This is a genomic window from Membranihabitans marinus (assembly GCF_019802045.1).
Taxonomy (GTDB): domain Bacteria; phylum Bacteroidota; class Bacteroidia; order Chitinophagales; family Saprospiraceae; genus Membranihabitans; species Membranihabitans marinus_A.
The window spans coordinates 288,357-346,027 of record NZ_JAHVHU010000006.1 but is presented as its reverse complement, the minus strand read 5'-3'; the positions used below and the strand labels follow the sequence as shown (position 1 = coordinate 346,027).

Below are 57,671 nucleotides of genomic sequence, written 5' to 3'. Positions count from 1 at the left end.
TTTTCTATCTGATCATTGTTTACTTCCATACGGAGGGTGCCGCTGACCGGCCATCCGCCATAATCTTTGATTCGTTCCAGCAGCTGTTTTAGAGTGGATCCTGTCAGCTCCATGGTTACCACATAATTATCGAAAGGCATTAGCTCATATAAGTCTCCCACGGTCAAGGGACCGGCTGACAACATGGGGATCCGTATGCCTCCATAGTTGCAAATGGCCAGATCGACTTTTCGTCCGGTTTCATTCTCTACATAATCGGCGATGGCATCCGCCAACCAGTTCCCCAACGTAGATTCTATTTTTTGTTTTATTAAAGGTTGGGGCAGCGTGGCGACTACAGTATTCATCTCTTTATCCACCTGCGTCTTGTACGGTGTGATTAATTGAGCGATATCAGCACCGGCTGCAGTAGTGGGTGTGTCCTCGTTAATTTCATACCGCTGGTAATCGGCAGAGGTGACATACCTGGGCGCATGACAACTATAGAATAAAGCCAGCAAAAGGACAGCCACGATGGGCGCCTTTTTTGTCAGATATTCGTGGATGAGCATAGTTTTATATGATTGTATTTACTTCGGTACGGATGGCCAGCAATGCTTTGTCGATGGGGTTGTACTTCTTGTGGCTGAGCTTGTCGATCAAAGCGTGAATCAAAACTTGCTCCGATTGATAACTTTCCATATCTACGCTTAGTTCAGACAGCGTTGATAAACTATCTTCTTTGGTCAGCTCAATAATTTCCCATAATTTTTCGGAGACATAGATTTGTTGCGTGACGTTGTGCTCATATTCGGCCTGAATATCGATCTTCATAAGATTAATCAACTCTCGGGCATTGAGTTCATTCTCATAGCATCGCCGGATGACATTCGGATACTGGATCCGCTCCAGAAGCAAAGACAGTCGCTCGTAGGCCTGAAGTTTTCGTTGTAAAATATCTTTAGACAGATCCTGTTTTTGGGATATGATGAAACTTTGCGTAACTTGGTCTATCTTTTGATTGATCTGGTAATATAGGAACCAGAGACCAAATAAAGTGAAAATCACCAGTACTGAAACAACCAGGATAATAATGTAGTCATTGATCATAGGGAAAGTTAAACTTTTCTTTTCTATTTTGTGTTGTAAAAGTCTGAAATTTATATTGATTCAACAAGATAAACAGAACGAATGTCCGAGATAAAAACACAAACAGCGCAACAGCCAATCAACTTGACGGAAGGAGCCGTAAAGGAATTGATGAATATCCGGCAGAGTGAGAACATCCCGGCGGATTATGGTCTGCGTATTGGCGTCAAAGGAGGTGGCTGCAGCGGCTACTCATACATCCTTGGCTTTGATGATAAAAAGGAAGCTGACCAGGAATATGAAATTCAAGGCCTTAAAGTATTGATTGACAAGACCCATGCGATTTATTTGTTGGGCATTGAAATTGACTTTGAGCAAGATCTGAATAACCGCGGATTTTCGTTTAACAATCCCAACGCCGATGATACGTGCGGTTGTGGAACGTCGTTCTCAGCGTAAATAGTAGTCGTTAGTTGGGCATTGGTCCTTAGTGACCAAGGAGAACGTTTTTCACTTTATTGCGAAAGGCATCGAATAAATAACCGCCAATCTGGATCGATATAAATTTGCACCACGTGCTACTATGCTCAAATAATTAAACATAAAAACACCGACCGGTCTCTTTCTACATTGCGACCTCTCCGAGGTCGAACCGCATGGATATACCATATCTATCTAACATAATTTGACCCGCGCTGGGGTCAGTAGTGCATAAATTCAAATATTGTGCTCACTTATCGCAGAAAACGGGCCACAGAACATCGAGGTAGAATCATACCCGTATGAATTTTGCAAAAAAAAGATGGTTGCGGATACTCCCTACTCCCGTTCAAGTTCGTAAACTACGTACCCAATACATCTACCAAACCACAAACCACAAACGGCGGAAGCCCCAAACCACCAACGGTGAAAGCCCCAAACCCTAAACGGCGGAAGCCCCAAACCCCAAACGGCGGAAGCCAAATTCACACTTCTATCCGGACACTGGCCCGGTCGACCAAACCATCGAGGGGTGGATTTAACTTATGAATGGTTAATATGAGATGGAGCACTTCCGGAAACTCTGCACGTACTTTTTCCACCAGATTCAAACCCACTGTTTCGATCAGTTTTTGGCTGATGGCCATTTCTGATTTGCATATCGCATAGATTTTCTCATAATTGATTGTGTCCTCCAGGTTGTCATGTTGGGCTGCTTTCTGAATGTCGTATTCGATTTCCATGTCAATGCTGTACTGACCTCCGATTTTACGTTCTTCCAGATAATAACCATGATGGGCTTTGAAGTGCATTCCTTGGATAATTATTTTACTTTTCATTGGATATATTCGCTTTAAGTCCCTATATTTTGATGCTAATCCATGTATTAAGTGACGCAAAATGCAGAAAAGTTATGTCATATCCCTTTAAATACCACGATTATTTTGATCTGGACGACACGTTGCCCGAAGAGGTTCAGATGGCACGGGATGCTGTTCGAAGTTGGGTTGATTCGGTCGTGTCGCCTGTAATCGAGACCCATGCCATGGAAGCTACTTTTGATCCAACGTGGTTTTCTGAGCTCGGTGCGTTGGGGTGTTTTGGGCCGGCACTCCCAGCGGAAGACGGTGGGCAGGGACTGTCTGAAACTGCGTATGGCGTGTTGATGCGGGAGTTGGAACGGGGTGATACTGCCATCCGGTCGATGGCATCGGTGCAAGGTTCCCTGGTTATGTATCCCATTGCTTCATTTGGCAGCACGGAACAGAAGGAAAAATATCTCCCCAGGCTGGGACGCGGTGATTGGATCGGTTGCTTTGGCTTGACCGAACCCGGCCACGGCAGTGATCCAGGAAGCATGGAAACCAGACTTCAAAAGGTAGCTGGCGGATATAAGTTGTCGGGAAGTAAAATGTGGATCACAAATGCGCCTGTGGCTGATGTCGCAGTGATATGGGCCAAAAAGGAAGATGGGAAGGTTCAGGGCGTGCTTTTGGATCTTAAAAAAGAGGGGGTGAAAGTAGAAACCATTTCGGGAAAATGGTCCCTACGCGCTTCAGTTACCGGTACCATATATATGGATGAGGTGCTGATATCTGTCGACGATTTGCTGCCGAAAGCAACAGGTTTAGGCTATGCCTTTAAGTGCCTGAATAAGGCCCGCTATGGAATCGCCTGGGGTGCTATTGGTGCGGCTATGGATTGTTATCACACCGCATTGTCCTATGCCATAGAGCGACATCAGTTTAATAAACCCATTGCTTCTTTTCAACTGACGCAGAAAAAACTGGCCGAGATGATTACGACTATTTCACAGGCGCAGTTGATGGCCTTTCGGTTGGGGAAACTCGCTGACCAGGGTGCAGTGACCAGTGCTCAAATATCAATGGCCAAACGAGCTCACGTTGAAATGGCGCTGAAGGTAGCCCGGGAAGCTCGGCAGATTCTGGGTGCAATGGGCATTACAAACGACTATCCGGTGATGCGGCATATGGTCAATCTTGAGACCGTAATAACCTATGAAGGGACGCATGATATACATCTGTTGATTACAGGACACGATGTGACCGGTTTGCCGGCTTATTAAATAAAAGATTAAATTTGCAAAGACGATCTGAATCACTACAGAAAATGGCTAATTATACAAAATATCAGCTTAAGCGGCTCGAAGAAATATTTGATGAATTGGAATACAAGATCCGTTATGGCAAAGGCCAGTTTAATTCCGGGTATTGTCTGATTCGCGAAAATAAAGTCATCGTGGTTAATAAATTTTTTGACACCACCGGACGCGTGGAAGTTTTGCTTGATATCCTGGATCAGGTGCCTGACGAGAATGACCCGCCTTTATCCAAAAAATCGATGGACTATTTAAAACAGCTGTACCGAAAGTCCGCTGAAATTAATGAGTAAGATCAAAGCGACCATATTGGGTACAGGAACTTCTCAGGGAATACCTGTGATTGGGTGTACATGTGAGGTCTGTCAATCTGATAATAAGATGGATAAACGGCTGCGGACTTCGCTCTTGATTCAGTCGCAAAAGACAGCTTTAACCGTGGATATCGGACCGGATTTTCGCCAACAGATGCTTCGTTATCAAGTCAATCAGCTGGATGGAACGCTGATGACCCATGAGCACAATGATCACATTGCCGGATTGGATGATATCCGTCCCATAAATTTTGCTTACAAGAATGAATATCCTCTATATGGCCTGCCACGGGTGTTGGCGGATATTAAAGGACGTTTCTCATATGTTTTTGCGTCAAAAAAGTATCCTGGTTCCCCTTCAGTGGTATTGAAAAGTATAGAACCCTGGGAGTTCATTAAGATCGGTGATGTGTCTGCTACAACGTTGCCGGTGAAACATGGTCAACTCGATATACTGGGGTATTCTTTTGGCAATTTGGTGTATCTGACCGATGTTAAAACACTGGATCCTGCGGTGATTGAGTTTATTGGCGGGGTGGATGTATTGGTTGTTAATGCATTGCATCATCGCTCGCATCATTCCCATCTGAACCTGAAAGAAGCGCTGGCGTTGATCGAATCAGTGAAACCATCGAAAGCTTACCTGACCCACATTAGTCATCACATGGGTTTGCATGCGAAGGTCAATAAAACGCTGCCTGCGAATGTTAAATTGGCCTATGATGGGTTAGTGATTGAAACATGATTTTAGAAAGTGTACAAATTTTCGCATCTTGTAGCTCGGGTTTAAATATAAGCTTTGAAGAACTATGTAATACTGCTGTATTTGTTGCTGCCGATGTTTCTGGAGGGCCAGAATCTTCCGCAGATGTCCTCCGGGCACTGGGACAGGTATGAGTACAACCCGGCCTTCGGGGGTGTTTCAGGAGCTACGCAGATTACGGCACATCTGCGATCACAGTGGCAGGGTATTGATGGTCAGCCTCAGACGCAGATGCTTTCTGCTTATACCCCGATCGATCTGATCAATAGTGCAGTCGGTATCCAGTTCTGGGCAGATCAAATAGGACGTATAAAAAGCCAAAATTTTCTGGCCACTTACAGTTATCTCCAGGAGTTACCTTTCGGGGTGTTGTCAGTAGGGATCGCTGCCGGAATGGATCGGAAGTCTTTTTTTGGAACGGACTGGCGTGCGCCGGATGGCGAATATGGTGTGGGCGTCATCAGTCACAATGACCCCTTGCTTTCAGAACAAAAAATATCGGGGATAGCACCCCGACTGGATGTGGGAATTTATTTTAGTTCGCCCTATTTTGAATTGGGACTGAGTAGTCAAAATGTGACGCCATTTTCCTACATTGTTTCAGGAGCAGGTAGTGACTTGGAGGGTGTCCAGTACAGAAGCTATGTATTCCAAGGCAGTTATTTTTATGCGATCAATGATGCCTATTTACTTGTTCCATCGATCATCGTAAAAACCAATGGAAGATTTACACAAACGGAAGTGGGTGCAGGGGTGGATTATTTGGGAGTGTTAAAGGGTGGAATGTACTTTAGGGGATACAATAGTTCATCCATCGATGCGTTAATTATTCAGGCGGGATACCAGTTTGCAGAGAATACCTATGTGTATTATTCGTTTGATCTGGGACTTTCTGCCTTAAGAAAGGTACATGATAACAGCCATGAAATAAGTTTGCGCTACGTACTCCAAGACCCCTTGTTCAAAGTAAAAAGAGAAAAAGTGATCTACAATCCCAGATTCATTGAATAAAATATCTGAATATTAAAAAAAGCCTGAAAATAAAGTGCGATGTGGTTGCGTTAAGAAGAAGTTTTGAGTATTTAAACTCGATGTGAAGTTTCGATATGTCAGAAGTGGAATTATATTTGCAGGAACTAATGAAAAAATATATCACAGGAATGATAAAACGATTTTACAGCTTACTATTTTCTACCCGGTATAACATACAACATGTTCCCGGATCTAAAAACGGGTTATCTCATGACTGGTCCAACCCGGGCGGTAGGATTGCCAGGCTTCGGGAGAACATGTCGGGGGTAGTGCTTTTTGGATTGGCTCTGCTGTTTTTGACCTCGTGTGGTCGCAATACGAATACGGGTGATTTGGTTGGCGTGCAGAACAGACCGCAGTGGAAAAATGATATCAATCCCTACGGGATGGTTTATATCCCTTCCGGCCGGTTTACCATGGGACCCAGTGATCAGGATATTAGTTATAGTTATACCGCTCGGCCTCGGGCGATTTCGATTCAGGGATTCTACATGGATGACACGGAGATTTCCAATAACGAATACCGCCAGTTTGTAAACTGGGTCAAAGATAGTATAGCCCACGTGATTATGGGGGATGTATACACCGATGATTATGGGAATGAAAAGATTGACTGGGAGTTTGAGTTGGATTATTCAGACGAAGCGCTGGATGAATTGTTTTACCAGGGGAATGATCAGGTCAATGGCAAACGAGAACTCGATGTTCGAAAATTAAACTACCAGTGGGAGCGATACAATCTCAAAGAAGCTGCAATGGATCGGGGAAAATCGCCTCGGAGTGATTTTATAGAAAAATTTCAGATCAATGTGTATCCGGATACATTAGCGTGGATACGGGATTTTGCCTATTCCTTTAATGAACCAATGTCCCGGAATTATTTCTCACATGTGGCTTATGATAATTACCCGGTCGTGGGGGTCAACTGGCATCAGGCGCAGGCATTTTGTGATTGGCGAACTTCGATCTGGAATAAAAACAAAGAAGAACAACTTGGTAGCGATGGTTTCCGTCTACCCACGGAAGCGGAATGGGAATACGCTGCCCGGGGAGGACATGAATTAGTGCCTTATCCCTGGGGAGCTTACAGCCTCCGGAACGCGAAGGGATGCTTATTGGCCAACTTCAAACCTGGACGTGGTAACTATCCGGAAGATGGCGGACAGTGGACGGTCGAAGTCGATAAATATGATCCGAACGATTTCGGTCTGTATAATATGGCTGGAAACGTGTCGGAATGGACAAGTTCAGCGTATCATGAGAACAGTTATGCTTTTCTTCATGATCTGAATCCTGACTTTAAATACGACGCTGAGGATACAGATCCCGATGCTTTCAAAAGAAAGGTGATTCGTGGTGGGTCCTGGAAAGACGTCGGATATTTTTTACGGACGGGCGTACGGGATTGGCAGTACCAGGATACGACGACATCGTACATCGGGTTTAGATGTGCCTTGACGTTTCAAGGTCGGTCATTAAATGATCAGTACTAATCATTTTACGCACCATTTTAAGTAACCCCCAATAAGAAGTGATGAATCTTTTGAAGGATTCCCTCATCTTTTTTACAAATCGCATACACGAATCCAGGAACAACCTGCGTTCATACTACGGTAATATTATTATTTGATCAATTAACTTGTGTAAAATCATGACATTTTATAAGAAAACCTGGTTTAAGTACTTAAAAAACTTCATCATCGGGATCGGAGCATCCCTGGTAATGCTTGGAGCACTTGGAAAAATTAATTCCTATCCTTGGGGTGGTACAGCCATTACGGTGGGACTCGTCACAGAAGCTATTATCTTCCTTTTTCTTGGGGTGTTGCCACCGGAGAAAGATTATTATTGGGAAAACCTTTACCCGGGGCTCGATCGGGCAAATTCCAATATTGCACCCTTAACGAATGGGGCCGTGGTCGAACAACCAGCGGTCAATGGTAAAAGCCTGGATTCCGAATTTGTTGAAAAACATCTGGATGGGATGCTGGGTGAATTGCGGAACATGTCCAAAAGCATGCAGTCTCTGAAGGCTTTGCAAGAGGTGGACTTTTCGCAGACCGGTGAACAGTTGAAGACCATGAACAACTTCTATGCGAAGTTGAACACCGCCATGGGTCAATTGGAAGGAAGCGTAGAAGATGCCAAGCAGTATAAGGAAAATATGGCTGTGCTCAATCAAAAGTTGGGTTCTTTGAATACCGTATACGGTAATATGCTCAATGCGATGAACTCCAAGTAAGAAGAGAAGTCAAATAATTAAGAATAAAATAAGCACACATGTCGATACCTAAGGAACCACGGCAGTTAATGATCAATATCATGTATTTGGTGTTGACTGCTTTGCTGGCCCTCAATGTTTCTGCGGAAATATTCAATGCTTTTAAAGTCGTGGAAAAAGGTTTGAAAAAGTCCAACACCGTGTTGGACGAAAATAATTCACATCTGCCGCCCGAGATTGCAAAGCTGGCCCGAAAAAAAGATGAGTTGGCTAAATATGCCGAACGGACCAAACCGGTACAAGAACTGTCGAGCGATTTTTCGGATTACGTCGATGGACTCGTGAATTATATGATTGATGAGACTGGCGGCTATCTCGAAGACGGTACGCCTAAAGGGTATAAGGATAAAGATATTACCACGTTCTACCTGGTTCATGAAGACAACGGGGATGAACTGGAAGAACGAATGAAAGGGCTGGAGGAGCAATTTCTGCAATACATTGATCCCGAAGACCAGGAACGGATGGCCAAGGAGATTAATATAGAAGTCGATGAGTCCTGGAAAGAATCTGACAAGAAAAGCTGGGCCGAGTTCAACTTTGCACATATGCCTTTGTTGGCCACGATGCCAATTTTTGAGAAAATCAAAAATGATGTAAAAAGCGCGGAGTCGACGGTCCTGAATTACCTGATGAGTAAAGTGGGCGGTGAAGACATCGTTTTCGATAATTATCAAGTGGTGATGCAAGCCAAAAAAGGGTACGTGATCAAAGGAGAGCCTTTCGAAGCAGACTTTTTTCTGAGTACATCGGCCAGCAGTAGTTCCAATACCAAAATTGATATTGCAGTGAACGGATCGACCGTGCCGGTGCGGGATGGTGTAGCCTCGTACAGGGCACCTACATCATCTACAGGTGTCAAGGAACTCAATGCGAGTGTCACCGTTACGAATCCGGTGACTGGAGAAAAGAACACCTATTCAAATTCATTTACCTACGAAGTGGGCGAACGTTCGGCCAGTGTTTCCGCCGACAAAATGAATGTACTCTATGTGGGCGTAGACAATCCCCTCTCCATCACGGCAGCAGGGATTTCTTCCAATGAGCTTCAGGTCTCAGCCAGTGGTTCTGGAATCAAATTGTCCAAAACGGGAACGGGGAAGTACAATGCCACCGTATCACAACAAGGCGAGGCGAAAATTACCTTGAGTGGGGGCGGACTAGCGCCAACCACCTATGATTTCCGGACGAAAATTATTCCTGATCCGATACCTACGCTTTCCGGTCAACACGGAGGTAGTATGGGGAATGGAGAATTCAAAGCACAACGGGGACTATTTGCAGAACTTCAAAATTTTGATTTTGATGCGCGTTGCCAAGTCTTATCCTATACCTTATTCCGGATTCCCAAACCCGGAACAGGAGATCCTGTAGCTTCAGCAAACAATGGTGGAACATATTCTGGGAATACGCAAAACCTGATCAGTAAAGCAAGCCCTCAGGACCGCTACTTTTTTGAAGATGTCCGGGTCAAATGCCCCGGATGGCCGGTCGGGAAGAATGTGGGAACCGTGAGTTTTAAAATTAAATAATCGATCATATGCATACGATAAAACGACTATACTTTGTTCTCTTTCTTAGCCTGGCTGCGTATGGTTTACACGCCCAGATTGCGGAAGAGATCATTACCGAATCAACAATTGACGGCGGCGATCCGAACCAAATCATCCAACAACAAGCGTCGTCCATCGAGCCTGTGAATGGAGTGACGCCGCAAAACCTGATGAAGGATCGTATGGTATTGGAATACCCACACATCCGGGAAGCAGATGTTTTTTGGTCCAAATATATATGGGGTGTGATCGATGTCCGCGAGAAGATAAATCAACCATTTATGTATCCGTCCGCACCGTTTTTTCAGTTATTAATCGACGGAATACAAAGTGGAGCCATACAGCCTTATATGGGAGATTCTGACGATTTTAAGAATGAAATGGATGTCCAGGCTGTGAATGATATCCTTTTTGACCAGGATACGGTTTTTGTGACCAATCCAGAGACTTTTGAGCGGGAACCACAGATTGTTCGGAATGATATTGATTATACGACAATTCAAAAATACCGGTTAAAGGAAATATGGTTCTTCGATAAACTGCATTCACGAATGCGTGTACGGATCCTCGGAATTTGTCCGATACAAGATAAGGCCGGTGAGGAAGGGAGCTTTGCCTTTGAATATCCACTCTTTTGGATCTACTGGCCACAGGCACGAAAGTATTTCGCTTCGCAGAAAGTCTACTTGCCGGGCAACTCTGCAACCATTCTATCCTGGGACGATTACATGGAAATGCGCTATTTTAATTATTACGTCATCAAAGAGTCGAACGTGCGAGACTACCGGTTGTCAGACTACCCCTCCATGCAGGGCGATTCTCGGGAAGCGCAGTTAAAGCGTATGCTGGAATCTAAGAAAATTAAAGAAGAAATCTTCAACTACGAAAGTGATCTCTGGTCGTATTAACCCGCAAGTCATACGTCACTCCAAATTGGGCTATGTAATATGCCCAATTTTGGAAATTAAGCAATGGATGCACTGTATATCATGTAACATACTATATTGACGTGGTGAATAAACCGGGTTAATAGAGTTTAGAGGCGTCAGAAGGTCTGTGAGACGAAACGCACAGCACCCCACACCCTGGGAAGCAGAGCTCCAGCTCTTGGTATGATTAATCCTGCTTTTCGGCGGCTGAGAGTGGTAGCTACCTCATCAGATCGAACTTGGTTTTCATGTATCGTACCTATGGCACGAAAATGGTGCATGCTCCAATTTTTCTACCCATATAGAGTACCCAACGGCACTCATTATATGGTCCCTTAATGAAATCACATAGATAGAATTATTATTGCATGCATATAATGCGTAGGTATGCTTCTATCCCATGAGTACATGTAATTGATGAGAATTTAAAATTGTAAAATAAAGATATGCATCATCGACAGTCGCGAAGTATATAGGTCGATAGGGACAGTGCACCCAAGTCCCAGGGTCCCAAAAACCAAAGCGAATCGTCCTAACTCTTTTACTTCAACACCGCTATCTCAAAGGACTGACCAGATCCCACGGTGAGCCGGTTGGTCAACAACCAGGGATTATAAACCTTTAATTCCCGGTATGACATATTATGTTGGTGCGCAAAATCTGCAAGACTGGGTATTGATTTGGTCACGGGAACTAACTTTAACTTTTCCGTCCAGGGTTGGTAGCGTTCTGAGGTGGTGATGTCAAACCCAAATCGATCCGGTGTAGAAAGTATTTCCTTTAATGCCAGTACTCTGAATAGGTAGCGATTGGTTTCAGACCCAAAATTCATGTGATAGTAATCGCTCTCTTTTTGGAGGCGACTTTCCCGTCTAAAGTTACCTTCTCCTATATTATAAGCTCCCGCAGCGTTGCTCCAGGAACCAAATTTATCTTTGTAATTTTGGATTAGTTTTGTTGCAGCTACCGTTGACTTTTCCAAATGATACCGCTCATCAATTTCATTATTTATAATGAGACCGTAGGACCTGGCCACAGCCGGCATTAGCTGCCAAAATCCTTTTGCTCCGGCCGGAGAGCCTACATTATCCAAATTGGATTCAGCAACAGCGACGTACTTGAAATCAAGCGGAATATTCCGTTGGGTTAATATCTTGTCAATAACCGGAAAGAACCGCTGGCTTCTTTTTATGTTCAGTATGGTGCTGCTGTGATAGTAGGAGTTGACCGTAAGTTCCCGTTCAAGCCTTTCCCGAACATCTTCAATTTCCAGCGGGACTTTTTCACCGGCAAAGGTGAAGTCTTTATAAAGATAAACCGCTCTGATTTGTTGGGGAAGGGCATGATTCGTGGTGACTATTTTTATGTGATCATCGGATTCCCCCTGGACGGTATCCTTGTTTGCATCCATTGGTGAAATGTATCCATAGACCAAAACGAGTGTTGTCAGAACTCCGAGGCTGTAAAGAACGGGACGTGAGAAAATATTCATGATGTGCGTTTTCTGGGTTTTTTATAGATTGGGACGGTAGAACAAGCTTCTCCGTACATTATACTCCGGGCGTAAGGCCTCAATTTGTTGGTGATTCGGACATAGGCACTCCGGGGAACTACCTTTTTACTGCACCCTTTGATGACGATCAGTTCGTTTTCATACTGACTGAAATCGATGGCATCCAGACGATTCCTGTATTTTTCTTCCAGAAATTCTTCTGCCGTTCCGGAAAACACTTCGGATGCATAGGGCGTCAGGTATGCAGCGGTCAACATAAACGCCCACACTGGTATAATGGCGTCGGTCGAGCACGTGATGGCTACGGATTGGCCGCTGAATGCAGTCCAGTCAATCTCCTTCATGGCTGCACGAAACTCTTTTTCTTTCAGGATGAGTTCCTTAAAAAGATAGTCCTTAAGGTCAAATTCAATAATTTCCTCTTTGGGGAAATAATCCTCGAGGTTGATGGTTTTCAATGGGCTTTTAGCCACCCGGTTGACCAGTTTTTTTTCTGTACTTTTCATTGCCACTGTTTAATTCTCGCTTGTGTTTTTTAATGCCTCACCAGCTACTGCTGACTTGTCGCCGATGACCTGCTTCTTATCTTCAAAATCTTTGAGAACGGGCAGATCTTTGATGGAATTGAGACCAAAATAATCCATAAACTTATCGGAAGTACCATAAAGCAAGGGCTTCCCGATGGTCTCTCCCCGTCCCATGATGGTGACCAGGTCTTTTTCCAGCAACTTTTGTATACTGTAATCACAATTGACACCCCGTATTTGTTCAATGACGGCCTTAGTGACTGGTTGCTTGTATGCAATAATGGAGAGCGTTTCCATGGCTGTTCTGGACAATTTATTGTTTTGAACCTGTTTCAGGTAGGTTGTCAGCGTATCTTCGTAGGCTGGTTTGGTCATAAAGCGGAACCCCCCATTCATCTCAAGGATCTCAAAACTGGAATCCTCTCCAGCATAGTGATCCATAAGCTGGTCGACTAAATCAGCAATTGTTCGTTCGTCAAATGTGGTGTTAAATTTTTCATTGAGACATTCCATGATTTCCAGTAGGGTAATCGATGGATTCGCAATGAAAATCAGAGCTTCAATGTGTTGCTTAAGATGTTTGTTTTTCATGGTTTGCTGATCACTCATTATAGTTGCTGTTTCTTATTGGTGTGCCTCGCTGATTGACATTAATTGTCGAAAAAATTAGCGTTTGATGCCGCTGATTATACGGTGAAAAGAAAAATCAATCTACAACTAATAAAAGCAGATCGGTCAGGATATTATACACCTTCCGACCGACTGCGAAAAGCTAATCCTGCGCTAGGTCGTTTCATTAGCTACGCCACCTCAAAGTATGAAGATAGAAAATTATTTTTTGAAAATTGAGTTTATTCGATAACGTGCATTTTCCTCAACATCTGAACACCTTTCATTTTTCACCTTCTTTCCTTTTTGTCTAAATTGGCTTAATTTTACGGAAACTATAATAATATGGCCAAAGACCGAAAAGTGTTTTTATGTACGGATTGTGGGTTTGAATCCCCGAAATGGGAAGGGAAATGTCCTTCGTGCCAGGAATGGAACACCATGGTGGAATATAAGATTCCGGGCGGGAGCAAAAATAAGCCGTCGCGGTCACCGGTCGCACGACCTGAGAATGATCCGGTGCTGATCCAGGATGTAGAGATCGAGAAGAGACGTCGATGGAAATTAACAGACAAAGAGTTGGAGCGTTGTCTGGGTGGCGGAATGGTTCCAGGTGGACTGATGCTCCTGGCTGGTGAACCTGGTGTTGGAAAATCGACCTTGCTGCTTCAGGTGGCGACTCACTTTCCGGGTAAAGTACTTTATGTGAGTGGTGAAGAAAGCACAGAACAGATCAAGATGCGGGCGGACCGGATGAAAAAAGTATCCGAGAAACTATGGCTGGTTAGTGAAGTAGAAGTTGGAAAAATCGAACATCATGTTCGGAAAGTAGAACCGGATCTGATTATTCTGGATAGTATTCAGACTACGTACAACCGGAATTTGGATGGAGAACCTGGCAATATAGCCCAACTGCGCCATTGTACGATGGAGTTTCAGCGGTTAGCAAAAGATCATCATGTGGCTGTTTTTATCATAGGCCATGTGAATAAGGAAGGAGGGATCGCCGGACCGAAAATCCTTGAACACATTGTAGACACCGTCCTGTATTTTGAAGGGGACCAGCAATACAACTACCGGATGCTTCGAGTGCATAAAAATCGATTTGGCAGTACTGATGAGATCGGCGTGTATCGAATGCAGCAATCCGGATTGGAAATTGTGGAGGATCCGTCTATGATGTTTGCCAACCGGTCATCACAGGACCTCAGTGGATGTACCACCGCCGTAATGATCGAAGGGGGGCGACCATTCATGGTGGAAGTGCAGGCTTTGGTGACGCCCACGGTTTATGCTGCACCACAGCGTTCAGCTACAGGATTTGATCTTCGCCGTCTTTCCATGTTGCTGGCAGTACTGGAGAAACGATGTGGTTTTCCATTGGGGAAACAAGATGTATTTGTAAATATCGCCGGAGGAATTCGGGTGAATGATCCAGCCATCGACCTGGCAGTTATTGTGGCGCTGATGAGCTCGTTCAAAGACAAAGCGCTTAGCCGAAGAATCTGCTATTGTGCAGAAGTTGGACTCACCGGTGAATTGAGAACGGTACATCGTTTTGAGCAGCGTATCAAAGAAGCTGACCGGCTTAAATTTGATCGGATCGTTTGCTCTACGCGCAATGAAGCCATCCACAAACTGCCCAATGACATTGCAATCAGTCCGGTCGCCAATGTAAATGAGCTCCTTGAAATTTTATTTGGGTGACATTGTGGAAATTTCTTAAAAAAGGTTTAATGGAACTTCTTTTATTGTAATTATATAATATCGTTCTTTATTCAAAACTCTTTTGTCATCTTTCTGTTTATTTTTGCAGTTCCATCCGGACGAGCGGGATGACGTAGTGCTATGAACCTATCTAAAGATCTTGCTTCTTCGGCCTTGTGGCTATGATTCATATGAATACAACGGAATACTATGACTTTTAATATTTTTTCATTTTCTCAGTGGGTATTGCTTTCATTAGTTATACTCACGGGATCAGTATTGGTGTCTTGTCAGGATCAGGATGCCGCAGGCAAAGCCCGTCAAGAGGCTGCTGTGCGGGAATATCCAGTGATTGCACTGGAAACCCGGGATGTGAAGCACCTGAATAAATATCCGGCCACCATTGAAGGTGTGGAAAATATCGGAATTCGAGCTAAGGTAGATGGGTATATAAAATCCATTTATGTGGACGAGGGTGAGTTTGTTCGGAAAGGAGCGCCTTTATTTCAATTGGAAACCCAGGCTCTAAGCCAGAATGCCAATGCTGCCGAGTCAAATATACAGGTGGCAGAAGCCGGCTTTAATGCGGCACAGGTCGAGGTAGACCGGCTGAAGCCGTTGGTGGAAAAAGGAATTATTAGTGACGTCCAACTTAAAACGGCAGAGGCTAATCTGGCATCCGCAAAATCAAGGGTAGCTCAAGCAAAGAGTCAATTTCAAGGAGTGAAAGAAAACATCGGTTATACCCGTATCCAAAGCCCGGTTGATGGGGTCGTCGGTCGGATTCCTTTTCGACAGGGGACGTTGGTAGGCCGGAGTGAAGCCCAACCATTGACATATGTTTCCAATATTAAAGAAGTATATGTTTATTTCGCCCTGAATGAAAAAGATTTTTTGAATTTTACTTCGGAGCTGGAAGGTAAAACCTTGCAGGAGAAAATCGATTCCATGCCACCCGTTCAATTCATCATGGCCAACGGGAAAACATATCCACACAAAGGCAAAATACAAACGATAAGTGGGCAAATTGATCCCAGAACCGGAACGATCAATTTTCGAGCCTTGTTCCCCAATCCCGAATACATACTCCGGGATGGTGGCAGTGGAACGATTGCTATCCCCACCATCTACGAGGATGCGCTGGTGGTGCCCTTGCAATCGACGTATGAGATGCAGGGACGTAAATTCGTCTACCGGGTAATTGGTGAGGACTCCTTGCAGTCCCAGCCACTGGATTACTATGCGGTAGTGGATAACAAGGTGTTGGTGGCAGATGGGGTACGTAAAGATGATGTTATTTTAGCAGCCGGAGTGGGCAACGTCCAAAACGGTTCGAAAATCATACCTAAGCGGGAGGATTTTTCCAACTACATGGACAATATTACACCGGTTTTTAAATAATAAGATCATAACATGTTCAAACAATTCATAGACCGACCGGTACTGTCGACCGTAATATCAATTATTATCTTAATCCTGGGTTACCTGGGATTGCAAACCTTGCCGGTTACCCAGTATCCTGAAATTGCACCACCGACAGTCCGGGTATCTGCATCATTTCCTGGTGCCAACGCGCAGACCATATTGGAGAGCGTGATCATTCCGCTTGAAGAACAGATCAATGGTGTGGAAGGCATGACCTATATGACTTCGACCGCGAGCAACGAGGGTTCAGGTTCCATCCAGGTGTACTTCGAACAAAATGTAGATCCGGATATCGCAGCTGTGAACGTACAAAACAGAGTTTCCCGGGCCAATGCATTGTTGCCTCGTGAAGTGGTTCAGAGTGGAGTCATCACTCAAAAGCAGCAAACCAGTTCGTTGATGTTTACTTCTATTTATTCTACGAACGAAGATTATGACGCCAAATTTATTCAGAACTACATCAATATTAATATCATTCCTGAGCTTCAGCGGATCCAGGGCGTTGGTGAAGTACGAGCATTTGGAGGCAACGTTTATTCCATGCGGATTTGGTTGCAGCCCGAACGGTTGGCTGCTTACAATCTGACACCGACGGATGTGATCGGAGCAATTAATGAGCAAAGCCTCGAGGCCGCGGCTGGTTCTCTGGGTAAGAACTCGGGGAATGCCTTTGAATACATTCTGCGTTATCCCGGGCGGTTTAACACTGAAACAGAGTATGAAGATATTGTGATCAAGTCCATCGGTGACGGTCAGCTTCTGAGGTTGAGTGATGTAGCCGAGGTCGAATTTGGAGCCCAATCTTATTCAGGGAAAGCTATTGCCAACAATCATCCCGGGGTCAACTTTGGGGTTTATCAAACCCCCGGATCTAATGCCCAGGAGATCATATATAAAGTAGAAGACAAATTGGAGGAATTGTCTCAAAATTTTCCACCCGGATTGAATTACCTGATCAATTTCAACGTCAATGATTTCTTGACAGCCTCTATAGACAAAGTGGTAGCCACCCTCCTGGAAGCTTTTTTGCTGGTTTTTTTGGTCGTCTTTATTTTTCTGCAGGACTTTCGGTCAACGCTTATTCCGGCGATTGCTGTACCGGTATCGATCATAGGTACCTTCTTTTTTCTCAACCTGTTGGGCTATAGTATTAACCTGCTGACCTTATTTGCTCTTTTATTGGCCATAGGAATTGTAGTGGATGATGCCATTGTGGTCGTAGAAGCTGTTCACGCCAAACTGGAAGAGGGTGAACGGGATGCCCGTAAAGCGACTCATCGTGCGATGAGTGAAATATCAGGAGCTATTATTTCTATTACGTTGGTCATGTCTGCGGTTTTTGTACCCGTTACTTTTTTCCAGGGCTCTGCCGGCGTCTTTTACAAACAGTTTGGGGTCACCCTAATTATAGCTATTCTCATATCGGCGGTCAATGCCTTGACTTTGAGCCCCGCTCTTTGTGCTATAGCGCTGAACCGACATGCTCAAAAGCTGGGTCAGGATCACAAGCGAAATCCATTGAGGCGCTTTTTTTACTATTTTAATATCGGCTTTAATGCGATGCGCGATAAGTACGTAAATTCGTTGTCTTTCCTGCTCCGGCATAAGTGGATTACAGTGGTTTTCCTTGCATTAGCGGTCGTAGGGACAGTACTCATCAATCGATCTATGCCTAAAGGGTTTATACCTTCGGAAGATCGGGGCGTGGTTTTTGTGAATATAGAACTACCCGAGGGTGCATCGTATGACCGAACCTTTCATGTCATCGAGCAGCTGAATGAAAAACTTAAGGATTTTGAAGAGATCAAGGGCAAAACATTGTATGCCGGGAACAGTTTCTTCTCCGGTGGAGGCGGATCTTACGGCATGGGTTTCTTATTGTTAAAAAGTTGGGAAGAACGCAAGGAGGAAGAAAGCTCCGTGGAAGGGTTGATCAAACGTATGACAAAGATGGCTCAGACGATACCCGATGCACAAATTATTTTCTTTTCCCCACCCAGTGTTCGCGGATTTGGGGCGGCAGAAGGTTTTCAGCTTGAGTTGCTGGATCGGAGAGGTGGTAGTTTTAAAGATTTGGACGAAACGGCGACCGAATTTGTACAAGCTTTGATTCAGGAACCCTCGATTTCATTTGCTTCAAATTCATTTAGCACCAATTTTCCTCAGTATGAGATTGAACTCAATGTCCCCAAAGCCAAGGAAGCTGGTGTGCCCATCAATAGTATCCTTTCTACCATGCAGGGGTATATTGGTGGTTTTTATGCGGCTGATTTTAGCCGGTTCGGAAAACAGTATCGGGTGTATATTCAGTCGTTACCCGAAGATCGGCGGACCGTGGATGATTTGGATCGAATCAAGGTTCGTAATAGTGAGGGTCAGATGACTCCGATTACAGAGTTTGTTTCCTTGAAAAGAATATACGGCCCCCAGATCGTCAATCGGTTTAACCTGTTTAATGCCGTTTCAGTGACCGGGCAGGCTGCACCCGGATATAGTTCCGGTGATGCTGTAGAAACCATCCAACGATTGGCAGATGAAAAGTTGCCCGCAGGCTATGATTTTGCTTTTGCAGGGTTGACCCGAGAGGAAATTGCATCAGCAGGTCAGGCGGTAGTGATATTTGGGCTGAGCATATTGTTTGTGTTTTTCTTTTTAGCTGCCCAATATGAAAGTTATTTGTTGCCTTTGTCGGTCTTGTTATCCCTGCCGGTTGGTGTGGGGGGGGCTTATTTTACCTCCTGGGCTTTGGGTCTGGAGAATAATATATACTTCCAGATTGCCTTGATTATGCTATTGGGACTACTTGCCAAAAATGCCATTTTGATCGTCGAGTTTGCACGTCAACGTCGGCATCAGGGGATGTCACTGTTTGATGCAGCTCTGGATGGCGCCCGGGTCCGGTTGCGCCCCATCCTGATGACCTCATTTGCTTTTATATTTGGTCTCATGCCTTTGGTACTTTCGACAGGTGTCGGTGCAGTGGGGAATCGATCAATCGGTTCAGGTGCTGCCGGTGGATTGTTAATCGGAACCATTTTTGGGGTTTTTGTCATTCCCGTTTTATTTGTCATGTTCCAGTGGTTACAGGAAAAAATTACCGGTGTGCCGGCAGCCGTGGAAGCTTCGTCTCCTGACACCACCAACCACGAAAATCAAACCATATGAAATTTGTCCGGATAGTTCTGCCGTTTTTTATTGTGATCAGTTGCCAGGTCACCCAGGAGTTTTCAGGCGTGGAACCATCAATTCAGATTGAGGAGTTCCCGTTAGATCAGGTCACGACGGATACCACCACGATGGGGGAGTGGACGCTCGAAGAGTTATTTCAAAGCCCGCAATTGTTGGATTTGATCCAAACTGGTCTGCAGCGGAATTACAACCTGGGGATTGCCTTGAAATCAATTTCTATTGCTCAAGCTTATTTCTTGCAGGGTAAAGCAGCTTATTTTCCGACCTTATCTGTGAATCCTCAACTGACCTACGGAATTCGATCCGAAAATGCGGGAATCAGTGGTGGAGATCGTGGATACCAAGGATACCAACTTGGGGTAAATGCAGCCTGGGAGGCAGACATCTGGGGAAAACTGCGGAGTCAGGAACGAGCTGCATTTGCCGATTATCAAGCGGCCCATGCCGGCCTGAAAGCGGTCCAAACCGAATTGATAGGACAGATTGCTTCAATATATTATCAACTGGTCGCCTTGGATGAACGGAAAGCCATTGCAGAACGAACCATTGACAATTGGCGTTCCAGTGTAGAGACCATTCAATCTATCAAGGAAGCCGGCAATGTAACAGAAGTCGCTGTACAGCAGAACACAGCCCAGCTTCACTTTGCAGAAGCAACATTGGTGGATATCGAACAAAATATTTTTCTTCTTGAAAACACACTAAATACCTTATTGGCCCGGCCGTATCAGCCCATCTCAAGGCAAACGTGGAATAGTATTGAAATGCCCGATTATTTTGGTACAGGGTTGCCGGCAGAGTTGCTGGTGAATCGTCCGGATTTACGTCAACTGGAATATCAGATCCGGGCTGATTTTGAGGATATCAATGTAGCAAAAACGTATTTTTACCCGGCATTGCGGCTCAACGCTGCAGCAGGGTTGGAGAGCGTGAATATCGGTGATTTCCTAAATCCCGGTTCACTTTTTGCAAACCTGGCCGCAGGATTGACCCAGCCAATCTTTGACCGACGGCAGAATAAAACCCAGTTGGAGGTGTCGAAATTGCGGTACGAACAGTCGGTCTTGCAATATGAGAATGCCTGGCTGGGAGCTGTACAAGAGGTCGTAGATGCCCTGGTGACGGCAGAAAAGGCACAGGAAAAAGTGACCTACCAACAATTGCAAATCGAAGCCTTGAATAAAGCGGTGGACTTTTCCGGCGAATTGCTCAATAATGGATTGGCAAATTATCTGGAGGTGTTGCGTGCCCGGGATCAGGTATTTGCCACAGAGCTAGGCATGGTCGATACCCGGCTCAGAAGGATGTCAGCCATCGTGTCTTTGTACAAAGCGTTGGGAGGGGGATGGAATCCGGCTTCTTTGGAAGCGGTGAATCAAAATGTAGAGTAAAATGTGCTAAGTCAAGAATGAGAGCGGTGTTTGTCGGAGTCGCCTCAGATGTTTGGTTATAATATAAAAGGAGTGATTGCCACGTTCAAAAGGGGCGCAACTGGCTTTTAGAAAATTCATTTACCCCTGCACAAACGGATTATTCTTTTTTTCATACCCGATGGTAGTTTCTTCCCCATGCCCCGGGTAAACGATCGTCTCATCCGGCAGGACATATAACTTCTCCCGGATATTTGTTAATAACTCCTCGTGGTTTCCACCCGGTAAATCTGTCCGGCCAATGCTATCACGGAAAAGCACATCGCCCGCAATCGCTATTCCTGCTGAAGGTACATAAAAAACCATACTGGCCGGGGAATGACCCGGTGCCAGAATCAATTCCCACGCCTCACCATCCAGTCTGATTGAATGATTGGTGTCAATCCACAGATCCGGAACCGGGGAGGGCGAATAGGGGATCTGATACATGTCTGCCATCACCGAAGCAGCCTGCAGCATAGCTTGTTCTCCGTCAGGCGCCCAGAAAGGAACATCGTAGCGATCTGTTACGGCTTTATTTCCCAATACATGATCGATGTGGCAATGCGTATTGATCAACGCTACCGGCTGAAGCTCGTTTTGCTCTATAAAACGGAACAAGATATTCTCTTCTTCAGCGGTTGAACATCCGGGATCAAAAATATAAGCGTCCTTTTTTTCATTATATAGAAGATAGGTATTTTCCTGAAAGGGGTTGAATGTGAACTTTTTTATACGGATATTGCTCATAGGTTATTGAATTGCTATAAATAATTTTTGTATTTTATGCTGAGTTTAATATTTCTGGATTGAAGACTAATGTATTATACATTTTATGCCTGTTATTGTTTACCGGTACGTTGACCGGCCAGGTGTCCAGTGTCCAGTTTGGAAAAAACCGGGTCCAGTACCACGATGACTTTGATCAATGGTCATCCTACGAAAGTGACAACATACGCACCTACTGGTACGGAAAGTCTCGCAACATCGGCTATATCGTAGCCAAAATGGCCGAAAAAGAATATCCGGAAATACTGGATTTACTGGAACACAAGATTAATCAAAAAATCCAGATTTTAGTGTTTTCTGATCTCACGGATGAAAATCAAAGTAATATCGGAACCGACGAATTGCTTTATAAAGAGTCCAGTCTCGTCCCTATTCATCAAAATAAAGTTTTTGTCCATTACACGGGAGATCAGCTTGACCTGCAGCGGAAAGTACGGGAGGGGATGTGTGGAATTTTAATTCAGGATATGTTTTTTGGGGGCGGACTGGATGTTAGTCTTCAGGTCAATTATGCCAAAAAATTGCCGAAATGGTACCTCGATGGGATGATCTCCTTTGCCGGTAGTGAATGGAATGAGGAAAAGGACAACGCTTTTCGGAAGTATTACCAAGAGGTTGGAAAACTAGATTTTAAAAAGATGTCCCGCGACTATCCCATTTTGGCAGGCCACAGTTTCTGGTATTATCTCGCGAGTACGTACAGTAAGAATGTGATCCCCAATCTGCTTTATCTGACAAAGATTAACAGAGATCTCGAAGATGCGTTTGATTTTGTGTTTGGCGTCAATTTGGATCAGATCATTGATCAATGGCAGCGGTTCTTTGAGTCCATTTATGCCGCTGGAGAAGTCGAACGATCCGGATCGGACACCGATAACCAATGGAAACTCTGGAAAAGAGGTCGTGCCAAGGTAACGCATGGTGAATATAGTCCGGACGGCAACCGGATCGCGTATGCCATCAATTTTGAAGGCCGGTACCGGGTATATCTCCGGGATCTCGCAGATGGAACCAAAGATCGGGTTTTTAAGTACGGTACCCGCAATCCCTTTTTGCCGGTGGATGAGGAGTATCCGTTTATCCGCTGGGTGAACGACCGGGACATTGCGATGGTTTATGAACGAAGGGATGACTTGTACATCCGGATTATTAACACAGAAAGCGGTGAAGTTTTCGAACAGCTTTTTCCCAATCGGTTTGAACGAATATATGGGTTTGATATCATCGATGACCGGTATATTGTTCTCTCAGCCCAAAGTATGGGAAACATCGATTTGTATCGGTACGATCTTCGAACAAGGCAGTCAGACCGATTTATGAATGACTACTTTGCCGATATGTACCCAGAGATTGTACGGAACACGTTGGGCACCTTTGTGAGTTTTCAGTCCAACAGGGATCGGTCCTCCTGGACGAACTGGCAATCGGATAGTCTGACCAATATACATACGGCGGATTTGTGGATGATGGATTTAGATCATCCCCTGAATTTATTTCCGGTGAGTCAGATTCCCAATGTGGAGCAACGGCTTATAAAAACTACGGATGACAAGGTTTATTTTTTATCTCAGGAAACCGGGATTACTAATCTGGCCTCGATTTCGTATGAGATCGTACCGGATGATACATTGTACGTCCGCCGTTTTCTCACGGATTACTTCAGCGTACCCAAGGCCGAAGTGGATAGCGTTGATCCGGGGTTGCTTCAGGTGATGCCCGGGTATAAAACACGGATTTCTCAGGTGCATTTTCAGTCCAACGTGCCCAGTCATATCCAATCGGTGGTCGTATCTGAAAATGGAGAGCGGGCGTTGTTTACTCTTCAGGATTCAGACAGTAAGTATATCACGTTTGAAGATCCCATGCTCTCCAGGAAGGATACCATCCAACCCATAGCCTACTACCAGTACCTGGAACGGAAAATGGAAAGCCGAAAAAGAACCGATAGCATTTCACTGGCTGAACTGGATACCACCCAGACTTTTCAGACGTCGTATCCCAATACCTTTACCAATGCCTATCTGGATAGTTTATTTCGATCTAAAACTGAGATTTTTACCAATTTATCCTTTGATAATGGCCAGGGTAAGAAAACATCGAGCAGTGCTTTTATGGACATTGCGCGAACTAAAATTGTTCCGTATCGATGGCAATTTTCCGTTTATGAGAGCTCCTTTGATGTAAGCAATGAGATTCTGTTCGACGGACTGGACAGCTATGCGGCTGAAGGTGGGACTTACCGAAGAGCGCCGACCGGTTTATTAGGAAAAGTGGTGGTTAAGGATTTATTTGAAGATTACGAATTTGAAGGCGGGATTCGGTTTCCACCCAATTTCAAAGGCGCCGAATACTATGCCATATACCGGGACAAGAAGCATCGGCTGGACAAAAGCCTGAGCTTGTACCGAAAGGTCCAGACCGAACGTTTCCCGACCCCCACTGGATTGCAAGGTGGAAATAAGTACGAAGTCCTGCTCGGACAGGCTGGCGTGAGTTATCCCCTTGATTTTTTCAATAGCCTGAGAGCGAAATTTACACTGCGTCAGGATAGAAATACGGTAAAACCGACCACGCTGGATGAACTCAATATGGCACCGGATGTTTCTCAGCGAATTGGATTGAAGTTAGAATACGTATTTGATAACTCTTTTATTTACAATCCAAACATACGTAATGGAACCCGGGCCAAAATATATGGCGAAGTCATGAAAAAAATAGAACTTCAGTTGATTGAAGATTTTAAACTTGACTTTGGAGCGGGGTATCTGACGGCTTTTGGCGTGGATGCCCGACACTACTTGCCAGTATTGAAACATAGCATTCTGGCGTTGCGCGTGGGGGCTGGTTTCAGCATAGGGAGTGAAAAAATCCTTTATTACCTGGGCGGAGCCGATAATGAGATCATTCCCCAGTTCAATGAAGAAGGCCGGAACAATTACCGGTACACCTATGCCTATCAGACCGTTGCACCCAATCTGAGGGGCTTTCAAAGTAATGTGCGAAGTGGAAATAACCACTTGTTGTCCAACATCGAAATGCGCATACCGCCGTTCCAGTATTTGTTCGGAAAGAATGTACGTTCCCGGATTTTACGGGATTTTCAATTGGTGGGGTTTTTTGATGTCGGCATGGCCTGGGAAGGCCGGGATCCGTATGATCCCAATAATCCCATCAATTTTGTTGAGATCGATCGTCCTCCAATTCTGCATGCAGAGGTTCAATACTTTCGGGATCCTTTTGTCATGGGGTATGGCGCCGGCGTGCGGATAAATTTGTTTGGTTATTTCTTGCGCGGTGATTATGCCTGGGGCATTGATTCAGGTGCAACACTCAAACCTCGTATTCACGTTTCATTGGGCTATGATTTTTGAGATTTAAGGTATTAGGAGTTAGGTGTCAGGAGAAAGGAGTTAGAGCTTCAATTCAGACGTTGTATGCATCATATATGGCGCTTCCAGATTGTTTCCCTTCGTTCCACACGCACGGATCGCCTCACAATAGAAGCGTTTTGTGAGCGCAGAGTGAAACGCATCATAGTTTCCGGATAACTTTGCATGGGTTTCCCGCAGCCAGCGATCCGGGTGGAATGTCTTTATTCACTACGCTGCCGGCACCAATGACGCATTCATCTCCGATGGTCACCCCCGGCAGAATGGTCACACCCCCGCCGATCCATGCTTTTTTTCCGATTGCAATGGGATGCGCAGAGGTGTGGTAAAAATTGCCTGAATTGCGATCGTCCCAATCCGACCTGATTCTTTCCGCTGCAGCCAATGGGTGAGTTGCTGTATATAGCTTTACATCGGGAGCGATCATCGTGTAGTCTCCGATGCGAATGTGATTGTTATCAACGAAGGTGCAGTTCATGCCGATAATGACATGGTTGCCAATAAAAATATGCCGGCCATAATCACAGTAAAACGGTGTGTCGATGTGTACATTATGCCCTAGTTCTCCCAAGAGATTTTTTAAAATACGCTGTTTAAGATCTGAGTTTGTGGCGGGTACTTGATTGTACTCCTGAACCAGCCGACGTCCCTGGGCTATGATCTCGAGCAATTCCGGAACACTGCTGTTAAAGTCTTTTTCGTTGAGACACTTTTTCAATTCGGACATGGTAATTTCGGATTTTATTTATGATAGCTATTCATCCGGAGCATCCATCGAGGAATCTTTCTTTTTCTGTCTTCTGCGGGAAAGCCAGACCGTAAGGATGGTCAGAATGACGCCAAAGAAAAGTGACTGAATGATTATAAGCCCCCATTGCATCGGCGAACCTTCTACGAGGGTCCATATAATGGTGATGACAAAAAATAGAATCGTATTTTGAATGTATTCGGGGAGGTATTTTTTCATAGGAGGTAAAAATACAAAATTTTACGCTGTTATAAAACTGCGGTATATCGCAATCAGGTGACTGATCGTCCCCATTAAAACCAGAATATGCCAGACAACATGGTAATATTTTACATCTGCCTTTTTGTAAAAATAGATTCCTGTGGAATAAGCCAAACCTCCGATGAGTATCCACCACAACACATCCGACGGTGCATTTTTCCACAAGGGCCAGATTACAAAAAGCACCATCCAACCGAGGAATACGTAAAGGCCGGTACTTAGATTGTCATATTTACCGGTCCACCAGAATTTTAACACCGATCCTGTCAATATGATCCCCCACATGATCCCCAGAAAAATCACATTCGAAGGATAAGAAAGATATTGCATGATAATCGGGGTGTAGGTACCTCCTATAAGAAAAAATATACTGATGTGATCCATGATCCGCCATCGATCTTTCCAGGGACCACGAGGAGAAAAATGATATACGGTCGAGGATGAATAGGTCAGGACTATGCCTGTAAAGAAGGGGGATAGAGTCCACAAATAAACGCCATTGAGGTGGTTAGCTGCTGCCCAGTACAAGAGCGGCATGCATGCGATTAAAATAAGAAGACCCGCACCGTGGCTGATGCCATTCGCTAATTCCTCCTTTTTATTTTGTGGTCGTTCTGAAGGCATGTTTTATTCTAATTTAATACACAATATGGCCGCATGGGTGTATTGGTAATTCTACGAATAAACCACAAAAATTGTTGTGAAAAAAGATAGATAAGTCTTTTTTAAAATGGTTATTTTGAAAAAATATGGAAGTGATCATTAAACTATCGAAACAGGCGATAGTTGGTAAGGAGTATACTGATACGTAGTCAATAAGTCAAATAAAAAAATAATTATGCGGACCATTCGATTTAGTCAAGGAGATACAATGCCTATTCTGGGGTTAGGAACCTGGAAGTCAGGAGAGCGAGAAGTTTATCAAGCGGTGATAGATGCTGTAAATGCAGGGTACAGACATATTGATTGTGCCGCGATCTACGGAAATGAAGCAGAGATCGGCGAAGCCTTGTCCGAATTATTTCAATCCGGGGTTGTCGAACGAGATGAGCTCTGGATTACCTCCAAACTGTGGAATGATTCTCATAAAAAAGAACATGTGCAGCCGGCCATCGAAAAAACGTTGAAGGATTTGCAACTCGACTTTGTAGACCTTTATCTCATCCACTGGCCGGTGGCTATTCGCCACGGATTGACCTATCCGTCCAAAGGGGATGACTTTCATGATCTGGCTGATGTTCCTTTGTTGGAAACCTGGAATGCCATGATCGAATTGAAAAAGAAAGGCCTGGCAAAACACATCGGGGTATCCAATTTTAACATTCCGAAACTGAACCATCTGTCTGAGAGTTCCGCTCATAAGCCTGAAATGAATCAGGTGGAAATGCATCCGTTATTGGCACAAAAGGAGCTGGTCGAATATTCCCGGTCCTCCGGGATTCCGCTTACAGCGTATTCTCCGTTGGGTAGTAATGACCGGCCCCAGCGAAACAAAGACAGCCACCCGGTACTTCTGGAAAATGAGGTGATCCGAGAGATAGCAGATCAACACGAGGTGACCCCTGCCCAGGTGTTGATTGCGTTTCAGATCCACCGCGGAGTAGCGGTGATCCCCAAATCAGTCAATAAATCGCGCATTGAGGAGAATTTTAAAGCGGCTGAAGTGACACTTTCACCGCAGGATATGGAAAAAATTCTCGGTCTTGATCAACACCTTCGGTATATTGACGGGACCACCTGGACGATCGAAGGATCACCGAATACGCTGGAGTCGTTGTGGGAGAAATAGGGAGACGGTGAGGTGCTGATTTGTTGAGTTGGTGAACAAGAATTAAACGGACAGATTCCGATGCATGCATCTAAGAATTTATCAGGATTTCGTCGGAAAATATCATATATATCCAAAATCCTAGTCAGTTATTCGGTAGGTGGTTACTTACAACCATATTATTTTTAAAACCAAATTTCTTTGAGAAAGAAAGGCAAACGGGAAAACAGTAGACTGGGTTTGATACTCATTTTGGGCTCTATGGCTGCCATAGGTCCTCTGAGTATTGATATGTATCTCCCTGCTTTCAATGATATTGCGGCATCCCTGAATACAGACAAAAATCAGGTGGGATATACCCTGACCAGTTACTTTATCGGTATCGGGGTCGGTCAGTTGATGTTTGGTCCACTGTCAGATCGCTACGGACGCAAGTGGCCGACGGTGATTGGCGTATCGGTATTTGCACTGACGGCACTGGCTATTTATTTTACACCAAGCATTGAATTTTTTATTGGTATTCGTGTTCTGATGGCGCTTGGCGGTTGCATAGGAATGATCACCAGCAAAGCCATAGTGCGCGATTTATTTCCACCGGAAGAAATTGCTGGAATTTTTTCCACTTTGATGTTGATCATGGGGATAGCACCAATTGTAGGACCGACACTGGGCGGCTATTTGGTGGCCCATTTTAGCTGGCGGGCCATCTTTTTATTTTTGACCTGTTATGCTTTTTTGATCGTGCTTTCAGTCACTTTTTTTCTAAAAGAGAGTAAGACACCGGATCGGATGATTTCATTGAAACCCCGGGCTGTGGTACAGGATTATATCAAAATATTTCGAAATCCATGGTTTTTGAAGTACAGCCTGGCGGGTTCTCTGGCTTATGCGGGTTTGTTTGCTTACATCAGCGGTGCCTCCTTCCTTTATATGGACCGGTTGGGGTTTAGCCAGGAAGCTTTTGGTTGGACTTTCGGGCTCAATGCCGGCGGGTACATTCTGGGTGCACAAATCAATCGTTTGGTTTTGAAAAGATGGACAAGTGCCATCGTCAGCCGACGAACCATGCTGTTTCAGACCATCGTGGCAGCCGGGGTGATCGTGGGTTACTTTATCCCCGCTTTATTCAACACCGTTACCATGGGCGGGATCTGGCTTTTTCTTTTTTGTTTGGGATTCATCACCCCCAATACAACGGCTCAGGCCCTGGCGCCATTCGAAAGATTGGCCGGATCTGCGTCTGCGCTGATCGGTGGAATGCAAATGCTCACCGGAGCCGTGATCTCAGCCATCGTCAGTGTGGTGATGGGCGCGTCCAGTCTGCCCTTGTTTGTGGTGATGTTTATCTGTTCTTTGTCAGGTACCGTGTTGCTTCGAATGAATGTGGCTCGCAGCCGTGAAGTGGCCCCGGCAAAAATTTAATCAAAGCATCTTGCTTTTGACTATCTAATGTTGTAAGAGCATTTTGTCTGTCTTAGATTTGTGCGTCCGTCTTTTGAGGAACGTGCCTGTCTCTTGTGTGACGCGATTTGTCATGGTCCTGCTTTTAGAAAGTATGCATAGCTATCGGGGCTTTTATCCCAACGGGATTTTTTTTAATGCACGCTTCACAGGTACGGAACTGGTCCCCAATAAGAATTGGGGACCGTCTACATTATAAAACTTGTGCTGAAAGAAATGTAATTGTGTCTGATTTTTTGAAATAGTTAAATCAACAAGATTCGTTCAAAAACATATACCAATATCCGGCCATAATTAAATTCTACTGAGATGAAAATCTCTAATATAATTCTTTTGTCCATAGGTTTGCTGACTTTCTTTTCATGTACTACAGAAAAAAATTTGTTTAAAGAATCGAAGTGGTGGACCTGGCATTGGCAGAACGTTTCTGATACTTCTCATTTTTTTTCAGTAGGATCTGTTAAGATTGGGCCAAGACAGATTGCTACACCCCAATTTTTCTTTGCTACTCGCGACACCATCCTGTCCGATTTCTACATGGAAAGATTGGAGGATTTTGACCATAAAAAGAAATGGAAATTAATATATACCAATGAGGGACAGTACCTCAAGATTCAGGAATTGACGGATACGACCATTGAGGTCTTTGGCCCGGTGGAAAAACAAGAAGATCTTCCTATGAAAAGCGGCATTTATGAAAGGCTTTCTGATTTTGCCACACCTCCGTTTCCGGATAGTATTCTGTATGGAGAGAAATAAAATTGGTTGCGGAAGAAGGTTGCAGCTTTGGAGAAGTGCGGAAGCGATCCGGCTTACGCATTTTAATCACACATTATACGTTCACCCGCAGGAAGCGTTCTTCTTTCTACGCACCAGACAATCCGCAAACTCCTTCCATCCACGTGATCCTACCCATCCTAGTCATGCAACCCATCCTAGTATCCTAGTCATTCTAGTTAATCCTAGTCATCCTACTCATCCTAGTTAATCCTACCCATCCTACCCATCCTACTCATCCTAGCCATCCTAGTCATCCTAGTCCACCTTCGCCAGCACCGCTCCATCCCTGGAAATTCTGAAAAAACGGTAGGTCATGGTCACTGCTGCAATCGACAAACCGGTAACCAGCCCGATCCAGATTCCCCGGGCTTCCATACCTGCGTGAAAAGCCAGATAATATCCGAAGGGAATTCCGATGATCCAGTAAGCAATTGAAATATACAGCGTAGGGATTTTGACATCATGCAAACCCCGCAATAGCCCCACACTAATGGCCTGGATGGCATCAGAGATCTGAAATATCCCGGCAAAAATCAGCAGTACCGCTGCATATGCAATTACCTGAGGTTCATCGTTGAAAAAATAGGGGATGTACTCATTGGTGATGACAAATAATATGGCGCATGCGATACCATAGACCAGTCCCATGATCAGCGTGTTTTTGCCCACCGTTCTGGCGGTTTCCAGATCCCGGCGGCCCAGGTAATTGCCGACCAGAATGGATCCGGCAGCTGATAATCCGATGGACACCATGAACGTCAACGCAGCGATGCTAATGGCGATCTGATGAGCAGCCAGTTGAACGGCCCCAAGCCAGCCAATCATAATTCCCGATACTGCAAAAGCGCCGGATTCCATGGCATACTGCAGACTGGAAGGTATGCCGATTTTTAGCAACCGCTGTAAAGTACGGGTTTTGATCTTGATCGAATCTTGAAGCTTTTCCCGGTAAGGTGCGTATTTATCGGTCTTTAGTATGATCCAAAGTAGTGCGAAAAAAATGAGGATCCGGGTGATCAGAGTACCAATTCCTGCACCAAATAATTCATATCGTGGTAATCCCAGTTTTCCAAAAATAAAGAGGTAATTGAGGATGGCATTGAGGGGGATGGATGCCAGGGCCAGATACATCCCGGTCCGGGTGAATTCCAGGCCATCGGTGAACTGCTTCAAAGCCAGAAACATCAGCATGGGAACGGTCGACCATCCCATGATTATAAGGTAGTCCCGGGAAACATTGGCTACAGCTATATCCTGGTCAAGATGAAAAACAATGTCAGCTCCCCAGTGAATGCCGACACCGACTACGATCGCAAAGATGGCGCAGAGTAAGAATCCATTGGCGGCGATGTGAAAACTTCGTTCTTTTTCATCGTTCCCGTTGGCCGTAGCGACAAGCGGTGATATGGCGTAGGACAATCCGATGCCCATGATGTATGGAATGGATAAGATGTTGTTGACCAATGCCGATCCGGCCAGCAACACGGAGTCAATAGAACCCACCATGGCGCTGTCAATGATGCCCAGCATAATCTGAGTCATATTCCCCAGAATAATGGGGATAGAGACAGCAATAATACGTCGGTTTAACGTGCTCAAGGTGTAGATGATTTAGAATTACGATGCAAATATGCGGATATAATCCCTTATATTGTTGTGATCATGAAACAAATAGTAGCCCATCAAACAGGTGATCGGTTGATCTTTTTTATCCTGATTCTATTTCTTACAATTCGGGGACAAGGAGTGGCTCAGGGGCACCCTTCGGAAGCAGGGAAAACCATGGTAGACTCCATAGATTACCACCCCGGATTTTACCATTGGGATGAGAATACGGTCATTACCCTGACAAATATCGCGGGTTCTTATATTCACGATGCCCAACGAATACTGGATCACGCCAATACAAACTTCAGCAGTAACCCCGAATCGTTGATCACGATCGAAATCGGAGCTATCAAAGCCGATCAGTTTTTGTATGAGATCGAGATCTCTCCCGGCACCATCCGGGTACTTGCACCATCGAAAAGTGAGATGAACACCGCATTGCAAGTCCTACGGCAGATGAAATTAGTGGCCATCAGAGATTCCCCTGATTACGAGTTGATCTATTTGAAATGCGGTGTTTACCGAAAGAAGAACTTTTAAAGTTCTATTAAAAATTCATGATTGCAACGGGGCATTATTTTGGGAGTGATTATTATTTTATCTTGAGCTTTTGTAGCAAAGCAGACTCGAAGCCAGTCTGATATACGCTTTGCATAAAATGATCGCAATATTTGATCGTTTTGTAGAAGTGAAAACGTCATGGCAAAACCATCGGCGTCATTTGTTGAATCATCTAATTAGAATACCAAAATCATATGAAAAAGGAAAGTAGAAGGAATTTTTTAAGAACCACTGGTATGGCTGCTGCAGCATTCACCATTGTACCTCGTCATGTATTAGGCGGGAACCGCTTTACCGCACCATCAGATGAGATAACCAAGGGCATTATCGGAGTGGGTGCCATGGGGCGCGGCCACCTCAAGTATGAAGGAAGGACCATTGCGATCTGCGATGTCGATGCGGATCATTTGGACAGAGCTCGAAGACTCGCAGGTAATGATGTGGCCACCTATTCAGATTTTAGAGAATTTCTTCAGAATCCCGATATTGATGTGGTCCATATTGCCACGCCGCCGCATTGGCATGGAATTATGGCCGTGGAAGCAGCGAAAGCAGGGAAGGACATTTGGTGTGAAAAACCCATGACCAGAACCATCGGAGAGGGGCAGGCTGTGATCGATGCCGTGCAACGCCATGACCGGATGTTTCGTTTAAATACCTGGTTTCGTTTCCGTTCCAACTTTTACGGAATGGGTGTTCCTGTGAAGCCCATCAAAAAACTGGTGGAAAACAGAGCTCTGGGGTGGCCGCTGAAAGCCACGATTAGTGGAGTTACTGGTTTTAATTGGAAATTTTATTGGAGTGGGAAAACCAATCTGGAGCCACAGCCTGTTCCGGAAGCACTGAATTATAATATGTGGCTCGGACCGGCGCCGTATAAGCCGTACAATGAAGACCGGGTGCATGCAAACTTTAGAGGATATTGGGATTATGATGGCGGTGGATTGGGAGATATGGGCCAACATTATATGGATCCCGTTCAATATTTGCTGGAAAAGGATCACACCAGTCCGATTAGCGTGGAGGTGGACGCCCCACAGCAGCACCCGGAGGCTGTGACGACCTGGCGCCGGATTACGTATACCTATGATGATGGTTGTCAGATTATACTGGACGGAGAGAATAAAGATAAGGATGCCAAGTTCCTGGAAGGACCGGATGGCTGGCTGAATAAAGGCATGGAATCATCCATCGCTGATGTCCATGGACTTATCGATAGCTTACCGGATCCGGCTCCGCAGATACAAAGCTTCAATGAATCCGTTCGTACCCGGCAAAAATTTCCACTTCATGAACTCAACGGCCATCGAAGCTGTACCTTAATCAATATGGGGAAAGTGGCTTTGCGTCTGGGGCGGAACCTCAAATTTGATCCGGTAGCGCAACGGTTTATTGATGACCCGGGAGCCAATGCCATGATTAATCAGCCCATGCGTGGTCACTGGACTTTGTAATAAAATACCGAATCTCTATAGTAATTTTTTGATTAAGAACGACATCTATACATTTCAAAATATCAATATGAAATTTCAATATATTTTAATTTTTATGATTTCATTGGTGACAGTTCAGGCAGGACTGTCTCAAGATCAGCGTACTTTTGAAACCAAAGTAGCTGATGCACTAAATTTACTTCCCGCCAGTAATCAGGAAACCTACAAAAAGACCATGCAAGAGCTGGTCAATCTGGGCCCCCAAGTGGTGGACGAATTGACGCGACTGTACAACGACAGTGAAGGCAAAGAACGTGCCCAGCTAGAATTGGCTTTTTCCGGGATTGGCAAATTCTTGTCTTCTGCAAGTAAAGGCGTCCGCAGCCAATTTGCAGAAGCCTTCGTAGAAAGTGTATCCGACCATCCAACGGGTGAATTGCCAGTAGCATTGCTGGAAGAACTTTCTTTTTTCATGCCGGAAGACCAGGTAAGCTTACTAAAACCGTTGCTTGCCGAGCGTAATTTGCAAATGCGGATTATGGATATTCTCGAGATGCGGCCTTCTGAGACGAGCGGAGCGATTATATGGTCTGCGATGGACAAGGCGGATAATCGAACCCGGTTCAAAATCTATAAAGTGCTTGCAGATCCGCGATTTGGTATGCAGGATAGGGTGCTAAATCCAAGTATGGCTAATAGTCAGGGAACACTTGGTCAGCTGATCTTGAATGGGCTTGCAGAAAGTGGCGATGTAAAGTTCGTGGACTATTTTGTTGATCTGGCGGCAAATGATCCAGATCCCGTTGAACTGGATGCCATTATTAAATTCGGACACTCCCTCGCTGAAAACGGGAAGCAGGAAGAAGCTGTTCGGTATTTAAAAAATATTTTGAAGAATGAGAATCAGAAACTGCAAGCTTTGGGAACTTATCAGTTGGCACGTGTGGCTCCAGACAAAGCAATCGCAGAAGTCAAAGCAGCCTTTGCATCCGGTCATGAATCCGCTGTTGCCGCAGCTCATGCTTTATCGTTTATAAATTCAGGACAGTATGACGCGCTGGTGTCATCGATCGAAAAATCTACTCCGGCAGCCAGAGCTGATGCGATTCGGGTATTGACCCGGCAAGCCTGGGCCGGCAGTGAAGATCTGGTTCGTTCCGGAATGAAGAGTTCGGACACTTTGGTAGCTGCCCAAGCGGTCATTGGGTTGGCAGAACTTCATGGAACTGATGCACAAAACGATGTATTGGACTTTCTCCAATCCACCAGTAATACCGCCGTGAAAAATGCAGCTGTGACGGCATTAAAAATGTCTACCGATAAGAAAAACATTAACCAGGTGGTTTCTGTGCTTTCTAACGTCGACGACGCCACGAAGATCCAGTTGATTCCGATTGTCGCAGATCGGGGCGATGAACGTTATTTTGATAACGTATATAAATATGCTTCGGAAGCGGATGGACAACTACAACAGGTGGCGATACGATCGTTGGGCAAATTGGGTGCCTCAAAAAATATTCCCCAAGTGCTGGATTTGCTGAACAAAGTGTCAGAGGATCAGGTCAAGGTTACTCAATCTACGCTGGATAAGATGCTTTCAAAAAGTTCTGGAACGGAATGGGAGCCTCAGTTGTTGGCGTCGATCGAAGGAAGCCACAAGAATAACTTTATCCCGCTGATCGGACATTTGTCGGGGGATAAACCGAGCATGATGGCAAAGAAGATTTTGAATGGTAATGATGTTGCCGCTACTAATCAACTACTTACTACGGTGGGCGAGTGGGCTGATCCCACTCTCGTAAAAGATGTGATGAGGTTGCTGGAGAATGAAGAAGTATATGATAATGCATTGAAAGCGGCGCTTAGTATAATCGATCGGGCGGATTGGTCAGATGTGCGTAAGATATTGTATCTGCAGCAGTTGTATGATCAGGTGAAGTATTCTACCAATAAGGTTGAAATCATCGGAAAAATAGGAAGTTACCGTGATTACTATGCGCTCTTAACCATTGGAGATTACCTGGAAAATACCACCGGATCTGTACAAAATGCTGCCGCAAAAGGTATCATGAGTGTTGTCATGCCCGGACCTCAGAATGATGATGGCCTGAAAGATTCATTAGCGCTCGATCTGCTCGAGCAGGCTCGTGAAATCGTTAGTGGACCTGACTCGGAATATTTTAAAGAGAATATAAAAACATACATCGAGTCAGTACCCGCAGAAGACAGGAAAGGATTTGTTTCCATGTTCAATGGAGAAAACCTGGCAGGTTGGCAGGGATTTGTGGCAAACCCCATCCAACTGAGTCGGATGTCTGATAAAGAAATTGAAGAAAAACAGCAGGCGTCCAATAAACGAATGCGTGATCACTGGTGGGTAGAAAATGGTGAGATCCATTTTAAAGGAGACGGGCAAAATCTGGTCTCCGCTAAAAATTACGAAAACTTCGTGATGTTGATCGATTGGAGGATCGGTGATAAAGGTGATAGCGGTGTGTACTTACGCGGCACACCCCAGGTGCAAATATGGGATACAGCACGGGTAGATGTCGGCGCAGAAGTGGGTTCAGGGGGATTGTACAACAATCAGAAACACCCCAGTAAACCGTCAAAATTGGCTGATATGGGGATTGGAGACTGGAACCACATGAAAATGTCTATGATGGGAGAAAAAGTATCTGTCTGGTTAAATGGAGATTTGGTGGTAGATGATGTGGTGCTCGAAAACTATTGGGATCGGTCCATTCCGATTTTCCCATCCGGGCCGATAGAGTTGCAAGCACATGGAACCGATATTGCTTTTCGGAATATATACGTGAAAGAGATTCCGTCGGGCATGGATTTATTGACCAAGGAAGAAAAAGAGGAAGGGTTTACGCCATTATTCAACGGGTATAACCTGGATGGTTGGACCGGCAACAAAGTCCAGTATCAGGCGGTTAATGGCGTGATTGTCGTCGACCCGGAAGCTAGTGGGAGCTCTGGCAACCTTTTCACAGAAAAGCAATATGCGGACTTTAACTTCCGGTTCGAGTTTATGTTGACCCCAGGAGCAAATAATGGACTCGGTGTTCGAGCCCCACTCGAAGGCAATGCCGCCTATGGCGGAATTGAACTACAAATACTGGATAATACAGCCAGTATTTATGCCAACCTGAAACCTTATCAGTATCATGGTTCCTTATACGGGGTAGCACCGGCAGAACGAGGATATCTCAAGCCAGTGGGCGAGTGGAACGTTCAAGAGGTGATTGTGACTGGAGATCGTTATCAGGTTATTTTGAATGGAACTAAAATTTTGGACGTAGATGCTAAGGAGGCTGTCAAGAATGGCGCTATGGATGGAAAAGAGCATCCGGGATTGAAGCGCAAAAAGGGACACATCGGCTTTCTGGGCCATGGTTCCGAAGTTAAGTTTAGAAATATTCGGATCAAGGAATTATAAGTAGATGTGAATCTTTTTTATTGAAACTCACGGCTGAATTATCGTATCATACGATTAAGCCGTCTTTGATACCATACACCTGGGTTGCAAATTTGAAATAAGCAACCCGGGTTTTTTTTTAAATTATTGTCAAGCAAATATTTTGCGCAACTTGTTTTATTTCGCTCTTCCACATATTAAAATGTATAAGAACGTGGTGTGATAAGTGGGGCGGGATTAAAACCATAACTCCCGCCCTTTCGGTAAGAAAATCACTAGCACCTAAATTCTGCCGGATAAAACGGTCACACCGCAGTCCTTTGCCACATTATTCACTTTTGTTATTTTAAGTGGGGCGTACCATAGTCTAAAATATCTCATGCGATGTTCACTGCGTCTATTATATTCGGTCTGGCCATGAATTTGTGTTATTAAGAATAAGTAACGGAGTTAAACATTGGTCAGAATGTTTGATTTGAAATAAAAAATTGCAAGTTGAATTTCAAATTCTTTATTATGAATAATTGTAATATGTTAATATGAAATATGATAAACAGTTGATGCACAGGTGTTTGTGATATTTGTAAGGTGGTTTGCCGAATTTGTTAATTGTACATATTCTGATTTTTATGTTATAAAAAATTTTAATGAGTGCTGGATTATTGGATAAATTATCCTAACTTTGAGGCTTCCTAAGGTAGCTCCCCGGGTTACTTAAATAGGTGGTTTATTCTAGTCTTTTATGAACAAAATGCTCACAGTTATAACATGAACTCTACACCGGCCCTTCACAAAAAAAAGCACTACAATCACGACACCGTCCTTAAGGCGTCCAAAAAATACTTTGGGGGTGATGATTTATCAGCTACGACCTGGATTAATAAATATGCGGTCAAATCAGCCAATGGAAAATATCTCGAACGGACGCCCGATGACATGCATCGACGGATGGCCCATGAATTTGCACGGATCGAATCCCATTATTCGAGTCGTACTGCAGAGCGCTCGAAAAGTCTTTCCGAATATGGACAGCAACGAGCAGATCTGGATGAAAAAGCGATATATGAACTATTTAAAGACTTTCGTTATGTCATTCCACAAGGCAGCGTTATGGCAGCACTGGGAAACCGGGAAATGATCGCTTCTTTGTCCAATTGCGTCGTGGTTCCGCCGGTCTTCGATTCGTATGGCGGTATCATGTATACCGACCAGCAGTTGGTACAACTGTTCAAGCGACGATGTGGGGTGGGTGTAGATATTTCGGGCCTTCGTCCAAAAAATGCAGAAGTTTCCAATGCTGCAGGCACCACCACGGGCGCAGTATCTTTTATGGAGCGGTTTTCTAATACGACCCGGGAAGTGGCACAGAATGGTCGCCGGGGTGCTCTGATGTTGACAATTGACATTGCTCATCCGGATGTAGAAGATTTTATCACGATCAAACAAAATCTGTCGAAGGTGACCGGTGCCAATATTTCTGTTCGGTTGTCGGATGAATTTATGAAAGCGGTCGATTCCAATTCCAAGTTCACCCTACGCTGGCCGATTGATAGTGCAGAACCCGAATACACAAAAGAAGTCCAGGCGCTGGATTTATGGAATACGATTATAGAATGTGCACACAATACAGCAGAGCCTGGACTCATATTTTGGGACCGGCAGCATGACTACAGTACGTCATCGGTGTACCCGGGGTTTGAAAATAGTTCGACCAATCCTTGTTCAGAAATTGCGATGCAAGGAGGAGATAGTTGTCGGCTGATCGCAGTAAACCTATTTAATTTTGTAAACAACCCGTTTTCGGAGGATGCGTCATTCGATTATGAAACTTTTTATAAAGTCGTTTACGAATCCCAGCACTTGATGGATAATTTGGTTGATTTGGAACTGGAAGCTATTGAACGTATCCTGGACAAAATAGATCATGATCCGGAACCTCAGCATATTAAGCAAGCAGAAATAGATACCTGGAAATTACTCTACGAGAATGGGCAAAAGGGACGGAGAACAGGACTTGGCTTCACTGCGCTGGCTGATATGGTGGCAGCGCTCGGCATTTCTTTTGATAGTGAGGAAGCCAACAAACTTGTGGATCAGGTGATGCGGACAAAGTTGGAGGCTGAATTTGATAGTTCTGTAGACATGGCCATCGAACGAGGACCCTTTGAGGGGTTTGATCCAAAGATTGAGCATACCTCCGAATTTGTTCAGATGATGGAAGCTGAATTTCCAGATATTTATCAACGGATGATGAAATATGGCCGACGAAATATCTCAATAAGTACGGTCGCACCTACCGGTACACTAAGTATGCTGGCGCATACCTCTTCCGGAATTGAACCCGTATTTTTGCTCTCTTACAAACGTCGGCGTAAGGTCAATGAAAGTGATTCGAAAGCAAAAATTAGTTATGTGGATGATATGGGAGATTCATGGGAAGAATTTGAAGTGTTTCATCCCAAATTAAAAACCTGGATGGAGGTTACTGGAGAAACCGATATTTCACAAAGTCCGTATGCCGGTTCCACAGCACCGGAAATTGATTGGATCCGCCGGGTGGAAATGCAATCGATCGTTCAGAAATATGTAACCCATTCCATTAGTTCGACGATTAATCTGCCTTCCGATGTAACGGTCGAATCGGTCGGCGAAATTTATCTGGAATCCTGGAAAAAAGGGTTGAAAGGAATTACGGTCTATCGGGATGGATCTCGCAGTGGTGTTCTGGTGTCGACGGAAGAAAAGAATGACAACGAAGAATCAAATGTGGAGGTCACCCCAGTGGAAAACGTGTACAGTCCGCCGAAAAGACCTAAAAAAATTGAAGCGGATGTTATCCGGTTCCAGAATGAGTATGAAAAATGGCTGGCTGTCGTTGGTTTTGTAAACGGGAAACCGTACGAGGTGTTTACCGGAAAAATGGAAGATTCATTCAATCTCCCGACGTTTGTGAATAAAGGATGGGTGATCAAGAATAAAAGTGATCGGGGCAGCAGATATGATTTTCAATTTATCGATAAAGATGGATACCGGACCACGATAGAAGGATTATCCCGTTCCTTCGACAAAGAATATTGGAATTATGCCAAATTGATATCGGGAGTGCTTCGTCACAATATGCCCATCAATGATGTGGTCGATCTGATCAATGGTTTGAATCTTTATGACGACAACATTAATACGTGGAAGAACGGCGTAGCCCGTGCACTTAAGAAATATGTGGATGATGGGGCCCAGGCTTCGGACCGACAGTGTCCTTCATGCGACGACCCTGTCGGATTGATATATGAGGAAGGGTGTCTGACCTGCAAAAGTTGTGGGTACAGTAAATGCTGATACAGGTGGTTCGAAGGCGCTGGTCTTTAGATATTGGGACACTACGCTTTCGTATGACAGATAGACGGAAAGGTGGGGTATAAGGTTTATAAGGGATATGGAGTTTATAGGGTTTATGGGGTTTATTTCAGCTTTTTTGCTTTGAGTACCCTGGTTCCGCTTGGTGTGACACTTTGATCTTTGACCTTGAGCCTCTTTACTTTGAGCTTTGAGCTTTCACCTTTGAGCCTCTTTGCTTTGAGTACCCTGGTTCCGCTCGGTGTGACACTTTGAGCTTTGAGCTTGTTTGCTTTCAGCTCTTACTTCTGTTAACGAATATTCAAAATCATATAGATCGGAGTTTCTTTTTGCTCATATTCACTATCTTGATCGGAACATGGAAAACTCAAAAACCAAATCGAGAACTATGAGCACCAATGCACGGGAAGAATCGCTGGCTTATTATCAACGCGTCAGAAATTACACCCAGGCGCTGTGCGAACCACTGGAGACCGAAGATTTTATTCCGCAGCCCGAACCATTTGTCAGTCCGGCCAAATGGCACCTTGGGCATACAAGCTGGTTTTTTGAACAGTTTATATTGCGTCGATTTTCTCCGGCGTACAAGGTCTATCATGAAGACTTCAGCTTTCTATTCAATAGCTATTACAACCAGATGGGCAAACGAATACTCCGTGTCAACCGGGGCAATATGTCCCGACCTGCAGTGGCACAGGTTTTTGATTACCGGGGTTATGTCGATGAAGCGATGACCCGGTTGCTGGAATCGGATTTGGCGACAGCGGAGGTTTTGGAATTGGTTACCCTGGGGATCAATCATGAACAACAGCATCAGGAGTTGTTGATCACCGACATGAAATATATTCTCGGGCACCAACCACTTTTTCCAGTTTATCGGGACGGGTATCGGCTTGTGGATGGTACTGCCCAGCATTCGGATTGGCTCTCTTTTGAGGAGGGTATTGCCGAAATAGGTTACAGCGGGAAGGGTTTTTCATATGATAATGAAAGCAAACGTCACAAAGTGTATTTGTCTGGTTATGCAATCCAGAATGCGCTGGTGTCTAATAAAGAGTTCATGGAGTTTATAGAGGATGGAGGGTATCAGAACCCTGTATTGTGGTTGGATGAAGGCTGGACTTGGGTGAATGACCAGAAAGTTCAGGCACCCTTGTACTGGCATCAGGTGGATGGGGTGTGGAAGTACTATACATTATCCGGTTTGGAGACTGTTCAGCCAAATGAACCGGTGTGCCATGTGAGTCATTATGAAGCATGGGCATACGCAGAGTGGAGGGGACTTCGGTTACCGACAGAGTTTGAATGGGAACAGGCCGCTGAAAAAATAAACTGGGGCGACCGATGGGAATGGACTGACAGTGCCTATCTGCCTTATCCGGGATTTCGAAAACCAGAAGGTGCCGTGGGAGAATACAATGGCAAGTTTATGGTCAATCAAAAAGTACTGCGCGGCGCTTCCCGTGCCACTTCCCCGGGGCACAGCCGCAAAACCTATCGTAACTTTTTTCAATCCAAACACCAATGGCAATGTACGGGTATCCGGTTAGCCAAAACGCTATAAAAAAGTATCATTTATGGTGAATGAAATCCTGAAGGGTTTAAGTCAACAGCCCAAGTCCATATCCTCAAAATTCCTGTACGATGAACAAGGTAGTCGGATTTTTGAAAAAATCACGCAAATGCCTTCCTACTATTTGTATGATTCCGAGTATGAAATTCTGAAGGAATATGGTTCCCGAATATGGTCGGCATTGCCTTTCGAATCAAAGTTCTCACTGGTGGAGTTTGGTGCTGGCGATGGAAGTAAAACCATCCAATTATTAAAACAGCTTCCCCATCATACCTATTTGGATGAATATATTCCGGTTGACATATCCGAGGAGGCAAACAAAACGCTTGCCGTTCAAGTTGAGAAGATGATCCCGCACATGCCGGTAGAACCGATTCAAGGTAATTATCTGGAGAATATGAAGCAACTTATTCCGCAGGATCGGCCTATTTTGCTCATGTACCTGGGAAGTAATATCGGGAATTTTCAAAAAGACCAAATTCGGAAAATTATTATGGACTTTGGTCAAAACCTTAAAAAAGGGGATGCCCTGTTGATGGGATTTGACCTGAAGAAAAATCCGTTGACGATCCGGCAAGCATACGATGACCCGGATGGCATTACCCGATCATTTAATCTGAATCTGTTAACCCGGTTTAATCGGGAATTGGAAGCGGACTTTGACTTGGATAATTTTGATTTTTATTCTTATTACCACCCCTGTTCTGGGGAAGTCCGCAGCTATCTGGTGAGCCTCACGGATCAAGAAGTATTCTTTAAATCATCAAACCAGAGTGTCCGGTTTTACAAGGATGAGTTGGTGCATACTGAGATCTCCAAAAAGTTTGATTTTGAAGAAATGGAAGTTTTGCTTAATCAGTCCGGTTTTATGGTGATGGACAAATGGACGGACTCCAACGGGTATTTCACCGATGTGTTGGCGGTGGTGAAGTAAATAGGCGTAGATACGGATGGGATTGGCTTAGCTAGTTTATTTGTTCGCATACCCAACAGCAAACCATAGGCAGAACATCACCCGGGTAAATATGACGAAGTTCCTGGTCTGTACCACAATGGACGCCATGGGTGACCGCAGCAAGGTCATTCGTTGATAGGCGGAAAAATACCTGCTCCCGGTGCAAATAAAAATCTATACTTATAAAACAAATTGATGGCAGATCGGTTGATTAAATGAATAACATATTTCTTCACAAAAATTAAATACAAAGCTATGGCAACTTTAAGATTGGGTGATACCGCACCTGATTTCACTGCGGAAACGACGCAGGGTGAAATCAACTTTCATGAATGGCTGGGAGACTCCTGGGGAATTCTTTTCTCTCACCCGGCAGACTTCACACCGGTATGTACCACAGAACTGGGGACCATGTCCAGAATGAAAGACCAATTTGATAAAAGAAATACTAAAATTCTTGCTGTAAGTGTTGATCCTGTCGGAGATCACCACGAATGGATCAAGGATATCAACGAGACGCAAAACACCAATGTGGAATATCCCATTATTGCAGATGAAGACCAAAAGGTTGCTAAGCTGTATGATATGATTCATCCCAATGCCGCCAGCAAACATACTGTTCGGTCGGTTTTTGTGATCAGTCCGGATAAAAAGATTAAATTGACATTGACTTATCCCCCGTCAACGGGTCGGAACTTTGATGAAATTCTACGTGTAGTTGACAGTTTGCAGCTGACCGAGTACAAACAGGTAGCAACACCAGCAAACTGGGTAGAAGGAGAAGAAGTCGTGATCAGTCCATCCGTATCCAATGAAGATGCAGAGAAAAAATTTCCGGGATACAAAACAGTAAAACCTTATTTGCGACTCACAAAAGTTGATAATGTGAACTAACAAGAGCTTGTCTTGAAACAACGAAAGTAACAGTCATCCTTGGAAACATGGGATGGCTGTTTTTTTTTCACACAATGATTTTGAATAATGATTTCCTGGATATATTTGATTTTGGCAGGGTTGTTTGAAGTGGGATTTACATCCTCCCTGGTGATGGCTGAGAATGCTGCCGGATGGGGAAAGACGCTCTGGTATGGTGGATTTCTGGTGTCACTCGCTCTAAGCATGTATTTTTTGATCATCGCATCTTGGGATATACCCATGGGAACGGCTTATGCAGTTTTTGCCGGCGTTGGTGCTGTAGGGACGGCGCTGATGGGGATCTTTGTTTTTCACGAACAAGTCAACTTTTGGCGGGTGTTCTTTTTAGTCACTTTGATCGGTTCGATTGTGGGGCTCAATCTGGTGAGTACCCCCAAGTGACGCTAAGCTGGCTTAACGTTTAAATACATCCTTCTTTCTTTCAAAAGACCTTCGGAATAGCTATCTTTAGGGCACGAAATATTTATCAGAAATTCTGGGCATGTGCCGATTTTTATTTACCGGATTTTTTGCTTTTCTATTGATTTTTCAATCCTTAGACCGGTTTGGGATGATTGCCTACTATGAACTGAATAAGGAATACATTACAGAAATGTTTTGTGTCAATACGTCAAAACCGGAGCTCGGTTGTGAAGGAAAATGCTTCCTTCGAAAGCAGCTCAATAAAAAGGACCAAAATGAAAATAAGTATCCGGGCAATGCACTGGATGTCAAAGAAATTCATTTATTCCCCATCAAGACTCTCTTCGATCTTAACTTAACCGACCTTTTAGAAAAATCCGACCCCGGATATGTGAATTGTTGGTATGGCGTGAAATTCATTCACGAAGTCTTTCAGCCACCGAAATAGTACCTTTCCTATTTTTATATGTATTTCAGAATTTAGTCTGCACCGATTTTTATAGATCAGATGCATGCTCTTCGTGTCGTGGGGCCAATCGTATCAGTTGGTCGGTGCAGATTAATGAAATGTTATATCCGCCAAATTTTACTTCATTCGCTGTCCTAATCTGTAACCAAAAACAGCAAAATTGATCCAATCAGAACTGTAGTCTGGTTTTGGGGCACGACATTATTTCAATGCAACCACAATTCAGTAGAAATATTCAGCTGGATTGAGGGTGTTAAAAAACATATGAATGTACACCAACCATAAACTTTTATTAATGATATTGGTCCTGTGGAGTTTTGAGTTGTCAGGCCAAGTAGTGTTCAAGGGGAAAGTCATCGATCAAAACACTTCAGAGCCCTTGGCGGGCGTAGTTATATCTGCCAACAACAACGAGTTTGCAGCGACCAACCTCAACGGGGAATATTCATTTAACCGATCGTCTGATACTACTGAAGTCGTCTTTTCCTACATCGGATATGAAAAGAAAAGACTCCGTAACCTGTCTACCAAAGCAGTAATAAAGATGACCCCGTCTTCCACAGTGCTTAATCAATTGGTCGTTAGTACCAACCGGTTCGCTCTGGATCGCTCTGCTGCTCCGGTGGCTATTTCAACCATATCTACTGAATTGCTGGAAGAAACCAAAGCAACCCGGTTGGATGAGGTGTTGAACAAAGTCGAAGGGGTTTACATGGTTGATCTGGGGAATGAACAACACACCATGGCCATCCGACAGCCCATTAATTACAAAGGCTTGTTTTTGTATCTGGAGGATGGAGTTCCGATCCGCCCTACCGGGGTGTTCAATCACAATGCCTTGCTGGAAATGAATATGGCCGGTCTTCGTCGAATCGAAGTGATTCGGGGCCCCGCCTCATCGCTGTATGGGAGCGAAGCCATCGGTGGGGCCATAAATTTTATCACCTTACGGCCGGCAGCTATTCCTACCGGCAGGCTTAGTGTGCAGGGGAATACCAATGGGTACCGACGGGTTGATTTTAGCGGGTCCAATTCCTTCTCAAAACTCGGACTAGGGGTGTATGGGTATTATGCAAACCGGACCGACGGGATCAGAGCACATACTGACTTTGATAAACTGGCGCTGACCTTGAAAACGAACTACATCATCAATGATCAGAATACCTTGGCTTTTGATGTGACCCGGATTAACTACGAAGCTGATATGACTGGAAATCTCGATAGCGCGTTCTTTTTCTCAAAAGATTTTACCAGTCAGCATACGTTTACGAACCGGGCTGTGGATGCCCTCAGGACTAAAATCAGGTACAATCATTTTTGGCAAAATGAAAGTAAAACGATGATTGCAGTTTTTGCACGTGAGAATTCAATCAGACAAAACCCCGCTTACCGGGTTAAAGATGATTATTCACCCTGGGGAAATCCAACTGGGAATAAAAATCTGGCGCATGGCGAAGTCAATGAAGATAAAGTGAATAGCTATGGCTTGGTCGGTCAGCATACGCAACAATTTACCTGGCTTTCCGGCGCACAGCTTTCATTGGGCATGAATCTGGATATGAGTCCCAACCAATTTCAGGCACATTACATCGCAATCCATAAAAATGACGAACAGGTATATGCCGATTTTGCCAAAACAGACAGTCTGTTGACAAACTATGAAGCGCAGCTGAGGAATATCGGGACTTATGTAAACTGGCGCATGAAGTTGACGGATCGACTTCAAATATCATCCGCTTTGCGCTATGACCGGCTCAATTTTGATTTTAAAAACCACCTGGATGAATCTGCTTTTTCAGGTGCTCCGGATAATGCAGATCATTTCTCTGCGATCACACCAAAGGTTGGGCTGACCTATAACTTTCAACCTTCGAATGGCTTGTTTATTAACTACAGCCAGGGTTTCCTGCCACCTCAGATCTCTGAACTCTACCGGGGTGTGAAAGTTCCTGTATTAAAACCTTCCGTGTATCACAATTACGAAATAGGCGGTTATTTCCAGCTTGGAAAACACCTGAGTTTCGACATGAGTATGTATCAAATGAATGGTGAAAATGAAATCATATCCGTTTTGCTGGATAATGGTTCCAGAGAAAATCGCAATGCAGGCAAAACTCAACACAGAGGGGTGGAGTATGGGATCAAATGGCTGATGGGTGAGAACGTCCACTTCCGGTTAAGCGGAACCAATGCATCTCATGTATTTCAGGATTACAAAGAAGATGGGGCGGATTACTCAGACAATGAAATGGGGCAAGCTCCTGCCTGGATTGCTAATGCAGAACTTTCCTATAAGCCTTCCTTTTTCAAAAACTTCCGGGCATCTCTGGAGTGGCAACATGTCGATCAGTACTATATGGACAATGGAAATACAGGAACATACCCCGGCTACGATATTTTCAATCTTCGGTGGGGATATGAACTAAAAAATGTGGAGGTATGGATGAATATTATGAATGCCACCGATCAGCTGTACGCTACGGTAGTACGGCGGTCGCAGTGGGGAGACAGTTATAGTGCAGGCGAACCAAGAACATGGAATATTGGAATGGCCTACAATTTTAATAACAAACAAAAACAAGACAGATAATGAATCGCACCAATAGTACAGCTGATTTGAAAGTTTTTCTCTTTTTTGGCTTGATCCTAAGTTCCAGCCTTTTGATTTGGTCTTCGTGCGAAGATTTACCGTCTGAGCATCGCGAAACAGGTTTCGATACCGAGGTGGTGATTTCTGACCCCGATGCGGAGGCTGTCGGACCGTATTTTACTTCAGATGTAAAGGGTACACCGATTTTAGTGTGGTCAGAAAAATGTAAAGGTGAAGCAGAAACAGGTTATGTCATGAAATTTTCAAAATTTTCTAAAGAAGGTGGCGGATTCCAGCAACCCCGTGAGGTTTCATCATCACGGGGTTGTACGACGACCAGTGAAAGCATGGGGAAAATAGCCTTTAAAAAAGATGGCACGATGATAGCGCTCTATTCTCGTAGGTCGCCAACACCGGAAAACCGTTTCTCCGGCGCACTTTATTACACTCAATCCTTTGATGAAGGCAGGACGTGGACACCAGAAAAATACCTGCATGTAGGGGATACAACCCGAGGATTGAGCAGGAGCTTTTTTGATGTGGCCACTTTACCGGATGGTGAAGTCGGAGCCATCTGGTTGGATTCCCGCAGGACCGAACAACGGGGCGATGGATCTACGCTCTTTTTTGCCAAAACGAAAGGGAAGCAGGGTTTTTTAACTGATCAGCCTGTGGGCTATAATACGTGTGAATGTTGTCGGACGGAATTGTTCGTATCCGCAGATGGGCATATTCATGCATTGTATCGGGACATCTGGCAGGACAGCATCCGGGATATTTCACACCTGGTGTCTCGTGATGGCGGCAGGACATTTTCAGAACCGGAGCGGATTAGTTCCGATAATTGGGTGATTTACGGTTGTCCGCATACGGGGCCTTCTGTGTGTGAACGAAGAGGTGGAATAGATATAGTGTGGTTTACCGGGGCAGGGCTGCCTGGTTTGTATACGACACGGTTTGATAAGAGAGAACAGACCTACACCCCCAAAAAACTATTGACTAAAAAAGGCCGACATCCGCAGATCCTGGCATCCGGAGATGATCACGTTGTCTATTTATGGGAAGAAGCCGAAGAAGAAAATGAACTTGTGGGCCACCTGAACCACAGTGCACCCAAGGCAACGATTTCGCTGAATTCCTTTTCTGAGTCAAAATCGGTCATCAAGGCGCAGGTATGGAAGAATGGCCACCCCGTACGAGAGCATTGGGTTTCCCATCCGGATCGTTTTGCAGAACTGCCCGTCGGGATTTATTTGCCGGATGGATCCATTGGTGTGGCCTGGATCCAAAAGGAGCCTCGAGGATCGACTTCGATCCGATACCGAAGAATCAAAGGTTGACCGGATGCACGGAACCTGGGCAAAAATGTGTAATTCGCCAATATTATAAGAATACCGATTTAAGAACAGCTATTGCTAACAGAAAGCTTTTTTACTCTTGGATCTTTATGGAAAATGAGTACATTGACACCAGTAAACTTCCTTTGATTTGAAGCAAAAAATGACCGCCACGCATATTATACCACGCAGTATTGAGCAAGAAGCCCGCAAAGCATTAGCCTATTATCCGGAATTGCGAGACATCCACATAGAGTTTCGGTTCAAAGAAAATATCCGGAAGTCGTTTATGCAGGCCCAACCTCTTTTCCCGACTTTGTTAAGACATAAAAAACATCGAAAATACCTAATTCTGATCAGCACTAAAATGGAGATCGAAAGTCACTCCTTTTCCATCCAAGATTTGGAATCAAAGGTACTTATTGGTTGGTTGGGCCACGAATTGGGGCACGTGATGGACTATCAGCGACGAAGTAATCTGGGGATGGTGGTTTTTGGTCTTCGGTATTTATTTCAAAAGTCTTATCTGAAACGTGCTGAACGCACGGCGGATCGGTTTGCCATTGAACATGGGATGTACGATTACATTATGGCGACTAAAAATTTCATCTTGGAGAACGCAGATCTTTCACCGACGTACAAGGATCGCATCAAGCGACTTTATCTGTCTCCAGAGGAGATCGTGCAGATGGTCAATACCCTGGACAAGGAGCAGGTGAAAAAAGAAGTACGCCAGGAATTCATAGATGATTAAATCCTTAGGAATTCATAACTGCCGTATACAATCCGAAATAGACTTCGATTTTCTTCGTCAAAAAAACTCGATTCAACGCCGGCTAAATCCAAATGTTGGTACACATTCATTAAGGTTTAAAATGCCCGTAGTATAGGATGGTCTCGCCCTATGCCCGTATCTAAGACGCAGAAATGGAAGTTTTGTCAATCTATCCACCCACAAAGAGCATCTACGACAGGCAAAAGAATTGCCCCAGAGAGACACTGTGGGTAGATAGATTATTCAAGACGTATATATTGTGACGTAGGTAGGCCACAAATCCACACTATGCAGCGTGGATAGGATTTTAAATGGGTAGAAAAAAGCGTACCCACCGTCCACCGATGATGCCAACCCTCGCATAGCAGCGTTCCTGTTGGTGGGGTACTTAAAGTTGTTCTCTTTTAATTTCCGGATCGAAGAGCGTACGATCAACCTGGTGAAATTCAATGGGCAAAGCTCCGTGGCTACAAATTTGCCTCATAACGAGTTATTGGCTTTCACAGAAAGCTTCCCATTCCTGAAATTTTTCTTCATCCATGACCTTTTCCATCTTAACCTGCCCGCCCTTCTTCTTATTGCGCTCACTCCAGTCGTAAAAACGCGCCTTCGGAACCAGGTTAACCCGGACGCCGTGCAGCGCTTTGGATCGGGCGACGCCATAGTTTTTGTTGTGAGATTGTAAGTACTCATCCAAGGTATCGGTTAATTCATCAACTGGAAATTCCGGTGTATCTGTCCCCAGATACCAGTGGTGATAGTAGGAACCGTCGATTTTAACGGCAGCCACAGTAAATTCAGGGATCTTAAGATCATATTTGTCCTCCAGATGTCGAATGGCATCATTCATTTTGTTCACTGAAAGCTGAGAACCGACCACATTCAAGAAAAATTTGGTGCGACCCGTAATCCGGATTTCGTATCGATCTACGTCTGTAAATTGAATCGTGTCACCGATCATATAGCGCCATAATCCGGAAACTGAACTCAATAGGAGGACATAATCTTTCCCTTGTTCCACGTCTGATAATCCTATGCTCGGAGCATCTGGCACAAGACTACCATCACTTTGAATGTATTGGGATTCAAAAGGGACAAATTCAAAATAAAGTCCATTGTTCGTGAGTAACTTCATCGATTGAGTTTCCTTCCGGCTCTGAAGCGCTATAAACCCTTCGGACGCCAGGTAGGTATCAATGACAATAATGGGATGTGCCAGCAATTTATTAAAACTTTTTTCATAGGGTTCAAAAGCCACTCCACCAGAAGTATATACCTGCAGATTGGGCCAGATATCGTGAATGGTCTCCAAGTCGTGGTATTCGATTACTTTCTGGAGCATTAGTTCCATCCAGGAAGGGATGCCGCTTAGTGCGCCGATATCCCAGTCACCTGCTTGTTCTACGATCTTTTGAACCCGAGTGTCCCAGTCGTCAATTTTTGAAATCTCCATACCTGGTTTGTAATAGCTGCGGAACCAAAAAGGGATATTACTGGCACTGATCCCGCTGATTTCACCTTCCTGGTGACTGCCCTTGTCAATGAGATCGGTGGAACTACCAAGCATCATAATCTCCTTTTCGAAAAACTCCGGGTCCAAATCGAAGTTTGCCAGTGCTTCCACCTGACGGATGCCCGCCCGACGAATGGATTGGATCATTTCATCGGTGATGGGGATTCGTTTACTGGTTCCTCCTGTTGTGCCGGAACTCAAGGCAAAATAGGACGGACTTCCAGGCCAGGTGACATCAGATTCTCCGTCGTGCAACCGATACCACCATTCATCATTGATTTTATTATAATCAAAGAAAGGGACAGTTTGAGCAAAGCGTTCAGCGGGATTTTCAGATTCCAGGATTTCATCGAAGTGATAATGTCTTCCAAATGCGGTGTCTTTGGCCTGAGCAAGCAATTCTTTCAACACCTTATTTTGATCTTCGACGGGGTCACGCTCCAGGAAATCAGAAACTTTATCCTTGGTCTCGATGAGCTTTTTAATAATGGTTCCTAGTATCGGCATAAATTTTCTGTATTGTGTGAATAAGGCTGTAAGATAAAGCCATCCTGTGATAACCTGTTGTCTTTAAAGTTATAATATTAATCCAAATGGTATAGCATTCTATTTCGCTTTTGATGTGAAAAAAGAACTGCTGCTTGGAGATTTTTTAGGAAAGAATTTACGGATGGAAATATTGCGAATAAGATGGAGTCCCACACTTTTGGCGCAATGGCCTGCTGCATACAGGCATAAAAAAAGAGCCCACACATCACCATACGCATGAGCTCTTATATTGCGCGCCTCAACAAGGACTTGAACCTTGGACCTACGGATTAACAGTCCGCCGCTCTAACCAACTGAGCTATTGAGGCATTATATTGTCGACCTGTTTTCACAAGCGAATGCAAATTTACCAATAATGATGAATAGTACAAATTTTTTGCACCAATTAATTTTTTTGAAAGTGCTTTTTTACCTTTTTTGCCAGCGCAGGCCCGATAATAGTGGCCAATTCGTCACTTTTGGCGTTCCGGATATTTTTCACGGACTTAAAAGCGCGAAGAAGTTTTTGGGACGTTTTCTCACCGATGCCCGGGATTTGTGTTAATTCAGTCTGATGGACCCGTTGAGAACGTTTCTTACGGTGAAAAGTGATGGCGAACCGGTGCGCTTCATTTCGGGCATGTTGGATGAGTCGGAGTGATTCTGACTTTTTATTGATATACACGGGGATGGAATCCCCGGGAAAATAAATTTCCTCCAGTCTTTTGGCGATCCCGATAATGGTGACTTGGTTTTTAATTCCCAACTCCCGAAGGCTTTCAACCGCCGAGCTCAATTGACCTTTTCCCCCATCAATGATGATCAAGTCCGGCAGGGATTCGCCTTCATTTATCATGCGCTTGTATCGCCGGAAAACAACCTCCTTCATTGAGGCAAAGTCATCCTGGCCCTCAATGGATTTGATATTGAAATGACGATAGTCTGATTTGGCAGGCTTTCCGTTGCGGAACACGACGCACGAAGCCACGGTATTACTGCCTTGCATGGTCGAGTTGTCAAAACACTCGATGTGCCGGGGCAAATGGTCCATATTAAGATCGGACTGGAGGGTTTTTAGGATCCGATCCTGATGGGTGGGCTTCTTTTTGAACTTGGCGCGCTGTTCGTAAAAATGCAACTTGAAAAACTTTATATTTTTGATCGAAAGATCAATTAGTTTTTTCTTGTCACCGCGCTGTGGCCGGGTGATTTTGACCTCTTCGGTCACCCAGCCGGGTTGATGAGAGACCAGGACTTCGGGCGCATTGGAATTGAACTTGTCCCTTAAATTGGGGATAAAGGTTTCCAGGATGTCTGCTTCAGTCAGATCTACTTTCAACTTAACCTCTTCGGTATGTGAATTGATGATCGCACCACGCACCACACGGATATAGTTCACAAATGCAAATTCTTCGTCTATTTCGACGGAAAACACATCGATGTTTTCAATGCGCGGATTGACGACCGTTGATTTGGCCTGGTAATCCTCAAAGGCGATCATCTTTTCCTTGAGTTCCTGTGCTTTTTCAAAATTAAGTTGTTCTGCAAAAAACTCGATCTGCTCCATCAGGTGTTTTTTCACCGGTCCGAAATTACCGCGAAGGATGTTTTTAATCTGAGCAATTTTAGCATCATAACTTTCCACGGTTTCTCTCCCTTCACATGGACCGGCACAATTGCCAATCTGGTATTCCAGGCATATCTTGTATTTACCCGCTTTGATGTTTTCTTCGCTTAAATTGAGGTTGCATGTTCTTAGTGGAAAAAGATCGCGAATAAGTTCGAGCAGGATATTTGCCCGCCACTTGGAGGTATAGGGACCAAAATAATCCGAACCATCCCGTTCGATGTTCCGGGTGAAAAAGACCCTGGGAAAACGTTCATTTTTAATACAGATATAGCTGTAGGATTTTCCGTCCTTCAGCATGACATTGTAGCGGGGAAGATGACGTTTGATCAACGTATTTTCCAACAGAAAGGCATCCGCTTCACTTTCCACCACCGTCCAGTTGATTTCACGGGCGTGACTGACCATCATGCGCGTACGAAATTGCCGATGTTGATCGATTGTAAAGTAACTCGATAACCGGCTTTTTAGGTTTTTGGCCTTCCCGATATAGATCGGTGTACCTGATTTGTTCAGAAACTGGTATATCCCGGGGGTGCGAGGGATGGATCCGGAAATTTTATCAAAATCTTCGCGCTTCATTTTTACCTTGGTGTTCCAACAATCTAAGCTATGTCAAACCATTTATACTCCCGCCATTCTGTTCAAAATAGTCCGAATGAACGTGTTCGGGGCACGGTGCTTGAAATCTGCTTATTATCAATGTGTTATGTGGTGTTGTGTAGTGCAATATACGTCTATTTATAAATTCTCCGGTTAAATTGTCTAACCCGTTTCAGAGAATCTTTATCTTTACCCTACGAAACATAAATAACAATAGAACATGAAAAAGGATTACCAGGGAAAAAAAGTTTTGGTACGTGTAGATTTTAATGTACCGTTGGACGATCAATACAATATTACCGACGATACCCGAATTCAGGCGGCTCTTCCGACCATCCAGGAATTGTTGGATAATAATGCTGCGGTAATTCTGATGTCACACCTTGGGCGGCCACAGAAAAAGAAAAAAGAGGATGGAAGTATCGATCGGGACAGATTTACCCTTCGGCACGTGGTTGATCATCTGGCTTTATTAGTGGGGCAATCTATAGAATTTGCAGCGGATACAGTGGGTGAAGACGCACGTCAAAAGGCCGATGCGATTAGACCAGGTGATGTTCTGTTGCTCGAAAATACGAGATTCGAGCCCGGCGAAGAAAAAGGAGATGAAGATTTGGCCCGGAAAATGAGCGAGCTGGCAGATTATTTTGTCAATGATGCTTTTGGAACAGCACACCGGGCGCATGCTTCCACCACCAAAGTAGCGCAGTTTTTTGACCAGGAACACAAATCATTTGGTTTCCTGATGGAAAAAGAACTTAACAATGCAGAAGTGGTTCGATCCAATCCTCAGAAACCTTATACCGCGGTGATTGGAGGTGCCAAGGTATCTGATAAGATTGGACTGTTGGAGAACCTGTTGGGAAAGTGCGATTACATTCTGGTAGGGGGCGGAATGGCGTATACTTTTTTCAGAGCATATGGAGGGAAGATTGGAAATTCACTCGTGGAGGAAGACAAGTTGGAGCTCGCTAAAGAATTGCTACACAATGCAACTAAAAAACATACGGAGATTATCCTGCCTCAGGATAGTGTGATCGCCGATCAATTTAGCAATGACGCTCAGACTCAAACTGTGGCCAGCGATCAGATCCCCGATGGCTGGATGGGCCTCGACATCGGACCAAAAGCCATCAAAAGGTTTTCAGAAATCATTGAAAAATCAAAAACGGTCATGTGGAATGGCCCCATGGGTGTATTTGAAATGGAAAAATTTGCCAGCGGTAGTATTGCGATCGCAGAAGCCATGGCGGAAGCCACCAAGCGTGGCGCCTTTACCATGGTGGGTGGGGGAGATTCTGTATCCGCTGTGAATCAGTCCGGTGAATCCGACAACATCTCTTTTATATCCACCGGCGGCGGGGCCATGCTCGAATACCTGGAAGGAAAGACCTTGCCTGGTGTAGCAGCGATTAGTAATGATTAATGGTAAATTGTTAATGATGAATTAGGGGCGGTTGATCGCTGACGGCCGCTATCCTTGTCTAAAGTGTTATCTGGGATCGGCAAGTCCGTGGGCCGGGATGTGCGTAAGCGGGATTCTGCGGATTGACAATAGGAATATGCCAATAGTTTACCCTGGTTCGGCTTATCCTGGGTCGATGATTCATAGGAGTTTCGGATTATCCTTCGAAAATTCGAACTCTTTCTATTGTTATTTTTAGCAAGATTTTGTTTGACTGAGGTTAACTCTTCATGAATACAAATATCGACAAGTGGTACTCCATTTGGGGCCTAAAGTATCGATCTTACTTTGGTTGGTGGTTCCATTTTGCTCAAATCTTTTACAATGGACTGATCCCGTGGGGATCAGATTAGGTTAGCCAGGTATTGATACAATACCACCGACCCAGTCAGGGTCGGATTAGTTTGGTGGCACGCATTTCTCAAATTTTGGATGTGTTTTAATTGGGTGGTGTAGATGAAAATATCAGAAAGTGTGTTATATTAAGAAGAAACACTATGGCCAATAAATATCTAAAGATTTACATACAAATTATATTCGCTGTTAAATATAGGGAAGCAATACTGGCGAAATCTTGGCGGAGTGAACTTTTTTCCTACATGTCCACATCACTTTTAGACAGAGGAAATTATCCACTGGCAGTAAATGGTAGCTATGATCATGTCCATTTGTTTTTTGATTATAGAGATACTGAATTAATTAGTGATTTGGTTAGAGAGCTTAAAAAGTCCAGCAATAGTTTTATCAAAAATAAAGGGTTTACCCGAAGTAAATTTCAATGGCAAACTGGATATGGTGCATTCTCTTATAGTTACAGAGAAAAAGGTAAGATCATAGAGTATATTCGTAATCAGGAGAAACACCATCAAAAAGTACGCTTAAAGGATGAATATTTGTCCATGTTAAATGATTTTGAAATTGATTTTAAAGATGAATACCTATTCGATTTCCTGGAATAACCAAGATGGTCTGATGAAATATTCTGCGCAAATCTAATCCGACCTCGCTGAGGTCGATTGTTCTTTTTTTGCACGGTGCTAACCTAATCTGACCCCGTCTGGGGTCATTCACATTGTCTTTATTCCTAGTTTACATTACCCGACTTTTGATCTTGATCCAATTTGTTAATTGAAGCGATGAGAAAACGAGTAGTCTAATTTGATCCGCCCAAAGCGGACACGTTACCTTTATGGTGGAAGGAACTTGCAGCGTGGCATGTGCATACGGTCAGTACCTTACACCTTTGGGCTGGATCAGATGTAGGGGCATCTAATGTGATATCGGTCTTATATTCATTGGCGATCGGGTTGGAAGCGCGTAACCGTGATTCCCGAGCCCGATTGTGTCAGAAAACCTGGTTATTAATACCACCGAAGCTAGAAGGGCTCGGAAATCTTTCACCCGCACAAGCCAATCCCACAAGCTTCCCGATCCCAAAAAGAGACTAGAGATCAGTAAGTCCGTGGGTCCAGGCTACGTAACCGGGATTCCCGAGTCTGATTGTAGCTGGAACTGTGACTGTGACTTCCCCTTGTTACTGCGGCGGTCGTCGGTCCACGGTCCAGGGTCCACGGTCTTCTCTTACAATCTACTTCCATTGGCTGCATCTCCGAAATTAAACAGGATGCTAAACCGAAGCGTCTTATCCAGCGGGGATGATGATTGAAGCGTGTTTTGTGTTGAAAGAAGATAAGCCAGATTGATACCGACAATGTTGTATTTAATGCCCAGTCCTGCCGTCAGATATTTTCGGTTTCCTTTCAGCGGAGATTCATAAAAGTATCCTGCCCGGACTGCAAATTGGTCTGCATACCAATATTCGGCTCCGAACGAAAAGGTTAGCTCTCTCATCTCCCCTTTGAAACCCGTTGGCGCATCGCCAAAAGAATTGAACCACGAAGATATAGGCGACGCATCCAGACTCTCTCGTTGTTTGGTGCTGTCTACCTGAGGGGTAGGGACCATTAATTTATTGATATCTGTCGTAAGCGTCAGTTTGTTGTATTCATCAAAGTTCATTTCATAAGCTAATCCCAGACCAATATTGGCCGGGATAAAAAAGCTCCGGTCCTTCACATACGAGATTTTTGATCCGAGATTGCGCAGGGATAATCCGATGTTCAAATTGTTTTCATAATACCCTTCCATTTCCAGTTTGTACAGTAAAGAGATGTCTGCAGCACCGGCGATCCCGGACTGGATCTCGCTTCCATTCACGGTTTGATTCGAGGCCAGATTCGAATAGATAAATTTTCCACCCACACCCACACTCAGATTTTCTGCCAATAAACGGGCATACCCCAGCGATACTTCAAATTCATTGGGACTTCCAAATCCGGTCGCCATCCCGTTTTCATCAGTGTATTGGATTTCACCGAGACTAAAATACCTCAACGATCCGGTG

At 44.5% G+C, this 57,671-nt stretch carries 45 protein-coding genes and 1 tRNA gene (2 of these 46 cut by a window edge); 31 read left to right on the top strand and 15 right to left on the bottom strand.

Annotated elements, in window-relative coordinates:
* Nucleotides 1–551, bottom strand: the 5' portion of a protein-coding gene (locus KUV50_RS07340) for a 5'-nucleotidase C-terminal domain-containing protein (protein WP_222579453.1). 217 nt of this gene lie to the left of the window's left edge; only the first 551 of its 768 coding nucleotides appear in the window; the start codon lies at nt 549–551; its stop codon lies off the left edge, out of view.
* Between the two features lie 4 nt (nt 552–555).
* Entirely contained in the window at nt 556–1,089 is a 534-nt protein-coding gene (locus KUV50_RS07335) for a hypothetical protein (protein ID WP_222579452.1), read from the bottom strand.
* Between the two features lie 81 nt (nt 1,090–1,170).
* Between KUV50_RS07335 and KUV50_RS07330 the strand changes: the two genes are divergently transcribed.
* Entirely contained in the window at nt 1,171–1,527 is a 357-nt protein-coding gene (locus KUV50_RS07330) for a HesB/IscA family protein (protein ID WP_222579451.1), read from the top strand.
* Between the two features lie 506 nt (nt 1,528–2,033).
* Here KUV50_RS07330 and folB read toward each other — a convergent pair.
* Nucleotides 2,034–2,387 (bottom strand): dihydroneopterin aldolase, encoded by a 354-nt coding sequence (gene folB, locus KUV50_RS07325; RefSeq protein ID WP_222579450.1) that lies wholly within the window; start codon nt 2,385–2,387, stop codon nt 2,034–2,036.
* A 74-nt stretch (nt 2,388–2,461) separates the two neighbouring features.
* On the opposite strand from folB, the gene KUV50_RS07320 reads away from it, so the two are divergent.
* The 8 genes from KUV50_RS07320 (at nt 2,462) to gldN (ending at nt 10,518) form a co-directional block, all read left to right on the top strand.
* Nucleotides 2,462–3,634 (top strand): acyl-CoA dehydrogenase family protein, encoded by a 1,173-nt coding sequence (locus KUV50_RS07320; RefSeq protein ID WP_261395038.1) that lies wholly within the window; start codon nt 2,462–2,464, stop codon nt 3,632–3,634.
* 44 nt (nt 3,635–3,678) lie between these two features.
* The gene (locus KUV50_RS07315) at nt 3,679–3,960 is read left to right on the top strand and encodes a hypothetical protein (RefSeq protein WP_222579448.1); all 282 of its coding nucleotides are present in this window, start codon (nt 3,679–3,681) and stop codon (nt 3,958–3,960) included.
* Nucleotides 3,953–4,726: an MBL fold metallo-hydrolase gene (locus tag KUV50_RS07310; protein ID WP_261395037.1), complete on the top strand. Its 774-nt coding sequence runs from the start codon at nt 3,953–3,955 to the stop codon at nt 4,724–4,726. The genes KUV50_RS07315 and KUV50_RS07310 overlap by 8 nt, the downstream gene beginning before the upstream one ends.
* Before the next feature lie 54 nt (nt 4,727–4,780).
* Complete coding sequence (locus KUV50_RS07305) at nt 4,781–5,755, top strand: PorP/SprF family type IX secretion system membrane protein (protein ID WP_222579447.1); 975 nt, start codon at nt 4,781–4,783, stop codon at nt 5,753–5,755.
* Nucleotides 5,756–6,033: 278 nt separating this feature from the next.
* Complete coding sequence (locus KUV50_RS07300; protein ID WP_222579485.1) at nt 6,034–7,269, top strand: SUMF1/EgtB/PvdO family nonheme iron enzyme; 1,236 nt, start codon at nt 6,034–6,036, stop codon at nt 7,267–7,269.
* A gap of 158 nt (nt 7,270–7,427) precedes the next feature.
* The gene (locus KUV50_RS07295; protein WP_222579446.1) at nt 7,428–8,018 is read left to right on the top strand and encodes a GldL-related protein; all 591 of its coding nucleotides are present in this window, start codon (nt 7,428–7,430) and stop codon (nt 8,016–8,018) included.
* 38 nt (nt 8,019–8,056) lie between these two features.
* Nucleotides 8,057–9,589, top strand: a complete 1,533-nt coding sequence (gene gldM, locus KUV50_RS07290; RefSeq protein ID WP_222579445.1) for a gliding motility protein GldM — start codon at nt 8,057–8,059, stop codon at nt 9,587–9,589.
* 8 nt (nt 9,590–9,597) lie between these two features.
* Complete coding sequence (gene gldN / locus KUV50_RS07285) at nt 9,598–10,518, top strand: gliding motility protein GldN (RefSeq protein WP_222579444.1); 921 nt, start codon at nt 9,598–9,600, stop codon at nt 10,516–10,518.
* A 562-nt stretch (nt 10,519–11,080) separates the two neighbouring features.
* Here gldN and KUV50_RS07280 read toward each other — a convergent pair.
* From KUV50_RS07280 to scpB, 3 genes are read right to left on the bottom strand one after another with little or no spacing between them, the layout of a single operon-like run.
* Nucleotides 11,081–12,031 (bottom strand): lytic transglycosylase domain-containing protein, encoded by a 951-nt coding sequence (locus tag KUV50_RS07280; protein WP_222579443.1) that lies wholly within the window; start codon nt 12,029–12,031, stop codon nt 11,081–11,083.
* On the bottom strand, nt 12,028–12,558 hold the full coding sequence (locus tag KUV50_RS07275) for a DUF2480 family protein (protein ID WP_222579442.1): 531 nt from the start codon (nt 12,556–12,558) through the stop codon (nt 12,028–12,030). The genes KUV50_RS07280 and KUV50_RS07275 overlap by 4 nt, the downstream gene beginning before the upstream one ends.
* A gap of 9 nt (nt 12,559–12,567) precedes the next feature.
* Complete coding sequence (gene scpB / locus KUV50_RS07270) at nt 12,568–13,188, bottom strand: SMC-Scp complex subunit ScpB (RefSeq protein ID WP_261395035.1); 621 nt, start codon at nt 13,186–13,188, stop codon at nt 12,568–12,570.
* Nucleotides 13,189–13,533: 345 nt separating this feature from the next.
* Between scpB and radA the strand changes: the two genes are divergently transcribed.
* The 4 genes from radA to KUV50_RS07250 all read left to right on the top strand — a co-directional run bounded on the left by radA (nt 13,534) and on the right by KUV50_RS07250 (nt 20,900).
* Nucleotides 13,534–14,895 carry a DNA repair protein RadA gene (radA, locus tag KUV50_RS07265; protein WP_222579441.1) on the top strand — a complete coding sequence of 454 codons (1,362 nt, stop codon included), beginning with the start codon at nt 13,534–13,536 and terminating at the stop codon, nt 14,893–14,895.
* A gap of 210 nt (nt 14,896–15,105) precedes the next feature.
* Complete coding sequence (locus KUV50_RS07260) at nt 15,106–16,296, top strand: efflux RND transporter periplasmic adaptor subunit (RefSeq protein WP_222579440.1); 1,191 nt, start codon at nt 15,106–15,108, stop codon at nt 16,294–16,296.
* Between the two features lie 12 nt (nt 16,297–16,308).
* The gene (locus tag KUV50_RS07255) at nt 16,309–19,485 is read left to right on the top strand and encodes an efflux RND transporter permease subunit (protein ID WP_222579439.1); all 3,177 of its coding nucleotides are present in this window, start codon (nt 16,309–16,311) and stop codon (nt 19,483–19,485) included.
* Nucleotides 19,482–20,900: a TolC family protein gene (locus KUV50_RS07250; RefSeq protein WP_222579438.1), complete on the top strand. Its 1,419-nt coding sequence runs from the start codon at nt 19,482–19,484 to the stop codon at nt 20,898–20,900. Before KUV50_RS07255 ends, KUV50_RS07250 begins: the two co-directional genes overlap by 4 nt.
* Nucleotides 20,901–21,020: 120 nt before the next feature.
* On the opposite strand, the gene KUV50_RS07245 is transcribed toward KUV50_RS07250, so the two are convergent.
* A complete protein-coding gene (locus KUV50_RS07245) occupies nt 21,021–21,668 on the bottom strand; it encodes an MBL fold metallo-hydrolase (protein ID WP_222579437.1) in 648 nt (215 codons plus the stop codon).
* Between the two features lie 59 nt (nt 21,669–21,727).
* Between KUV50_RS07245 and KUV50_RS07240 the strand changes: the two genes are divergently transcribed.
* Nucleotides 21,728–25,078, top strand: a complete 3,351-nt coding sequence (locus KUV50_RS07240; protein ID WP_222579436.1) for a hypothetical protein — start codon at nt 21,728–21,730, stop codon at nt 25,076–25,078.
* A gap of 160 nt (nt 25,079–25,238) precedes the next feature.
* Here KUV50_RS07240 and KUV50_RS07235 read toward each other — a convergent pair whose 3' ends face one another.
* The 3 genes from KUV50_RS07235 to trhA are packed head-to-tail and all read right to left on the bottom strand — an operon-like array spanning nt 25,239 to nt 26,729.
* The gene (locus KUV50_RS07235; protein WP_222579435.1) at nt 25,239–25,823 is read right to left on the bottom strand and encodes a sugar O-acetyltransferase; all 585 of its coding nucleotides are present in this window, start codon (nt 25,821–25,823) and stop codon (nt 25,239–25,241) included.
* 27 nt (nt 25,824–25,850) lie between these two features.
* The gene (locus KUV50_RS07230) at nt 25,851–26,063 is read right to left on the bottom strand and encodes a hypothetical protein (RefSeq protein ID WP_222579434.1); all 213 of its coding nucleotides are present in this window, start codon (nt 26,061–26,063) and stop codon (nt 25,851–25,853) included.
* Between the two features lie 21 nt (nt 26,064–26,084).
* A complete protein-coding gene (gene trhA / locus KUV50_RS07225; protein ID WP_222579433.1) occupies nt 26,085–26,729 on the bottom strand; it encodes a PAQR family membrane homeostasis protein TrhA in 645 nt (214 codons plus the stop codon).
* A gap of 214 nt (nt 26,730–26,943) precedes the next feature.
* On the opposite strand from trhA, the gene KUV50_RS07220 reads away from it, so the two are divergent.
* From KUV50_RS07220 to KUV50_RS07210, 3 genes are all read left to right on the top strand, one after another.
* Nucleotides 26,944–27,894 carry an aldo/keto reductase gene (locus KUV50_RS07220; protein ID WP_222579432.1) on the top strand — a complete coding sequence of 317 codons (951 nt, stop codon included), beginning with the start codon at nt 26,944–26,946 and terminating at the stop codon, nt 27,892–27,894.
* A gap of 180 nt (nt 27,895–28,074) precedes the next feature.
* Nucleotides 28,075–29,295: a multidrug effflux MFS transporter gene (locus KUV50_RS07215; protein ID WP_222579431.1), complete on the top strand. Its 1,221-nt coding sequence runs from the start codon at nt 28,075–28,077 to the stop codon at nt 29,293–29,295.
* Between the two features lie 348 nt (nt 29,296–29,643).
* Nucleotides 29,644–30,093, top strand: a complete 450-nt coding sequence (locus KUV50_RS07210) for a hypothetical protein (protein WP_222579430.1) — start codon at nt 29,644–29,646, stop codon at nt 30,091–30,093.
* 276 nt (nt 30,094–30,369) lie between these two features.
* On the opposite strand, the gene KUV50_RS07205 is transcribed toward KUV50_RS07210, so the two are convergent.
* The gene (locus tag KUV50_RS07205; RefSeq protein ID WP_222579429.1) at nt 30,370–31,713 is read right to left on the bottom strand and encodes an MATE family efflux transporter; all 1,344 of its coding nucleotides are present in this window, start codon (nt 31,711–31,713) and stop codon (nt 30,370–30,372) included.
* A 63-nt stretch (nt 31,714–31,776) separates the two neighbouring features.
* On the opposite strand from KUV50_RS07205, the gene KUV50_RS07200 reads away from it, so the two are divergent.
* The 12 genes from KUV50_RS07200 (at nt 31,777) to KUV50_RS07145 (ending at nt 49,510) form a co-directional block, all read left to right on the top strand.
* Nucleotides 31,777–32,262, top strand: coding sequence for a hypothetical protein (locus KUV50_RS07200; protein ID WP_222579428.1), 486 nt, complete (start codon nt 31,777–31,779; stop codon nt 32,260–32,262).
* A gap of 215 nt (nt 32,263–32,477) precedes the next feature.
* A complete protein-coding gene (locus KUV50_RS07195) occupies nt 32,478–33,737 on the top strand; it encodes a Gfo/Idh/MocA family oxidoreductase (RefSeq protein ID WP_222579427.1) in 1,260 nt (419 codons plus the stop codon).
* A 67-nt stretch (nt 33,738–33,804) separates the two neighbouring features.
* On the top strand, nt 33,805–37,161 hold the full coding sequence (locus tag KUV50_RS07190; protein WP_222579426.1) for a DUF1080 domain-containing protein: 3,357 nt from the start codon (nt 33,805–33,807) through the stop codon (nt 37,159–37,161).
* 747 nt (nt 37,162–37,908) lie between these two features.
* Complete coding sequence (locus KUV50_RS07185) at nt 37,909–40,476, top strand: adenosylcobalamin-dependent ribonucleoside-diphosphate reductase (RefSeq protein ID WP_222579425.1); 2,568 nt, start codon at nt 37,909–37,911, stop codon at nt 40,474–40,476.
* Between the two features lie 406 nt (nt 40,477–40,882).
* Nucleotides 40,883–42,058: an ergothioneine biosynthesis protein EgtB gene (gene egtB, locus KUV50_RS07180; RefSeq protein ID WP_222579424.1), complete on the top strand. Its 1,176-nt coding sequence runs from the start codon at nt 40,883–40,885 to the stop codon at nt 42,056–42,058.
* A 13-nt stretch (nt 42,059–42,071) separates the two neighbouring features.
* Nucleotides 42,072–43,001 (top strand): L-histidine N(alpha)-methyltransferase, encoded by a 930-nt coding sequence (locus KUV50_RS07175; RefSeq protein ID WP_222579423.1) that lies wholly within the window; start codon nt 42,072–42,074, stop codon nt 42,999–43,001.
* Nucleotides 43,002–43,277: 276 nt separating this feature from the next.
* The gene (locus KUV50_RS07170; RefSeq protein WP_222579422.1) at nt 43,278–43,916 is read left to right on the top strand and encodes a peroxiredoxin; all 639 of its coding nucleotides are present in this window, start codon (nt 43,278–43,280) and stop codon (nt 43,914–43,916) included.
* A gap of 90 nt (nt 43,917–44,006) precedes the next feature.
* Entirely contained in the window at nt 44,007–44,339 is a 333-nt protein-coding gene (locus KUV50_RS07165) for a DMT family transporter (protein WP_410000030.1), read from the top strand.
* A gap of 100 nt (nt 44,340–44,439) precedes the next feature.
* Nucleotides 44,440–44,808 (top strand): hypothetical protein, encoded by a 369-nt coding sequence (locus KUV50_RS07160; protein ID WP_222579420.1) that lies wholly within the window; start codon nt 44,440–44,442, stop codon nt 44,806–44,808.
* A 289-nt stretch (nt 44,809–45,097) separates the two neighbouring features.
* The gene (locus tag KUV50_RS07155) at nt 45,098–47,419 is read left to right on the top strand and encodes a TonB-dependent receptor (protein ID WP_222579419.1); all 2,322 of its coding nucleotides are present in this window, start codon (nt 45,098–45,100) and stop codon (nt 47,417–47,419) included.
* Nucleotides 47,419–48,759 (top strand): exo-alpha-sialidase, encoded by a 1,341-nt coding sequence (locus tag KUV50_RS07150; protein WP_222579418.1) that lies wholly within the window; start codon nt 47,419–47,421, stop codon nt 48,757–48,759. The genes KUV50_RS07155 and KUV50_RS07150 overlap by 1 nt, the downstream gene beginning before the upstream one ends.
* Nucleotides 48,760–48,907: 148 nt before the next feature.
* A complete protein-coding gene (locus tag KUV50_RS07145) occupies nt 48,908–49,510 on the top strand; it encodes a hypothetical protein (RefSeq protein WP_222579417.1) in 603 nt (200 codons plus the stop codon).
* A gap of 511 nt (nt 49,511–50,021) precedes the next feature.
* Here the strand turns inward: KUV50_RS07145 and KUV50_RS07140 are convergent.
* The 3 genes from KUV50_RS07140 to uvrC form a co-directional block, all read right to left on the bottom strand.
* Nucleotides 50,022–51,551 (bottom strand): GH3 auxin-responsive promoter family protein, encoded by a 1,530-nt coding sequence (locus tag KUV50_RS07140; protein ID WP_222579416.1) that lies wholly within the window; start codon nt 51,549–51,551, stop codon nt 50,022–50,024.
* Between the two features lie 276 nt (nt 51,552–51,827).
* A tRNA-Asn gene (locus tag KUV50_RS07135) sits at nt 51,828–51,901 on the bottom strand.
* Between the two features lie 77 nt (nt 51,902–51,978).
* The gene (gene uvrC, locus KUV50_RS07130) at nt 51,979–53,781 is read right to left on the bottom strand and encodes an excinuclease ABC subunit UvrC (protein ID WP_222579415.1); all 1,803 of its coding nucleotides are present in this window, start codon (nt 53,779–53,781) and stop codon (nt 51,979–51,981) included.
* Nucleotides 53,782–54,022: 241 nt separating this feature from the next.
* Between uvrC and KUV50_RS07125 the strand changes: the two genes are divergently transcribed.
* Nucleotides 54,023–55,228, top strand: a complete 1,206-nt coding sequence (locus KUV50_RS07125) for a phosphoglycerate kinase (protein ID WP_222579414.1) — start codon at nt 54,023–54,025, stop codon at nt 55,226–55,228.
* 536 nt (nt 55,229–55,764) lie between these two features.
* Entirely contained in the window at nt 55,765–56,226 is a 462-nt protein-coding gene (locus KUV50_RS07120; RefSeq protein WP_222579413.1) for a transposase, read from the top strand.
* Nucleotides 56,227–56,848: 622 nt separating this feature from the next.
* Here KUV50_RS07120 and porV read toward each other — a convergent pair.
* Nucleotides 56,849–57,671: the 3' portion of a type IX secretion system outer membrane channel protein PorV gene (porV, locus tag KUV50_RS07115; RefSeq protein WP_222579412.1), read on the bottom strand. The gene runs 368 nt beyond the window's last position; 823 of the gene's 1,191 nt are visible here — the last part of the coding sequence; its start codon lies off the right edge, out of view — the gene reads right to left on this strand; its stop codon occupies nt 56,849–56,851.

Coding starts and splice junctions, on each gene's coding strand:
- KUV50_RS07335 (WP_222579452.1), bottom strand. CDS start 1,089: ATGATCAATGACTACATTATTATCCTGGTTGTTTCAGTACTGGTGATT.
- KUV50_RS07330 (WP_222579451.1), top strand. CDS start 1,171: ATGTCCGAGATAAAAACACAAACAGCGCAACAGCCAATCAACTTGACG.
- folB (WP_222579450.1), bottom strand. CDS start 2,387: ATGAAAAGTAAAATAATTATCCAAGGAATGCACTTCAAAGCCCATCAT.
- KUV50_RS07320 (WP_261395038.1), top strand. CDS start 2,462: ATGTCATATCCCTTTAAATACCACGATTATTTTGATCTGGACGACACG.
- KUV50_RS07315 (WP_222579448.1), top strand. CDS start 3,679: ATGGCTAATTATACAAAATATCAGCTTAAGCGGCTCGAAGAAATATTT.
- KUV50_RS07310 (WP_261395037.1), top strand. CDS start 3,953: ATGAGTAAGATCAAAGCGACCATATTGGGTACAGGAACTTCTCAGGGA.
- KUV50_RS07300 (WP_222579485.1), top strand. CDS start 6,034: ATGTCGGGGGTAGTGCTTTTTGGATTGGCTCTGCTGTTTTTGACCTCG.
- KUV50_RS07295 (WP_222579446.1), top strand. CDS start 7,428: ATGACATTTTATAAGAAAACCTGGTTTAAGTACTTAAAAAACTTCATC.
- gldM (WP_222579445.1), top strand. CDS start 8,057: ATGTCGATACCTAAGGAACCACGGCAGTTAATGATCAATATCATGTAT.
- gldN (WP_222579444.1), top strand. CDS start 9,598: ATGCATACGATAAAACGACTATACTTTGTTCTCTTTCTTAGCCTGGCT.
- KUV50_RS07280 (WP_222579443.1), bottom strand. CDS start 12,031: ATGAATATTTTCTCACGTCCCGTTCTTTACAGCCTCGGAGTTCTGACA.
- KUV50_RS07275 (WP_222579442.1), bottom strand. CDS start 12,558: ATGAAAAGTACAGAAAAAAAACTGGTCAACCGGGTGGCTAAAAGCCCA.
- scpB (WP_261395035.1), bottom strand. CDS start 13,188: ATGAGTGATCAGCAAACCATGAAAAACAAACATCTTAAGCAACACATT.
- radA (WP_222579441.1), top strand. CDS start 13,534: ATGGCCAAAGACCGAAAAGTGTTTTTATGTACGGATTGTGGGTTTGAA.
- KUV50_RS07260 (WP_222579440.1), top strand. CDS start 15,106: ATGACTTTTAATATTTTTTCATTTTCTCAGTGGGTATTGCTTTCATTA.
- KUV50_RS07255 (WP_222579439.1), top strand. CDS start 16,309: ATGTTCAAACAATTCATAGACCGACCGGTACTGTCGACCGTAATATCA.
- KUV50_RS07250 (WP_222579438.1), top strand. CDS start 19,482: ATGAAATTTGTCCGGATAGTTCTGCCGTTTTTTATTGTGATCAGTTGC.
- KUV50_RS07245 (WP_222579437.1), bottom strand. CDS start 21,668: ATGAGCAATATCCGTATAAAAAAGTTCACATTCAACCCCTTTCAGGAA.
- KUV50_RS07235 (WP_222579435.1), bottom strand. CDS start 25,823: ATGTCCGAATTGAAAAAGTGTCTCAACGAAAAAGACTTTAACAGCAGT.
- KUV50_RS07230 (WP_222579434.1), bottom strand. CDS start 26,063: ATGAAAAAATACCTCCCCGAATACATTCAAAATACGATTCTATTTTTT.
- trhA (WP_222579433.1), bottom strand. CDS start 26,729: ATGCCTTCAGAACGACCACAAAATAAAAAGGAGGAATTAGCGAATGGC.
- KUV50_RS07220 (WP_222579432.1), top strand. CDS start 26,944: ATGCGGACCATTCGATTTAGTCAAGGAGATACAATGCCTATTCTGGGG.
- KUV50_RS07210 (WP_222579430.1), top strand. CDS start 29,644: ATGAAAATCTCTAATATAATTCTTTTGTCCATAGGTTTGCTGACTTTC.
- KUV50_RS07200 (WP_222579428.1), top strand. CDS start 31,777: ATGAAACAAATAGTAGCCCATCAAACAGGTGATCGGTTGATCTTTTTT.
- KUV50_RS07195 (WP_222579427.1), top strand. CDS start 32,478: ATGAAAAAGGAAAGTAGAAGGAATTTTTTAAGAACCACTGGTATGGCT.
- KUV50_RS07190 (WP_222579426.1), top strand. CDS start 33,805: ATGAAATTTCAATATATTTTAATTTTTATGATTTCATTGGTGACAGTT.
- KUV50_RS07185 (WP_222579425.1), top strand. CDS start 37,909: ATGAACTCTACACCGGCCCTTCACAAAAAAAAGCACTACAATCACGAC.
- egtB (WP_222579424.1), top strand. CDS start 40,883: ATGAGCACCAATGCACGGGAAGAATCGCTGGCTTATTATCAACGCGTC.
- KUV50_RS07175 (WP_222579423.1), top strand. CDS start 42,072: ATGGTGAATGAAATCCTGAAGGGTTTAAGTCAACAGCCCAAGTCCATA.
- KUV50_RS07170 (WP_222579422.1), top strand. CDS start 43,278: ATGGCAACTTTAAGATTGGGTGATACCGCACCTGATTTCACTGCGGAA.
- KUV50_RS07160 (WP_222579420.1), top strand. CDS start 44,440: ATGTGCCGATTTTTATTTACCGGATTTTTTGCTTTTCTATTGATTTTT.
- KUV50_RS07155 (WP_222579419.1), top strand. CDS start 45,098: ATGTACACCAACCATAAACTTTTATTAATGATATTGGTCCTGTGGAGT.
- KUV50_RS07150 (WP_222579418.1), top strand. CDS start 47,419: ATGAATCGCACCAATAGTACAGCTGATTTGAAAGTTTTTCTCTTTTTT.
- KUV50_RS07140 (WP_222579416.1), bottom strand. CDS start 51,551: ATGCCGATACTAGGAACCATTATTAAAAAGCTCATCGAGACCAAGGAT.
- uvrC (WP_222579415.1), bottom strand. CDS start 53,781: ATGAAGCGCGAAGATTTTGATAAAATTTCCGGATCCATCCCTCGCACC.
- KUV50_RS07125 (WP_222579414.1), top strand. CDS start 54,023: ATGAAAAAGGATTACCAGGGAAAAAAAGTTTTGGTACGTGTAGATTTT.
- KUV50_RS07120 (WP_222579413.1), top strand. CDS start 55,765: ATGGCCAATAAATATCTAAAGATTTACATACAAATTATATTCGCTGTT.